Origin of the sequence: Pelagibius sp. (assembly GCF_965249265.1) — a bacterium.
Taxonomy (GTDB): Bacteria; Pseudomonadota; Alphaproteobacteria; order Kiloniellales; family Kiloniellaceae; genus Pelagibius.
On the sequence record NZ_OZ252224.1, the window covers coordinates 2,194,069 to 2,250,990 of the forward strand.

Consider the following 56,922-nt stretch of genomic DNA (forward strand, 5'->3'; position numbering starts at 1 on the left):
CATTCCGGATAACGTGAAGCGGGGAATGGAGATCGTTCCGACCTCGACCGTGGACGAGGTTCTTGAGCGGGCATTGGTCGAAAAGCTGATCCCGATCGAATGGAACGAATCGGATGAAGAGCTTGCCGCGACTCGGAGCGCCGAAGGCGACCAGAGTCGGTCAGGTTTGGTCACGCACTGACAACGACTCGGATTTGCCCGATTCGTTAGCGGATTTGTGGGGGGTGTTTAGCCCAAAACCGGCTAAAACCCCTGCATTTCTGCGCTTCTCACGTTGACGCCGCTCGATTCTGCGATCTACAATTCGCACCTCCTCGGAGCGGTTTTCTTTATCTCTCTGCACTTCCTATCCCTACTGTTAGAAGGGGGTTCACGTGAACAAGAATGATCTGGTAGCAGTTGTCGCGGACAAGACCGGCTTGTCAAAAGCCGATGCGACAAAGTCGGTTGATGGCGTCTTCGACGCGATCACCGAGTCGCTGAAGTCCGGTAGCGAAGTTCGGCTCGTCGGTTTCGGCACCTTCACTGTAACAAAGCGTGCCGCGTCTCAGGGCCGCAACCCGCGCACGGGCGAGCCGATTCAGATCAAGGCGTCCATGCAGCCGAAATTCAAGGCCGGCAAGGGTCTGAAGGACGCAGTAAACTAGTTTCTTTGCGCTTTGCGCAGACGTCGCCGGCCGCCCCGCTTGCATCGGAGGCGGCCGGTGCTATTTTGGGTCCCGCGCTGGTCACACCATAACGCCGTTATTCGCTTTGCGAAGGTGTCGTGATGGTAGAGGCAGCACAGTAACGGCGCCGGCGTTAAGGCAGGTTCGGGAAGCGGACAGGTCTGATTGCTGCGAGGAGCGGCAGTACCCCTGCCGTATCTCATCAAGGGCGGTTAGCTCAGCTGGCAGAGCATCGCGTTTACACCGCGAGTGTCGGCGGTTCGATCCCGTCACCGCCCACCATTCCTCCCCGCCCACCATTCCTCCCCGCCCACCATTCCTCCCCGCCGGTGTTTCTTCCCTGGGTTCTATCCGGCTTGCCGTGCCCCTGCGGCATGCTGCAGGGCTGCCGCTGGAGCCCGGACGGCGGCTTCCAGGCCGCTGCGACGGAGCGACTTGGGGTTCCTTTAAGGGCTTTAGTAAGGGCTTGGTGGCAAACTCACCTTTCGGGCCCGCCGGGTCTGGGGTCGGGCTGAAAGCCGGATTTGACAAAAAACCTAGGAAAAGCGGTCCCGCTGCATGCGGCATTGCTTGACACCATGGGGGCGGTGGAGTACATCACCGCGTCCCAGCTAAGGGGGTGTAGCTCAGTTGGTTAGAGCGCCGGCCTGTCACGCCGGAGGCCGCGGGTTCGAGTCCCGTCACTCCCGCCAGTTTCCTGGCTTATTCCCGTCATAGGTTTGCTGTCGCGATCAGCGGCTTATCTGCGCGACAGAACGCCGCGCTGCGACCGGCATTTTCGTATTGCCGCTTTCCCGGGAATCCCTGGCGATCTATATTTCAATTAGGTGAAAGCGTTAGGGGTGCTGCGCTGAACGAATGACCTTGCATTGCAGCATCCCTTGCGGCAGTAAACGCTCGTTGGCTTGCTCTGCAGCCTAAGCTGCCGGGGGCCTGCGGGAACGACACGCCGAAAATGGCGGGCAGGAGAGTGACGCATGAATGCCTTGTTGGCCGAGTATCTGCCGATCCTCATCTTCCTTGGGATTGCGATCGGGCTGTCGGTAGTGATTGTCGCGGCCTCCTACATCGTGGCCCGCCAGCGCCCCGACTCGGAGAAGGTCTCCGCCTACGAGTGCGGATTCGAGGCTTTCGACGATGCGCGCAGCCGTTTCGACGTGCGCTTCTATCTCGTGGCCATCCTGTTCATCATTTTCGATCTTGAGGTGGCGTTTCTGTTCCCCTGGGCCGTGGCCCTGGGCGACATCGGGCTTTTCGGATTTTGGTCGATGGTGATTTTCCTTGGGATCCTGACCATCGGCTTCATCTACGAGTGGAAAAAGGGAGCCTTGGAATGGGAGTAGAGCGTTCAGCGCCGGTGATGTCTCCTGACCAGGCCGGGGCGCCTTTGGCGCCGGGTGCGGCTCAGGATGCGGTGATCAGCCGGGTGGCGACCGAGATTTCCGACAAGGGCTTTGTGGTTGCCCAGATGGACAAGTTGGCGGCCTGGGCCCAGTCGGGCTCTCTCTGGCCAATGACTTTCGGCTTGGCGTGTTGTGCCGTTGAGATGATGCACACCGCCTGCAGCCGCTATGATATCGACCGCTTCGGCATGGTGTTCCGGCCCAGCCCGCGCCAATCGGACGTGATGATCGTCGCCGGCACCCTGACCAACAAAATGGCGCCGGCGCTGCGCAAGGTCTATGACCAGATGCCGGAGCCGCGCTGGGTGATCTCCATGGGCTCCTGCGCCAACGGCGGCGGCTACTACCATTACTCCTACTCGGTGGTGCGGGGCTGTGACCGGATCGTGCCGGTCGACATCTATGTTCCCGGCTGCCCGCCGACGGCGGAGGCCCTGCTTTACGGCATCATACAGCTCCAGAAGAAGATTAAGCGCAGCGCCGCGATCGCGCGCTGACGGCCTGCTACCACTTGCCACGAGGATAGGCGGAAGTTCGATGACCGAAGCGCTGCAGGATCTTGGCGACTATCTTTCGGCTGCCCTTGCCGAGGACCTGCTGGACCGGGATATCGGCCACGGGCAGCTCAATCTGCACATCAAGCGCGACTCGCTGCTGAAGGTGCTGACGCTCCTGCGCGACGATCAGAATTGTCAGTTTAAGCAACTCATCGACCTGACGGCGGTTGACCGCCCCGAGCAGGCCGAGCGCATGGAACTGGTCTACAATCTGCTGTCCCTGAAGCTGAACCAGCGTATTCGTGTGAAGCTGTCGACCGACGAGCGCAGCCCCGTGGCTTCGGCCGCCGGCGTGTTCTCGGCAGCGATCTGGCTGGAACGTGAAGCCTGGGACATGTTCGGCGTTTTCTTTTCCGGCCACCCGGACCTGCGCCGCATCCTGACCGACTACGGCTTCGAAGGGCATCCGCTGCGCAAGGACTTCCCGCTGACCGGCTTCAAGGAAGTGCGTTACGACCAGGAGCAGAAGCGGGTGGTTTACGAGCCGGTGAAGCTGCCGCAGGAGTTCCGGCACTTCGATTTTCTCAGCCCTTGGGAGGGCATGCTGCGCCTGCCGGGCGACGAGAAGGCCGAGGCCGAGAAGGGTGAGGAGGGAGCCGCCTGATGGCTGAAGTACAGATCAAGCCGCTGACCCTCAACTTCGGGCCGCAGCATCCGGCCGCCCACGGCGTTCTGCGCCTGGTGCTGGAGATGGACGGCGAGGTGATTGAGCGTGCCGATCCTCACATCGGCCTGCTGCACCGCGGCACCGAGAAGCTCATCGAGTACAAGACCTATCTGCAGGCGGTGCCCTACTTCGATCGCCTGGATTACGTCGCGCCGATGAACCAGGAACACGCCTTTGCCCTGGCGGTGGAGCGCCTGCTGGGAATCGAGGTGCCGATCCGCGGCCAGTACATCCGGGTTCTCTACTGCGAGATCGGCCGCATCCTCAACCACCTTCTGAACATCACCACCTTCGCCATCGACGTCGGGGCCATGACCCCGATCCTCTGGGGCTTCGAAGAGCGCGAGAAGCTGATGGAGTTCTATGAGCGGGCCTGCGGCGCGCGACTCCATGCCGCCTATTTCCGCCCCGGCGGGGTCCACCAGGACCTGCCGGCCGGCCTGCTGGAAGACATCGCGACCTTCTGCGAGACCTTCCCGCAGGTGATCGACGACATCGAGGGGCTGCTGACCGAAAACCGGATCTTCCGGCAGCGCACGGTGGACATCGGCACGGTCAGCCGCGAAGAGGCCGAGGACTGGGGCTTCTCCGGGGTCATGATGCGCGGCTCCGGCGTGGGCTGGGATCTGCGTAAATCGCAGCCCTATGACTGCTATGCGGATCTGGAGTTCGACATTCCCGTCGGCAAGAACGGTGACTGCTACGACCGTTACCTCTGCCGTATGGAGGAGATGCGGCAAAGCCTCAGGATCATGCAGCAGTGCATTGAAAAGATGCCGGAAGGGGCGGTTCAGGTCGCGGACCAGAAGATCACGCCGCCCAAGCGCGGTGAGATGAAGCGCTCCATGGAAGCGCTGATCCATCATTTCAAACTCTATACCGAGGGCTATCACGTGCCGCCGGGCGATACCTATGCGGCCGTCGAGGCGCCGAAGGGCGAGTTCGGTGTCTATCTGGTGGCCGACGGCAGCAACCGTCCCTACCGCTGCAAGATCCGCGCGCCGGGCTTTATGCATCTGGCGGCGATGGACTTCATGTGTAAGGGGCACATGCTGGCCGACAGCGTCGCCATCCTCGGCTCTATGGATATCGTTTTCGGCGAGGTCGACCGATGAAGACCACCAGCTTCCCGAAGGGCAACAGCGAAGATTTTGCCTTCGATACGGAGAACCTGAAGCGTGCCGAGACCATCACCGCGCGCTATCCGGAGGGACGCCAGTCCAGCGCCATGATCGCGCTGCTGGATCTGGCGCAGCGCCAGAACGGCGGTTGGCTTTCGGTGCCGGCGATCGAATACGTCGCCAACTATCTGGAGGTCGCGCCGATCCGCGCCCACGAGGTCGCCAGCTTCTATTCGATGTTCAACACCCAGCCGGTGGGCAAGCACTTCATCCAGGTCTGCCGTACCACCCCGTGCTGGCTGCGCGGGTCGGACGGCATCACCGAGGCTTGCAAGAAGAAGCTTGGGGTCGGGCTGCGCGAAGTCAGCGAAGACGGCCTCTTCAGCGTCATCGAGGTGGAATGCCTGGGTGCCTGCGCCAATGCGCCGATGGTCCAGATCAACGATCATTATTACGAAGACCTGACGCCGGAGCGCATGACCGAGATTATCGACGAATTGCGTGCCGGCGAGGATGTGCCGGTCGGCTCCCAGACCGGGCGCCTGTCTTCGGCGCCGGAGGGCGGTCCGCAGACCCTGTTGGAAGTGGCGGGATCGGAAGTTGCCAGCCCGGGGGAGGGCGACTGATGCTGCAGGACAAAGACCGGATCTTCACCAATCTCTACGGCCAGGACGACTGGAGCCTTGCGGGCGCGCGCCGCCGCGGCATCTGGGATAACACCAAGGCACTGCTCGAACTGGGCCGTGAGCAGATCGTCGAGACGATCAAGGACTCCGGCCTGCGCGGCCGCGGCGGGGCCGGTTTTCCGACCGGTCTCAAGTGGTCCTTCATGCCCAAGGAACCGAGCGAGCGGCCGTCCTATCTGGTTGTCAACGCCGACGAATCCGAGCCCGGCTCCTGCAAGGACCGGGAGATCCTGCGCAACGATCCCCACCGGCTGCTGGAAGGCTGTCTGGTGGCCGGTTTCGCCATGGGCGCCTCGGCCTGCTACATCTACATCCGCGGGGAGTACTTCCACGAAGGCTCCCAGGTCCAAAAAGCCATCGACGAGGCCTATGACGCCGGGTTGATCGGCAAGAATGCCGGCGGCAGCGGCTACGACTACGACATCTATCTGCACCGCGGTGCCGGGGCCTACATCTGCGGCGAAGAAACCGCTCTACTGGAGAGCCTGGAAGGCAAGAAGGGCCAGCCGCGCCTGAAGCCCCCCTTTCCTGCGGCGGTCGGCCTCTACGGCTGCCCGACGACGATCAACAATGTCGAGACCATTGCCGTGACGCCGGAGATCCTGCGCCGCGGCGCCGACTGGTGGACGGCGCTCGGCCGCCCCAACAACACCGGCACCAAGATCTTCAGCATCTCCGGCCATGTGAACAATCCGCTGAATGTGGAAGAGGAGATGGGCATCCCGATGAAGGAGCTCATCGAAAAACATGCCGGCGGCGTGATCGGCGGTTGGGATAATCTGCTGGCGGTGATCCCCGGCGGGTCTTCGGTGCCCTGCCTGCCGGCGCCGATCTGCAACACTATGCTGATGGACTTCGATTCGCTGCGCGAGGCCCAGTCCGGGCTCGGTACGGCGGCCGTCATCGTGATGAACAAGTCGACCGACATCGTCGACGCCATCGCCCGCCTGTCGCATTTTTACATGCATGAAAGCTGCGGCCAGTGCACGCCCTGCCGCGAGGGCACGGGCTGGATGTACCGGGTGATGACCCGCCTGGTGCGCGGTGAGGCGGAGATGGAAGAGATTGATACCCTGCTGGATGTGACCTATCAGGTGGAGGGTCATACCATCTGCGCGCTTGGCGACGCAGCGGCTTGGCCGATCCAGGGGCTGTTGCGCCACTTCCGTCCGGAGGTCGAGCGGCGCATTCTCGATTATCAAAAGTCCCGGGCGGCGGCGGAGTAGGGGGAAAACGATGCCGAAGCTGACAATCGACGGTAAGGAAATCGAGGTCGCGGACGGTCTTACCGTGCTGCAGGCCTGCGAGTTGGCCGGCGTCGAGATTCCGCGTTTCTGTTACCACGACCGCCTTTCGGTAGCCGGTAACTGCCGCATGTGCCTGGTGGAGATGGAGCGGGCGCCCAAGCCGATCGCTTCCTGCGCCATGCCCGTCGGCGAAGGCATGGTCATCAAGACCGATACCGACAAGGTCACCAAGGCCCGCCAGGGCGTGATGGAGTTCCTGCTGATCAATCACCCTCTCGACTGCCCGATCTGCGATCAGGGCGGCGAGTGCGACCTGCAGGACCAGGCCATGGCCTACGGCTTCGACCGCAGCCGCTATCAGGAGAACAAGCGCGCGGTCTCTGAGAAGTACATGGGCCCGCTGATCAAGACGATCATGACCCGCTGCATCCAGTGCACCCGCTGCGTGCGCTTTGCGACCGAGGTGGCGGGCGTCGAGGAAATCGGCCTGGTGAACCGCGGCGAGCATGCTGAAATCACAACCTTGGAACAGGCTGTGGGATCGGAGCTTTCCGGCAACATGGTCGACGTCTGTCCCGTCGGCGCCCTGACCTCCAGACCCTATGCTTTCGCGGCCCGGCCCTGGGAGCTTCGCAAGACCGATTCCATTGATGTGATGGACGCTGTCGGCTCCAACATCCGCATCGACACGCGGGGCCGCGAGGTCATGCGGGTGTTGCCGCGCCTGCACGAAGACATCAACGAAGAGTGGATCTCCGACAAGACGCGCCATGCCTGTGACGGCCTCGGGCGCCAGCGCCTCGACCGTCCTTATCTGCGCAACGCCGAGGGCCGCTTGGAGGCGGTGTCCTGGGGCGATGCCTTCGCCGCCATCGCGGCGCGCCTGAAAGGGCTCAGCGGCGACAAGATCGCCGCCGTCGCCGGTGACCTCTGCGATGCCGAAGCGATGATGGCCCTCAAAGACCTGATGAAGGGCCTGGGCTCGGAAAACCTGGATTGCCGGCAGGACGGCGCCAAGCTCGATCCCGCCACCCGTGCCGGCTACCTGTTCAACACCACCATCGCCGGAATCGAAAAGGCCGATGCGGCGCTGCTGATCGGCACCAATCCGCGCTGGGAAGGGCCCCTTGTGAACGCCCGCCTGCGCAAGCGCGCGTTGATGGGCGGCTTCAAGGTGGGGCTTATCGGCCAGCAGGTCGACCTGACCTATGGCTACGACTATCTGGGTGCCGGGCCGGAAAGCCTCAGCGAAATCGCCGAGGGTCGTGGCGCCTTTGCCGAGATCCTGGAGAAGGCCGAGCGCCCGATGCTGATCCTCGGCATGGGGGCCCTCACGCGGCCCGACGGTGCGTCCGTGCTGGCCGCGGCCCGCAAGGTCGCTGAGCGCTATGGTATGCTGGCTGAAGGCTGGAACGGCTTCAACGTCCTGCACACGGCGGCGGGGCGGGTTGCAGGTCTCGACCTTGGTTTCGTTCCCGGCGCAAACGGGCGCGATCTTGAGGGCATTCTGAAGGGTGCCGAAGACGGCGCGATCCAAGCGGTCTATCTGCTCGGCGCCGATGAGATCGACATGGGCCGTTTGGGCCAGCCCGGGCAGGGGCCCTTCGTCATTTATCAGGGCCATCACGGCGATGCGGGCGCGCACCGCGCCGACGTGATCCTGCCGGGGGCGGCCTATCCGGAAAAGAACGCCACCTACGTGAATACCGAGGGACGGGTTCAGTTGGCACGGCTGGCGAGCTTCCCGCCCGGCGAAGCCCGTGAAGACTGGACCATCCTGCGCGCCCTCTCGGAGGCGGTGGGCGAACGCCTGCCTTATGACAATCTGGGCGAACTGCGCCAGCGGATGATCCAGGCCAATCCGGTTTTTGCCGCGGTCGATCAGATCGAAGCGGCCCCCTGGGGCAATTTCGGCGAGGCGGGCACCATGGAGGCAACCCCCTTCGTTTCGCCCATCGGCAACTTCTATATGACCGATCCGATCAGCCGCGCCTCGGCAACCATGGCGGAGTGTACCGAGGCCTTCGGGCTCGGCGCCAAACGGGGAGCGACCGGAACCCATGGTTGATCAATTCATGAGCTGGTGGTTTTGGGACAGCTTTGTCGGCCAGGGCGTGCTTATCGTTGCCCAGATCGTCGCAATTCTGGTCCCGCTGCTGTTGTCGGTGGCTTATCTGACTTATGCCGAGCGCAAGGTCATCGGCGCCATGCAACTGCGCAAGGGCCCCAACATCGTCGGCCCCTTCGGCCTTCTGCAGCCTATCGCCGATGCGGTGAAGCTGCTGTTCAAGGAAACCATCCTGCCCGCCGGCGCCAACAAGATCGTTTTCATCATGGCGCCGATGCTGACCTTCATCCTGGCGATGATCGGCTGGGCGGTGATCCCCTTCGACTATGGCCTGGTGCTTGCCGACATCAATGTGGGCATCCTCTACCTCTTCGCCATCTCCTCGCTCGGTGTCTACGGCGTCATCATGGCGGGCTGGGCCTCGAACTCGAAGTATCCTTTCCTGGGCGCGCTGCGTTCGGCCGCGCAGATGGTGTCCTACGAAGTCTCCATGGGTTTCGTGATCATCACCGTGCTGCTGCTGGTCGGCTCCCTGAACCTCACCGACATCGTCATGGCGCAGCAAGGCGACTACGGCATCTTCAGCTGGTTCTGGCTGCCGATGCTGCCGATGTTCGTGATCTTCTTCATCTCGATCCTGGCGGAGACCAACCGCTCCCCTTTCGACCTGCCGGAAGGCGAGTCGGAACTGGTGGCCGGTTTCTTCGTCGAATACTCCTCGATGCCCTTCGCGCTCTTCTTCCTCGGCGAATACGCCAACATGATCCTGATGAGCGCGATGACGGCGATCCTCTTCCTCGGCGGCTGGCTGCCGCCCTTCGATATTGCGCCCTTTACCTGGATCCCCGGCCCGATCTGGCTCTTTATCAAGATCGCCATGGTGCTGTTCTGCTTCCTCTGGGTGCGGGCGACTTTCCCGCGCTACCGCTACGACCAGCTCATGCGTCTCGGCTGGAAGGTGTTCCTGCCGTTCTCGTTGTTCTGGGTGGTGCTGACCGCCGGGGTGCTGATCGCTTTTGACATGGTGCCGAACTCATGACGGCAGGAGACAAGACATGGGCATGATGGAGCGTGGCCTGAAGAGCCTGCTGCTCGGCGAACTGCTTTCGGGCATGTCGCTGACCCTGCGCTACTTCTTCAAGCCGAAGGTGACGCTGAACTATCCTTACGAGAAAGGACCGCTGAGCCCGCGGTTCCGGGGTGAGCACGCGCTGCGCCGCTATCCCAATGGGGAGGAGCGCTGCATTGCCTGCAAGCTCTGCGAAGCGATCTGCCCGGCTCAGGCGATTACCATCGAGGCCGAGCCGCGTGCCGACGGCAGCCGCCGGACGACCCGCTACGACATCGACATGACCAAGTGCATCTACTGCGGCTTCTGTCAGGAAGCCTGCCCGGTGGATGCCATCGTCGAGGGACCGAATTTTGAATTCGCGGCCGAGACCCGTGAGGAGTTGTTCTACAACAAAGAGAAACTGTTGGATAACGGCGATCGTTGGGAAACAGAGATCGCCCAGAATCTTGAAATGGATGCGCCCTACCGCTGACCGGCGGAAAACGGGGGCGGCCTTCGGGCCTGAAATTGGGGGAAGAACCGTGCGCACAGACATGAGTGCCGGAACATCGATTTGCCGCGTGATGGGCGAAAGGAGGCAGCCGTGATTCTTCAGGGTCTGGCCTTCTATCTCTTCGCCGCCGTGACCGTCGCCGCGGGGGTGATGGTGATAACCTCACGCAATCCCGTTCACTCGGTTCTGTTCCTGATCCTCGCCTTCTTCAACTCCGCCGGGCTTTTCGTTCTGATGGGTGCCGAGTTCCTGGCCATGATTCTGGTCGTGGTCTACGTCGGCGCCGTGGCGGTGCTCTTTCTTTTCGTGGTGATGATGCTGGACATCAACTTCGTGCAGATGCGCGAGGGCTTCATGCAGTATCTGCCCCTGGGGGCGATGATCGGTCTCATCCTGCTGGTCGAGTTGATACTGGTCGGCGCCGCCTGGGTCATTGCGCCCCAGGCCGAAAGCCTGGCGGCCGTGCCGGCGGCTCCTGCGGGCGATCTTCACAATACCCGGGCGATCGGCAATGTGCTCTACACCGACTACGTCTATCTCTTCCAGGTGTCCGGCCTCATCCTGCTTGTCGCCATGATCGGCGCCATCGTGCTGACTCTGCGCCAGCGCGAGGGCGTGAAGCGCCAGTCGATTGCCGAACAGAATGCCAGGAAGCGCGACGAGGCGGTCGAGGTGAAGCAGATTCCCACCGGAAGCGGGGTCTAGGAAGATGCTGGAAATCGGACTGGGCCACTATCTGACCGTCGCGGCGATCCTCTTTACCCTCGGGATTTTCGGCATCTTCCTGAACCGCAAGAACGTCATCATCATTCTGATGTCGATCGAGTTGATGCTGCTGGCGGTAAACATCAACCTCGTTGCCTTCTCGACCCATCTGCAGGATCTGGTCGGACAGATCTTCGCCATGTTCGTGCTGACCGTGGCGGCCGCCGAGGCGGCCATCGGCCTCGCGATCCTCGTGGTTTACTTCCGTAACCGCGGGTCCATCGAGGTCGAAGACATCAACATGATGAAGGGTTAGGGCAGGGGCCATGGATCAACTCATCGTCCTGCTGCCGCTGCTCGGCGCGATCATTGCCGGCTTCTTTGGCCGCATGATCGGCGACAAACTCTCCATGCTGGTGACCTGCGGCCTGCTGGTCATCTCCGCCGTGCTTTCCGGCTTTGTCTTCTTCGATGTCGGGATTCAGGGCAACGCGCGCACCACGGAACTCTTCACCTGGATCGATTCCGGCAGCTTCGAGGTCAGTTGGGCACTGCGCGTCGACACCCTGACGGCGGTCATGCTGGTGGTTGTCACCTGGGTTTCCTCCATGGTGCACATCTACTCCGTCGGCTACATGTCGCACGACAAGGCCAAACCGCGGTTCTTCGCCTATCTCAGCCTTTTCACCTTCTTCATGCTGATGCTGGTGACCGCCGACAACTTCGTGCAGATGTTCTTCGGCTGGGAGGGTGTCGGTCTGGCCTCATACCTGCTGATCGGCTTCTGGTATGAACGGTCGTCTGCCTGCGCGGCGGCGATCAAGGCCTTCCTGGTCAACCGGGTCGGTGACGTCGGCTTCGCGCTCGGTATCTGCGGCGCCTTTGTCCTCTTCGGCGCCGCCGGCTTTGACGAAGTCTTCAACGCCGTGCCCGGCATGGCCGATGCAGAGTTCGTCGCCTTCGGGATCGAGGGCCATGCCCTGACCATCATCTGCATCCTGCTGTTCATCGGCGCCATGGGTAAATCGGCCCAGCTCGGCCTGCATACCTGGCTGCCGGACGCCATGGAGGGCCCGACCCCGGTCTCCGCCCTGATCCATGCCGCGACCATGGTGACCGCCGGTGTCTTCATGGTGGCGCGGCTCTCGCCGATGTTCGAATACGCGCCCACGGCGCTGGAACTAGTCACCTATGTCGGGGCGCTGACCGCCTTCTTCGCCGCCAGCGTCGGCCTGACCCAGAACGACATCAAGCGGGTCATCGCCTATTCGACCTGCTCGCAGCTCGGCTACATGTTCTTCGCCATCGGCGTTTCGGCCTATTCAGCGGCGATCTACCACCTGATGACCCACGCCTTTTTCAAGGCGCTGCTGTTCCTCGGCGCTGGCTCGGTCATCCATGCCATGTCCGACGAACAGGACATGCGCAAGATGGGCGGCACCTACAAGCTGATCCCCATGACCTACATCCTGATGTGGATCGGCACCCTGGCCTTGTTGGGTATCGGCATCCCGGGAACCTACGTCGGCTTCGCCGGTTTCTTCTCCAAAGACATCGTCATCGAGGCGGCCTTCGCCGACCATTCGACCCACGGCACCTTCGCCTTCGTCGTGGGTGTGACCGCCGCTGCCATGACGGCCTTCTATTCCTGCCGCCTTATGTTCATGACTTTCCACGGCACGCCGCGAGCCTCCAAGGAAGTCATGTCCCATGTCCATGAGTCGCCCCCGGTGATGCTGCTGCCGCTGGTCTTCCTGGCCATCGGTGCGGTCTTCGCCGGCGGCGCCATGTACTACTTCTTCGTTGGCAGCGGGATGGAAAGCTTCTGGGGCGAGTCGCTCAAGGTTCTGCCGGAGAACAACACCGTCGAAGCGGCGCATCATGTGCCCTTCTGGGTGAAGGCCTCTCCCTTGGTTGCCGGCCTGCTCGGCATCGGCCTCGCCTGGCTGATGTATATCGCCTCGCCGGATCTGCCCGGCAAGCTGGCCGGGGCCTTGCGTCCGCTGTACCTCTTCTCCTTCAACAAGTGGTACTTCGACGAACTCTACGACCGGGTCTTCGTGCGTCCCGCGCGCCTTCTGGGTTTCGGTCTCTGGAAGGGCGGCGACGGCGCGGTCATCGACGGGCTGGGTCCCGACGGGATCGCGGCCACCACCCGGGACCTTTCGCGCCGCGCCTCGCTGCTGCAGAGCGGTTATGTCTATCACTATGCTTTTGCCATGCTGATCGGGGTCGTCTTCCTGGTCACCTGGTACATTCTGAGCCAACTGGGGTGATCATCCGATGACGGGCTGGCCGCTTCTTTCGACGATCACTTTCCTGCCGCTGGCGGGCGCACTCATCATCCTCCTCATCGGGCGTCACGACGACGAGGCGGTGGTGGCCAAGAACGCCCGCTATATGGCGCTCTGGACCTCCTTCGTCACCTTTATCGTGTCGCTGTTCCTCTGGACCGGATTTGACCGCAGTTCCGCGGATTTCCAGTTTGTCGAACGGGTGGATTGGATCCCGGCGTTCAACATCAGCTACCACATGGGCGTCGACGGCATCTCCATGATGTTCGTGCTGCTGTCGACCCTGCTGACGCCGCTCTGCGTGCTGGCCAGTTGGAACGCCATTCAGAACCGGGTGAAGGAGTACATGGTCGCCTTCCTGGTTCTGGAAACCCTGATGGTCGGCATGTTCTGCGCCCTGGACATGGTGGTCTTTTACATCTTCTTCGAGGGTGTGCTGATCCCGATGTTCCTGATCATCGGGATCTGGGGCGGCGGCAGGCGGGTCTACGCGGCCTTCAAGTTCTTCCTCTACACGCTCCTGGGTTCGGTGCTGATGCTGCTGGCGATCCTCGCCATGTACTTCGACGCCGGCACAACCGACATTCCGACCCTGCTGGCCCACGGGTTCCCGGCCTCCATGCAGACCTGGCTCTGGCTCGCCTTCTTTGCCTCCTTTGCGGTGAAGATCCCGATGTGGCCGGTGCATACCTGGTTGCCGGATGCTCACGTCGAAGCGCCGACGGCCGGCTCGGTGATCCTGGCCGGGGTGCTCTTGAAAATGGGCGGTTACGGCTTCCTGCGGTTCTCGCTGCCGATGATGCCCGAGGCCTCGGACTTCTTCGCGCCGCTGGTCTTCTCGCTCTCGGTCATCGCGGTGATCTACACCTCGCTGGTGGCCCTGGCGCAGGAAGACATGAAAAAACTGATCGCCTATTCGTCCGTCGCCCATATGGGCTTCGTGACCATCGGCATCTTCGCCGCCAACCAGCAGGGTATCGAGGGGGCGATCTTCCAGATGCTCTCCCACGGCGTGGTCTCGGCCGCGCTCTTCCTCTGCGTCGGCGTGGTTTACGACCGCCTGCATACCCGTCTGATCGCCCGCTATGACGGTCTGGTCGAACGGATGCCGGCCTATGCCCTGGTCTTCATGGTGTTCATGCTGGCGTCCGTGGGGCTGCCGGGAACCAGCGGCTTCGTCGGCGAGTTCCTGGTGCTGGTCGGTGCCTTCCAGGTCAATACCTGGGTCGCCCTTCTGGCGGCGACCGGCATGGTGCTGGGGGCGGCCTACATGCTCTACCTCTACCGGCGCATCATCTTCGGCAAGATCACCAAGGACGATCTGAAGTCGATCCTCGATATGGATTGGCGGGAAAAGGCGGTCTTCGCCCCGTTGATCGTGCTGGTTCTCTGGATGGGTATCTATCCCGCCTCCTTCATCGACGTCATGGCGCCCTCGGTAGAGCGTCTGGTGGAGAACTATCAGGTCGCCCTGGCCAACTCCGAAGGTCCGCTGCTTGCCGGCCTCTGGCCGTTGCGTTAGGAGAGGCGCGATGTCTGAACTGAACCTCACCGCCGCCCTTCCGGAAATCTTTCTTGCCGTTGCCGGCATGCTGCTGCTGATGCTGGGCGTGTTCCGGGGCAACGGCGGCACGCGCCTCGTGCTCTGGCTCACCGTCGGCAGCTTCGCCGTCGCCTTCCTGATGGTGGCCGGCATGATGGGGCGCAACGAGCTGGCGATGGGCGGGCTTTTCGTGGCCGATGCGTTCGGCGATTTCATGAAACTGCTGGCGCTTCTCGGCTCGGCCACCGCGCTGATCATGTCGATCCGCTTCATTGAGCGGGAGGATATGGCGCGCTTCGAATACCCGGTGCTGATCCTCTTCGCGACCCTCGGCATGATGCTGATGATATCGGCCAACGACATGCTGTCGCTCTATGTCGGCCTTGAATTGCAGAGCCTCTCGCTCTACGTCGTCGCCGCCTTTCGCCGCGATCATCTGCGCTCCAGCGAGGCCGGACTGAAGTACTTCGTCCTCGGGGCGCTTTCCTCTGGCATGCTGCTTTACGGTATGTCGATGATTTACGGCTTCGCCGGCACCACCTCCTTCGACGGTCTCGCCGCCCTGACGGCAGCAAAGGTCGCAGCCGGCGAGGCGCCGGCCATCGGGCTGATCGTCGGGATCGTCTTCCTCTCCGCCGGTCTGGCCTTCAAGATTTCCGCCGTGCCCTTCCATATGTGGACGCCCGACGTTTATGAAGGCGCGCCGACCCCGGTGACGGCTTTCTTCGCGACCGCGCCGAAAATCGCGGCCATGGCCCTGATCATCCGGGTGATGATTGAGCCTTTCGGCGACATGCTGGCCCAGTGGCAGCAGATCATCTGGTTCATTTCCCTGGCGTCCATGGTTCTTGGCGCCCTGGCGGCGATCTATCAGACCAACATCAAGCGGCTGATGGCCTACAGCTCGATCGGGCATATCGGCTATGCCCTGGTCGGTCTGGCCGCGGGCACGGAGGAAGGGGTTCAGGGCATCCTGATCTACCTCACGATCTACATCTTCATGAACCTCGGCACCTTTGCCTGCATCCTCTGCATGCGTCAGAAGGATGTGATGGTCGAGAACATCGACGATCTGAAGGGCCTCAGCAAAACCAATCCGTTGATGGCCTTTGCGCTTGCCGCCTTCATGTTTTCCATGGCGGGCATTCCGCCGCTGGCCGGCTTCTTCGGCAAGCTCTATGTCTTCCTGGCGGCTATCGAGGCAGGCCTCTACTTCCTCGCGGTCTTCGGGGTCCTGGCTTCCGTGGTCGGCGCCTTCTATTACCTGCGGATCGTCAAGCTGATGTACTTTGACGAGCCGGCGGAATCCTTCGACCGCCCCATCGGTCGGGAGATGTCACTGATCCTGACCGGGACGACGGTCGTGATCCTGCTGTTGTTCCTGGTGCTGGGGCCGCTGCACGACGGAACGGCGCTGGCGGCCGCTTCGTTGTTTGAGGGATGATTCCCGATCCGTCGAAGGACCGCGCGCTGAAGCTGCCGCCGGCCTATCGTCTGGTGCAGCTTGACGAGGTCGACAGCACCAACAGCGAAGCCAAGAGACGCGCTGCGCAGGGTGCCGAAGACGGGACGCTGATCTGGGCGCGCCGGCAGACCGGTGCTTACGGCCGCCAGGGGCAGCCCTGGAGCGGCGGTGGCGGTGATCTTTTCTTTTCCCTCATCACCCGGCCGGACTGTAGACTGGCTGAAGCCGCGCAGTTGAGCTTCATCAGCGCCGTCGCTCTGGGTGACGCCGTCGGCAGTGTCGCACCGCCGCTGATCGAAGTGACCTACAAATGGCCCAACGACGTGCTGTTTAACGGTCGAAAGGGTGCGGGCATCCTGTTGGAATCAAAAGGTGATGACGCCGGCGGGCTGGAGTGGCTGGTGATCGGCATCGGCGTCAATATCGCGTCCTTTCCCACCGAGACACGCTTTCCGGCGACCAGCCTGCAGTTCGAGGGCTGTCCCGCCTCGGTCGGCGCCGTCGATCTGCTGGAGGCTTTCAGTCGGCACTTTCTTTCGCGGGTGAACTCTTGGCTGGAAGACGGTTTTGCGCCGAGCCGGCAGGCTTGGTTGCGCCATGCCCACGGGCTGTCGGAGGAAATCGAGGTGCGGCTGCCGCAGGAGACGTTCACCGGCCGTTTCGAGGGGCTCGACTCCCAAGGCGCGCTGCGCTTGGTTCTGGCCAACGGCAGCGAGCGCAGCGTCGCCGCGGGGGAGGTTTACTTCCCCGATGGTGGCTGAGGCCTGAGAAGGGAAGGGCGACACCCATGCTGCTCACCATCGACGCCGGGAACACCAATGTCGTTTTCGCCATCTTTGAAGGCGAGACACTGCGCGCCAAGTGGCGCGCCTCCAGCGATGCCAAACGGACGGCGGACGAATACGCGGTCTGGCTGACCCAGCTGATGGCGCTGGAAGGTTTGAAACCCGCCGATGTGGCCCAGGCGATCATTGCCAACGTGGTCCCGGCGGCGACCTTTCAACTGACGACCCTCTGCGAGTCCTTTTTTCAGACCAAGCCGCTGCTGATCGGCGACCCGGCCGTCGATCTGGGTATCGCGGTTCATATGGACAGGCCGGAGAACGTCGGTGCCGACCGCTTGGTGAATGCCCTGGCGGCTCATCGCAGCTACGGCGGCCCCTTGATCGCCATCGACTTCGGGACGGCCACGACCTTCGATATCGTCGGTGCGGACGGGGCCTACGAAGGCGGCGTTATCGCGCCTTCGGCCCAGCACTCCAGCGAGGCGCTCTACCGGGCTGCGGCGCAGCTGCCACGGGTGAAGATTGAACGCCCGGAAAGGGTGATCGGGAAGGATACGGTGCCGGGTATGAAGTCGGGCATCTATTGGGGCTATGTCGGTCTGATCGAGGGGCTGGTGGCGCGCATACGAGAGGAATACGGTAAACCGATGAAGGTCATTGCCACCGGCGGGCTGGCGCCGATCTATGCCGAGGCGACGGCGACCATTGAGGCCGTGGACCAGGACCTCACCCTGCGCGGCCTGCGCCTGATTCATGCTGCGAACGTGACCACCGCTTGATGAAAACAGATCGTATGAACCGCAGCTACGCCGGATCGGACCTCGGCGCCGACGCCCTTTATTTCCTGCCTCTGGGCGGGACCGGCGAAATCGGCATGAACCTTAATCTTTACGGTCACAAGGGCGCCTGGCTGATGGTCGATCTGGGCATCACCTTTGCCGACGAGCGGCTGCCCGGCGTCGATGTCTTGATGCCCGATCCCTCGTTCATCGAGGACCGCCGCGACGATCTGGCCGGGCTGGTCCTGACCCATGCCCATGAAGACCACATTGGTGCGGTTCCCTACATCTGGCCGCTGCTGCGCTGCCCGGTCTACGCGACACGTTTCACATCGGCGCTGCTGCGGCGCAAGCTGGCCGAGTTCGGCCTGCTGGACGAGGTGCCGCTGACCGAGGTGCCGCTTTCCGGCAGCTTCTCCGTCGGTCCCTTCGATATCGAGCTCATCACCCTGACCCATTCGATTCCGGAGCCCAATGCGGTGGTCATCCGTACCGACGCGGGTTCAGTGCTCCACACCGGCGATTGGAAGCTCGATCCGGAACCGCTGGTTGGCGACAACTACGACGAGACGCGCCTGAAGGCCTTGGCCGAAGAGGACGTGCTGGCGATGGTCGGTGACTCGACCAATGCCATGGTGAATGGCGTGGCCGGGTCCGAAGCCGACGTGCGAAACCGTCTGCGCGACGTGGTCTCAGGCTTGACGCAGCGTGTGGCGGTTGCCTGCTTTGCCAGCAATGTGGCGCGGCTCGAAACCGTCATCCGGGTGGCGGAGGAAACCGGGCGCCGGGTCTGCCTGCTGGGCCGTTCCATGCACCGCATTGTCGAGTGCGCCCGGGAGAGCGGCTATCTTGAGGGGCACCAGCCTTTCGTTTCCGAAGACGAGATCGACTACCTGCCCCGCAACGAGGTGCTGTTGCTCTGCACCGGCAGTCAGGGGGAGCCGCGGGCGGCGCTCTGGCGCATTGCCCGGGGCGACCATCCCTCGGTCGGCCTGGATAAGGGCGACGCCGTGGTCTTCTCCTCCCGCGTGATCCCCGGCAACGAGACCAAGATCTTCGAACTGCAGAACGCCCTGGTCGAGGCTGGGGTCGATATCATCGACGACCGCAGCATCCATGTGTCCGGCCATCCCGGCCGTGACGAACTGATCCAGATGTACCAGTGGGTGCGCCCCCAGATCGCCGTCCCGGTGCATGGCGAAAGGCGGCATCTTGCTGCCCATGCCCAGATCGCCAAGGAATGCCAGATCCCCCAGCAGATCGTCGGGCGGAACGGCGCCATGATCCAGTTGGCGCCGGGTGAGGCGAAGATCATCGACCAGGTGCCTTCCGGGCGGCTGGCCTACGAGGGGCGGCGTTTGGTGCCGGTCAACTCGCCGGTGATCAAGGGACGCCAGAAACTGGTGTTCAACGGCGCGGCGGCGATCACCCTGGTTTTGGACGAGCACGGCAAGTTGGACGGCGAACCGGAGATCAGTACCATCGGACTGTTCGAGCCGGATGAGCCGACCGATGACCTAGAGGAGATCGAGATTGCCGTGCGCGATGCCGTCGGCCGATTGGGCAAACGCGACCGCCGCGATGACGCCGCGGTGGAAGAGGCGGCGCAGCAGGCCCTGCGCCGCACCGTCAACCGCCTGCTCGGCAAGAAGCCGGTGACCATGGTCCATGTCATTCGGTTCGAGTAACCGGCGGCTTGAATAGCTGGCGGTTTGAGTAACGGGGCCATTCGCGTAGGATCGCATCCGGATCTGTCGAAAGGAGACAAAGCATGATCGGCCGTTTGAACCACGTTGCCATTGCGGTGCCGGACCTCGAGGCCGGCGCGGCGGTCTATCGTGGCATGCTGGGGGCGGAAGTATCGGCGCCGCAGGCGCAACCCAAGCACGGCGTCACCGTTGTCTTCGTCAAGCTGCCGAACACCAAGATTGAGCTTCTGGAGCCTCTGGGCGAAGACTCTCCCATCGCCGCCTTCCTGGCGCGCAATCCGTCGGGCGGAATGCATCACGTCTGCTACGAGGTGGATGACATCCTGGCGGCCCGTGACCATCTGGTCGCCGAGGGGGCCAGGGTGCTGGGGGACGGTGAGCCCAAGATCGGCGCCCATGACAAGCCGGTGCTCTTCCTGCATCCAAAGGACTTCTGCGGCACCTTGGTCGAGCTTGAACAGGTCTAGCGCGGGCGATGAACTGGTTTACCGGTATTCTTGTTTACACCATGGTCTGGTGCGTCGTGTTCCTGACCGTACTGCCCTTCGGCGTGCGCCGGACCGAGAACCCGCAACCGGGTCACGAGGTGGGCGCGCCGGAGCGTCCCATGCTGTGGCGCAAGGTTCTGATCACCTCCTGCCTCGCGGCGGTGATCTCTCTCGGTATTCATTTTGTCATCGAGCAGGATTGGATCAGCTTCCGCGCCGGCCGCTAAGGCGATGCGCTACTCCTTCGCCTGCATTTTGAAAGAGCCCAGATGAGCAGTTACTGCGACTTCGCCGCAGATCACCCGATCCATGCATACTATCATAACCACGAATACGGCTTCCCGGTCAGCGACGACGCGGTGCTTTTCGAGCGCCTGATTCTGGAAATCAACCAGGCCGGGCTTTCGTGGGAACTGATGCTGAAGAAGCGGGATAACTTTCGGGCAGCCTATGACGGCTTCGACATCGCCAAGGTGGCCGCCTATGGCGAGAAGGAACGGACCCGGCTGTTGAATGACGCCGGTATCATCCGCAACCGCCTGAAGGTCGATGCGGCGATCGAGAACGCCAAGCGGATTCTGGTGCTTGCCGAGGAACACGGTTCCTTCGCCGGATGGGTCGCGGCCCAGCACCCACTGCCGAAAGAAGATTGGGTGAAGCTGTTCCGCAAGACCTTCAAATTCACGGGTGGGGAGATCGTCGGGGAGTTCCTGATGAGCATCGGCTATCTGCCCGGCGCTCACCGGGAGGATTGCCCGGTGTATCGCAAGATCGCCCGCCTGAACCCGCCCTGGATGGCCGCCGCGAAGAAGGCTAGGAAAGCCAAAAAGGCAAAAAAATAGGCAAGCCGAAGCCTGCCGTCACCAGTTCCCTGTCAGGTTATGCAGCCCGATTATGGACCTTCTTGTTGTTGGACAGTCCCGAGGGGCTGTCAAAAGGCGTATCCACCCTAAACCTGGGCCGCGCTGCCCTTATTGAGGGCAGTTCTTACGGGAAAATACTAATAGCCCAAAGCACTATCCACGTCATCACTTTTCTAACATTATTACGCTGATGACCTATGTTGCATTGCAACAATTTCGGATCGACTACCTTATGGCTTTCTTAAACGGCCCGGTTCTAGGTTTTGTCCATGCGACTCACTTTCATCCCGCGACACTGCATTTCCCGCTTGGCGAGGGTGGCCCTGACAGGGTTCTGCCTTGGCGTGTTCCTGTCTTCTCCTGCCGCTGCGGAAGAGCCCTATCTGACCATCAGTGAGCGGGATTGCCGGCTGCTGACCCGTCATCTGCCCTCGGCCGATGTGGCCTACCAGCCCGGGGTCGATGTCCGTGGCAAGCCGGTCGCACCCGCCGATCTCGGGGCCAATGATCCTTCTGGGGCAAAAGGCGTAATTCTGCCCCAGGCTGTAGTGATCCCCATCGAGGTGGACTTGTTTGACCGCTTCGGCATTCCTGCTGGCGGAGTCAATTTCGAGGCTGACGCCTTTATCGGCGAGGTCACCGTCGACCTCGGGACCGGTGAGGCCTACTTCAACGGCCAGCCCCTGCAAAGCGAGGCCGAGGCTGAACTGGCCGCCCGCTGCCAGCGCATCATCAGGGACGCTGAAACCGCAGAATAGCGGCGCCCGCCGGGCTTGGCGGGCCATGGACAAGGCCCCGGGCTTCCCATATACAACAACACCCCGTTTTCTTTGGCCGTCTTTGGCCGAGACGGGGCTGAAACCCAACCCGAGACCGGTCACAGCCAGAGTTTTCTATGCGCCTTTCGCAGTATTTCATGCCGACCCTGCGGGAAACCCCCAAGGAAGCGGAAATCGTCTCCCATCGTCTGATGCTGCGCGCCGGCATGGTGCGCCAGGCCTCGGCCGGCATCTACTCCTGGCTGCCCCTGGGTTACCGGGTGCTGCGGCGGATCGAGCAGATCGTCCGTGAAGAACAGGATGCCGCAGGCTGCCAGGAACTGCTGATGCCGACCATTCAGTCGGCCGATCTCTGGAAGCAGTCGGGCCGCTACGACGACTACGGCAAGGAGATGCTGCGCATCCAGGACCGCCATGACCGGGAGATGCTCTACGGCCCGACCAACGAGGAACTGATCACCGAGATTTTCCGCAACGGCGCCAAGAGCTACCGCGATCTGCCCAAGGGGCTCTACCACATCCAGTGGAAGTTCCGCGACGAAGTGCGGCCGCGTTTCGGTGTGATGCGCGGGCGCGAATTCCTGATGAAGGATGCCTATTCCTTCGATCTGGATTACGAGTCCGCGCGGCGCGCCTATCAGCGCCAGTTCGTCGCCTATCTGCGGACCTTTGCCCGCATGGGGTTGAAGGTCATCCCCATGGAGGCGGATACCGGCCCCATCGGCGGCGACCTCAGCCACGAGTTCATCGTGCTGGCCGAGACCGGGGAGTCGGAAGTCTTCTGCGACCGCGAATTCCTCGATCACGACGTTCTCGAAGATGCCTTCGATTATCAGGATGATGCCGGGGTGCAGAAGGTGGTGGAATACTTCACCAATCTTTACGCCCGCACGGACGAGAAGCACGACCAGGGCCTGTTCGAAAAAGAGGTGCCGGAGGCACGGCGCTACATCGGCCGGGGCATCGAGGTCGGCCACATCTTCTATTTCGGCACCAAGTACTCCGAGCCCCTCGGCGCTCTGGTGACAACGCCCGACGATGAAACCGTGCCGATCCACATGGGGTCCTACGGCGTCGGCGTATCGCGGCTGGTGGGCGGCATCATCGAAGCAAGCCATGACGACAACGGCATCATCTGGCCGGAGGCGGTGGCGCCCTTCAAGGTCGGCCTGGTGAACATCCGCGCCGCCGATGCGGACTGCACGGCGGCTTGCGACAAGCTCTATGGCCAACTGGCCGCGGCGGGCGTCGAGGTACTCTACGACGACCGCGACGAGTCGGCTGGTGCGAAGTTCGCTTCCATGGATCTGATCGGCCTGCCCTGGCAGTTGGTGGTCGGCCCGCGCGGTCTGAAGAACGGCGTGGTCGAACTGAAGCGGCGCGGCGGCAACGGCGAGCGTGAGGAACTCTCGCCCGATGCTGCCATCGCCAGGCTGGTCGCCTAGGGCGCCGCGATGATCTTCAATGCTTTCGAACGCCTCGTTGCGATGCGCTATCTGCGGGCGCGCCGCGAGGAGGGTTTCATCTCCGTCATCGCGGTTTTCTCCTTTCTCGGAATCATGCTCGGTGTCGCCGTCCTGATCATCGTCATGGCGGTGATGAACGGTTTTCGCCAGGAGTTGCTGTCGCGCATCCTTGGCGTGAACGGCCATCTGACGGTCTTCGCCGACGGCGGCGGCATTAATGGCTACGACGATCTTGCAACCCGGCTGATGGCGGTCGAAGGGGTGACCGGGGTCAGTGCCCAGGTTCATGGCCAGGTGATGGTCACTGCCGAGGGTTCGGCGACCGGTGCGCTGGTGCGGGGCATGCGCCGCGAGGACATCGCCGCCCGTCCCATCCTTGCCGACAACATCATCAGCGGCAGCCTTGCCGACTACGGTGTCGACGACGGAATCCTGATGGGCCACCGCCTGGCGCGGCAGCTCGGCCTCAGGGTTGGCGACAACGTGACCCTGGTGTCTCCCTCCGGCACCACCACGGTGATCGGCACCGTGCCGCGCCTGAAGACCTACAGCATTGCTGCACTCTTCGATGTCGAGATGTACGAATACGACAACGGCTTCCTCTACATGCCCTTGGACGCCGCACAACTCTTCTTCCGTTTGCCGGAATCGGTCAATGCCGTGGAGGTTTTTGTCGGCAACGCGGATGAGGCGCTCGGCGCCAGACGATCCATACAACAGGCTCTGGGACCGGGCTTTCGAACCGTCGACTGGCAGCAGACCAATGCCAGCTTCTTCAACGCCATTCAGGTCGAACGCAATGTCATGGCGCTGATCCTGTCGCTCATTATTGTCGTTGCGGCTCTGAACGTGATTTCCGGACAGACCATGCTGGTGAAAGACAAGGGCAGGGACATCGCCATCCTGCGTACCATGGGCGCAACCCGGGGCATGATCCTGCGGATCTTTCTGCTCAGCGGCGCCAGTATCGGCGTGATCGGCACCATCTGTGGCTTCGCCTTGGGGTTGGCGTTTTCCAGTAACATAGAAACCATCCGACAGGCTCTGCAGAGGCTGACCGGAAGAACCATCTTCGATGCGGAGATCTACTTTTTGTCGCGCTTACCGGCTGAGGTTGATTCCACAGAAGTGGCCGCCGTCGTCATCTTCGCGCTGATCCTCTCCTTCCTGGCGCCGCTCTACCCCGCTTGGCGAGCGGCGCGCCTCGATCCCGTTGAGGCCTTGCGCTATGAATGAGCGGGGGCATAACGCTCAGGCCAGTTTGGAGCTTCGCGACGTAAAGCGGGTTTTCAAGCAGGGGCGCAATGCGCTGGAGGTGCTGCACGACGCCTGCTTCACCGTCAGCGCGGGCGAGATGGTCGCCCTGGTGGGACCGTCGGGTTCGGGAAAGTCGACGCTGCTCCACATTGCCGGCCTGCTTGAAAAACCGGATGCCGGCGAGGTGCTGATCGGTGGCGAAGCCTGTCTGAAGCTGTCCGACCGTGCGAGCACGGCGCTGCGCCGCCGCACCATCGGCTTCGTCTATCAGTACCACCATTTGCTGCCGGAATTCTCGGCGCTGGAGAACGCGGTGCTGCCGCAGATGATCGCCGGCGTGTCGAAAGCAGAAGCGCGGGAGCGGGCGGCGGCTTTGCTCGACTCGGTGGGCCTGACACCGCGGGCGAGCCACAGGCCCGGCCGGCTGTCCGGTGGTGAGCAGCAGCGCGCGGCAATCGCCCGTGGGCTTGCCAATGACCCCTCGATCCTGCTGGCGGACGAACCCACCGGCAACCTGGACCCGGAGACGGCCGACGGTGTTTTCGCCCAACTGGCCGGCCTGGTGCGGGACGGCGGCCTGGCAGCCCTCATCGCCACCCACAACATGGACTTGGCAAAACGCATGGACCGCGTCCTGCGCCTTGAACACGGCCACATCGTCGAGGCCTAGGCGGCCCAAGTTACCCACAGTGGTTGCCAACCTGTTCTCCCTGACGCGACTCGCCCTCTGAGGGCACACTCTGGGCATGACATCAGCTGATTTCGTTCATCTCCGGGTCCATTCGGCCTACTCGCTCTCGGAAGGGGCGATCCGGTCCAAGGCCCTGGTCAAGCTCTGCGAAGAGCAGCGCATGCCTGCCGTCGCCGTGACCGATACCGGGAACCTCTTCGGCGCCCTGGAATTCGCCCAGGAAGCCCAGAAGACCGGCGTCCAGCCCATCATCGGCTGCCAGCTCGGCATCAGCCGCGAAGACGGAGAGCAGCGCAACGGCACCACGCCGCCGCCGGACCAACTGGTCCTGCTGGTCCAGGACGAGACCGGTTATCAGAACCTTATGCACCTGGTTTCCGTGGCGTTCCTGGAAAGCGAGCCCAGCGAAGCGGCACAGGTCAGCCTGGATGTGCTGGCCGATCATGCCGAGGGCCTGCTGGCGCTGACCGGCGGGGTATCCGGGGCGCTCGGTCGGCTCCTGTCGGGCGGTCAGAAGCCGGCAGCCGAAGCGATGCTGTCGCGCCTCGCCGCCATGTTCCCGGACCGTCTCTACATCGAAATACAGCGTCACGGTCTGCCGGAAGAAGAGGCCATCGAGGAGGCGCTGATCGACTTGGCTTTCGCGCACGACGTCCCGCTGGTGGCCACGAACGAGGCTTATTTCCCGGCTGAGGAAGACTACGAGGCCCATGATGCTTTGCTCTGCATCGCCGGCGGCACCTACATCGCCCAGAGCGACCGCCGCCGCCTGACGCCGGATCATCGCTTTAAGTCCGCGGCGGAGATGCGGGCTCTCTTCACCGACCTGCCGGAAGCCGTCGACAACACCCGGGTGATTGCCGAGCGCTGCGCCTACTTTCCAGAGTTCGTGAAGCCGATCCTGCCGGCCTTTCCGACGACGGCGGGGCGCAGTGAGGAAGAGGAAATGAAGGCCCAGTCCGAGACAGGGCTGGAGCAGCGCCTGGAAGATCAGGTATTTCCCGGCGTCGAGGAGGCCGAGCGCGAGGCGGTTGCAGCGCCTTACCGGGAGCGTCTGGCCTTTGAGCTGAAGGTCATCCAGGAGATGGGCTTCGCCGGCTACTTCCTGATCGTTGCGGATTTCATCAAATGGGCCAAGACGCATGACATTCCGGTCGGGCCGGGACGCGGCTCCGGCGCCGGTTCCGTGGTCGCCTGGGCGCTTACCATCACCGACCTGGACCCCTTGCGTTTTGGACTCCTTTTCGAACGCTTCCTCAATCCTGAGCGCGTGTCGATGCCTGACTTCGACATCGACTTCTGCCAGGACCGCCGCGACGAGGTGATCCGCTACGTCCAGGACAAGTACGGGCGCGACCACGTCGCCCAGATCATCACCTTCGGAAAGCTGCAGGCCCGCGCGGCTCTGCGCGACGTCGGGCGGGTGCTGCAGATGCCCTATCCCCAGGTCGACCGCATCTGCAAGCTGGTGCCGAACAATCCGGCCAATCCGGTCACGCTGCAGCAGGCCATCGACGGCGAGCCCCAGCTTCAGGAGATGCGCCGCGAAGACGAGGCGGTGAACCGGCTGATCACCATCGCCCTGCGGCTGGAGGGACTCTACCGCCACGCCTCCACCCACGCCGCCGGGGTGGTCATCGGCGACCGGCCGCTCGACCGCCTTGTCCCGCTTTACCGCGACCCGCGTTCCGACATGCCGGTGACCCAGTTCAACATGAAGTACGTCGAACAGGCCGGCCTGGTGAAGTTCGACTTTCTCGGCCTCAAAACCCTCACCGTCCTGCAGCGCGCCTGCGCCCTGCTGGAACAGCGCGGGGTCAAGGTGGACCTGGCGCACATCCCGCTTAATGACGAAGCGGCTTTCGAAATGATGAGCCGCGGCGACACCGTCGGCGTGTTCCAGTTTGAATCCTCGGGCATGCGAAGTCTGCTGCGCGAGGCGCGGGTCGACACCTTTGAAGACATCATCGCCCTGGTCGCGCTCTATCGCCCCGGGCCGATGGAAAACATTCCGAAATACGTCGCCTGCAAATACGAGCGCGAGCAACCGGAATTCCTGCACGAGACCATCGAGCCGGTGGTGAAAGACACTTATGGTGTCATCATCTATCAGGAACAGGTGATGCAGATCGCCCAGGTCTTCGCCGATTACACCCTCGGCCAGGCCGACCTGCTGCGCCGCGCCATGGGCAAGAAGATCAAGGCGGAGATGGACGCCCAGCGCGACATCTTCGTCAAAGGCGCCATGGCCAAGGGGGTGAAGAAGGATCGGGCTTCCTACGTCTTCGACCTTGTCGACAAGTTCGCCGGTTATGGTTTCAACAAGGCCCACTCGGCGGGCTATGCGCTGGTGGCCTATCAGACCGCCTATTTGAAAGCCAACCATCCGGTCGAGTTCATTGCCGCCTCCATGACCTACGACATGGGCAATACCGACAAGCTGAACGTCTACCGCCAGGAACTGCAGCGCCTGGGCATTGCGCTTCTGGCGCCGGACATCAACCGGTCGGAGCGCGATTTCTCGGTCGAGGTTCAGGACAGCGGCGAGCCGGCGATCCGCTACGCCCTGGCCGCGGTGAAGAACGTCGGCGGCGCGGCGATGGAGTCGGTGATCGAAGAGCGCGCCCGGAACGGCCTTTTCAAAAGCCTCGCCGACTTTGCCCAGCGCGTCGACGTGAAGCAGATCAACAAGCGGCAGGTCGAGAACTTGGCGCGCGCCGGGGCCTTCGATGCCCTCAGCCCCAACCGGGCCCAGGTCTATCACGCGGCGGAGACCATCGTGCGCTACGCCAGCGCCGCGGCGAGCGAGCGGGAAAGCGCCCAGGTCAATCTCTTCGGCGGCGCCGAAGCCGCCGAACCGGTGCCCCTGCCGCTGTCGCCGGTGGAAGACTGGCCGGGCATGGAGCGTTTGAACCATGAGTTCGACGCCATCGGCTTTTATCTCTCCGCCCATCCGCTGGATACCTACGGCGCGACCCTGGAGAAGATGAAGGTCACCACCTATGCCGAACTGCAGCAGGCCAAGACAGCCGGTCTGGTGACCCTGGCGGGGATCGTGATCGCCAAGCGCGAGCTGAACAGTCGCAAGGGCAGCCGCATGGCCTTCGTCACGCTGACCGATGCCTCCGGGGTCTATGAGGTGACCCTGTTCTCGGAGACCCTCAGCCAGTCCCGGGAACTGCTGGAAGGCGGCCAGCCGATGCTGCTGCGGGTCTCGGTCGAGCAGCGCGGCGAGGACGAGCCCAGGTTGACTGCCCAGTCCCTGGAGCCGCTCGACAATGCGGCGGCCAAGGCCTCCAAAGGCCTGGACCTGCACCTCGCCAGCCCGGCGCCGCTGGAGAACCTGAAATCGATCCTGGAGCGCGAGGGCAGGGGGCGCGGCAAGGTGAAGCTGGTGCTGGCCCTGGAGGACGGCCAGGAGGTCGAATTGGCCCTGGGTGGCGGCTACCGGCTCTCCCCGGCCATCCGGCAGGCGATCAAGGCGATTCCCGGCGTGGTCATGCAGGACCGCTGAGGCCCCGGAAAGGGCCTCCGGGGCCACCGTTTGCGGGGTAGCCGGAGCGGCTCTTTTCCCTTGATTTTTCCGGCCTTGGGGGCGATAAACCGCCCGTTTTCAACCTCACACGTGGGCATTGCGGCTCTCGGGGAGAAATCCCGAACGTCGCTCCGGTGTCTGAGACCCCAGGTTTTTCAAGGCTTTGCCAGGGAAACGGGAGCAGATGACAGGCTCACGGTGGACCAACCGGAGAAGATCTAATGGCGCTTCCGAGCCCCTCGATGCGCCAGCTTTTGGAAGCTGGCGTTCACTTTGGACATACCACCCGTCGCTGGAACCCCCGCATGGCCCCGTACATCTTCGGGACCCGCAACGGCGTTCACATCATCGATCTTGAGCAGTCCCTGCCGCTGCTGAACCGTGCCCTGGCGACGGTGCGCGATATCGTCGCCGGCGGCGGCCGCGTGCTCTTCGTCGGCACCAAGCGTCAGGCCAGCGAGAAGGTGGCCGAGGCGGCCAAGCGCTGCGGCCAGTATTACGTCAACCACCGCTGGCTGGGCGGCATGCTCACCAACTGGAAGACCATCTCCAACTCGATCCGGCGCCTGCGCACGGTCGAGGAGCAGCTGGCCCAGGAGCAGGTGGGCCTGACCAAGAAGGAACTGCTGAACCTGACCCGCGAGCGCGACAAGCTGGAACGCGCCCTGGGCGGGATCAAGGAGATGGGCGGCCTGCCCGACGTGATCTTCGTGATCGACACCAACAAGGAGCACATCGCCGTCAACGAGGCGACCAACCTGAAGATCCCGGTGATTGGTGTGCTCGATTCGAATTCGAACCCTGAAGGCGTGACTTTCCCGGTGCCGGGCAACGATGACGCCCTGCGCGCCATCAGCCTCTATTGCGATCTGATCGCCGATGCGGTGCTCGATGGTATCCAGGCCGAGATGACGGCCAGCGGTGGTGACGTCGGTGCGGCGGAAGAAGCACCGGTCGAGGCCCTGCCGGAAGAGCCGGCGGCCGAAGCGCCTGCCGCAGAAGCAGCGGCGGATGCACCGGCGGCTGAAGCTGCTGCAGCGGGCGATGCCGCTGCCGAGGCTGCAAAGGAAGCACCTGCCGGTAACTGAAGTCCGGTAGGCTTGATAAAGGGTGCCCCGGCTTCGGCCGGGGCCGTGCCTGCAGAAGGCATTGAGACTCCAAGAAAAAAGAGGTGAGTCATGGCTCAGATTACGGCGGCCCTGGTGAAAGAGCTGCGCGAGTCCTCCGGCGCGGGGATGATGGATTGCAAGAAGGCGCTGACCGAGACCGATGGCGACGTTGAAGCCGCGGTCGACTGGCTGCGTAAAAAAGGCCTCGCTGCGGCGGCAAAGAAGGCCGGCCGCGTTGCGGCCGAGGGTCTGGTGGCGGTCGCCTCCAAGGGCACGTCCGGTGCTGTCGTGGAGGTAAACTCCGAGACGGATTTCGTCGCCCGCAACGAAGCCTTCCAGGGCTTTGCGCTGAACTGTGCCGAGATCGCCCTCGGCGTTGGCGGCGATCTGGAACAGATCCAGGCGGCAGCCTATCCCGGGACCGGAAACACCGTGGCCGACGAGTTGACCAACATGATCGCCAAGATCGGCGAAAACATGGCGCTGCGGCGCAGCGCCGGCATTTCGGTCGGCAGCGGCGTCGTCTGCTCCTACATCCACAACCAGACGGCCCCGGGCCTCGGCAAGATCGGCGTTCTGGTCGGCCTCGAGTCCGAAGGCGACACCGCGAAGCTGGAAGCCCTTGGGCGCCAACTGGCCATGCATGTGGCGGCGGCTCAGCCGCAGGCGGTGGACCGTGATGGGGTCGATGCCTCGGCCCTGGACCGCGAGCGCGAGGTGCTGAGCGATCAGGCGCGCGCCAGCGGCAAGCCCGAGGAGATCATCGCCAAGATGGTCGAGGGCCGGCTCCGCAAGTTCTACGAGGAAGTCTGCCTGCTGGAACAGGTTTTCGTCATCGACGGCGAGAACAAGGTGAGCAAGGTGCTGGAAGAGGCCGCGAAGGACGTCGGCGCGCCGGTGAAGATCGCCGGTTTCCAGCGGTTTCAGCTTGGCGAGGGTGTCGAGCGCGAAGAGGCTGATTTCGCTGCCGAAGTCGCGGCGACCCTCGGCAGCTAAACGGAGATTCTGGAGGAAGGGGCGGCCCTGGGCTTTGAAAAGACGCCCGATGGACAAATTGCCGCCACTTTCTTCGTCATAGAATTGTTCTGGCCCGGGGGGCTTCGGGCCACTGGCGCGAAGCCCCCCGGCGCATTACCATGTGGCCGCTTTTCCCCCGGCGATTCTCTTCGCCAAGCTTCGCAGAGGCTCATGTCCGAGACCCAGACCAAACTGACCCCCGCGCCGCGCTATAAGCGCGTGCTCCTGAAGATTTCCGGCGAAGCCCTGATGGGTGATCGCGAATACGGGCTCGATCCCGATATGGTCGCGCAGATCGCCCGCGATGTCGGCGCGGTGCGCGCGATGGATGTAGACGTCTGCTTGGTCGTCGGCGGCGGTAACATCTTCCGCGGTGTATCGGTTGCCGCGGCCGGCATGGAACGGGCATCCGCGGACTATATGGGCATGCTGGCGACGGTGATAAACGCGCTCGCGCTGCAGAATGCGCTGGAGCAGATTGACGTCGATACGCGGGTGCAGACCGCGATTCCCATGGACACCGTCGCCGAGCCCTATATCCGCAGGCGGGCCGAGCGCCATATGGAGAAGGGCAGGGTGGTGATCTTCGCCGCCGGTACCGGAAACCCCTATTTCACGACGGACACCGCCGCGGCTCTGCGCGCCTCCGAAATGGGCTGTGATGTCCTTTTGAAGGGTACGAAGGTGGACGGCGTCTATGACGCCGATCCCGAGAAGACGCCGGATGCAAGGCGCTATGACAAATTGGATTATATGCGGGTGCTTACGGACGATCTGGGGGTTATGGACCATGCCGCCATCTCTCTTGCCCGTGAAAATCATATCCCTATCCTTGTCTTCTCGATTTACCGGCCGGGCGCCTTCGCGGAGGTCCTTTCCGGCAATGGTTGTTACACATTGGTGAAAGACGAGGAATGAACCGTGGCAGATCCTGATTTAAGCGATATCAAACGTCGCATGGACGGCGCTCTCGACGCGCTGCAAAAGGAATTCGCAGGTCTGCGGACCGGCCGGGCCTCGGCCGGGCTGCTTGAGCCCATCACTGTGGAAGCCTATGGCGCCGCGACGCCGATGAACCAGGTTGGCAGCATCTCGGTGCCGGAGCCGCGGATGGTGACGGTCCAGGTCTGGGACCGCAGTCTGGTCGGCGCGGTGGAAAAAGCGATCCGCGATTCCGGTCTGGGCCTGAACCCGGCGACCGATGGGCAACTGGTGCGGGTGCCGATCCCGGCGCTGTCTGAGGAGCGGCGCATCGAGATGACCAAGATCGCCGGAAAGTACGCCGAGCAAGGCCGGGTCGCCGTTCGCAACGTGCGCCGTGACGGCATGGAGATGCTGAAGAAGATGGAGAAGGACTCGGAGATTTCCAAGGATGAGCATCACCAATGGGCGGAGGAGATCCAAAGCCTGACAGACAGCCACATCAAGAAGATTGATGGGAGCCTGTCGCAGAAGGAAGAGGAGATCCTTCAGGTCTGACCGCGATGGACGATACCTGTTTTTCCTCGGATAGGGGCGGTCCCCGCCACGTGGCCGTCATCATGGACGGAAATGGGCGCTGGGCGAACGCCCGCGGCATGCCGCGAACGCTTGGCCATCGGCAGGGTGCCGAGGCGGTGCGCCGCTGCATCACCGGGGCCATGGAACTCGGCATTCCCTTTCTGACCCTTTTCGGCTTTTCCTCAGAGAACTGGCGCCGTCCGGTCAGTGAGGTCACCGACCTTATGGGGCTGCTGCGACGCTTCCTGCAGAGCGAGCTGGCGGAGATCCACAAGAACGGCATCCGCCTGCGCGTCATCGGTGACAGGACGCGCCTACCCGACGACATCGCCCGTTTGATCGAGGATGCCGAAAGCCGCACGCGGGACAATCGGCGCCTGAACCTGACGATCGCGCTCAGCTATGGCGGCCGTCAGGAGATTGCCGAGGCGGCCCGCCGCCTGGCTTTGGCGGTGCGCGATGGGGATCTGCAGCCCGAGGAGATTGACGAAGACCTCTTTTCCCAGGGGCTTCTGACCGCGGGTATTCCGGATCCGGACTTGCTGATACGGACCTCCGGTGAACAACGGCTCAGCAACTTTCTGCTTTGGCAGGCGGCTTACAGCGAGTTGATCTTCGTTGACAAGCTCTGGCCGGATTTTGATGAAAGCGATCTTCTGGCAGCCGTCGAGGAGTTCCGTCGGCGCGACAGGCGCTACGGCGCAGCCGCCGAATCTCAATAAGGCTCGGGTTTGCTAAAGACCCGCATCCTCTCCGCCCTTGTATTGGCGCCGCTGATTCTGGCGGATATCTATGCCGGTGGGCTTTGGCTGGACGCCTTGATGCTTGTCGCCGCCGTTCTGATGGGATGGGAATGGGCGCGGATGTGCAGCGGTGGCCGGCTGCTTCCCGCCGGTGTCCTGGTTATCCTGGTGCTCACGGGCATACCCGTCGGCTTTGCCCTGGACTTCTCCCAACACCTTTTCATTGAACTGGTCATCGGCTCGGGGCTTGTTTTGCTGGTGAGTCTGGTGATTCAGCGCCCTCAGGCATTATGGCTCGCCGGCGGTACTTTCTACATCGGCCTGGGCGTTCTCTCCTTCCTTTGGCTTCGTTCGATCCCCGACCAGGGCCGCATCGTCATTTTCTGGGTTCTGGCGGTGGTCTGGGCGGTCGATATCGGTGCCTATTTCGCCGGCCGCGGCATCGGCGGGCCGAAGCTGGCGCCGTCAATCAGTCCCAACAAGACCTGGGCCGGGTTGATCGGCGGGGCCATCTGTGCCGCTCTGGTCAGTGGTATTGCCGCTGTCTGGTTGCAGCAACCCGTGGTTTGGATGGTTCTGGCGGGGGCCGTGCTGGCGGTTGTCGCCCAGGCCGGCGATTTTTTGGAATCCTGGTGCAAACGCCGTTTCGGTGTGAAGGATTCCAGCAACCTAATTCCCGGTCATGGTGGTATTCTTGACCGGGTCGACGGCCTCTTGGCGGTGCTGCCGCTGGTTTTCGTCTATATCTGGGCTTTGGAGGCCTCTGTCTGATATGTCCGTTGCCACTCCCTCTCTTGAGACGGCGAGCGAGCCGCGCAGGGTCACCGTTCTCGGCTCGACCGGATCGGTCGGCTGCAGCACCCTGGACCTGGTGGAGCGCAATCCCGATGCCTTTCAGGTCGAAGCGCTGACGGCAAACCGCTCGGTTTCGCGTCTGGCGGAACAGGCCCGGCGCTTCGGCGCCCGGCTCGCGGTCGTGGCGGACGATGACTGTTATCAAGATCTGAAAGACGCTCTCAGCGGCAGCGGTGTCGAAGCGGCGGCCGGCGCCGCCGCCGTCAGCGAAGCGGCTGCCCGGCCGGCGGACTGGGTTATGGCGGCGATTGTCGGTGCGGCTGGGCTGTCGCCGACCTTGTCGGCGATTCGCCAGGGGGGCATTGTCGGGCTCGCCAACAAGGAAACCCTGGTCTGCGCCGGAAGCCTCATGACCGCCGAGGTGACGCGCTGCGGCGCTCAACTGCTGCCGGTGGACTCCGAGCACAATGCGATCTTCCAGGTCCTGGACCTGGATCAGCCGGACTCTGTGGACCGGCTCATCCTGACGGCCTCCGGGGGGCCTTTCCGCACCCTTGATCGGGCGCAGATGGCTGCGGTCACGCCGCAACAGGCCGTCGCCCACCCAAACTGGGACATGGGCGCGAAGATTTCGGTCGATTCCGCAACCATGATGAACAAGGGGCTGGAACTGATCGAGGCGCATTACCTCTTCAGGGTGCCGGAGGACCGCATCGACATTCTGGTGCACCCGCAGTCGGTGATCCACTCGATGGTGTCTTACATTGACGGCTCGGTACTCGCCCAACTCGGCCTGCCGGATATGCGCACGCCGATCGCCTACGCTCTGGCCTGGCCGGAACGCATGGAGACACCGGTGGAACGGCTTGACCTTGCCGCCATTGCGCGGCTGGATTTCGAAGCGCCGGATGATCAGCGTTTTCCGGCCTTGGCCTTGGCCAGGGCCGCGCTGCGCGCCGGGGGAACCGTCCCGACCACACTGAATGCGGCCAACGAGGAAGCTGTCGCAGCCTTTCTGGCCGGCCGCCTCGGGTTCGTTGAGATTGCCGAGGTGGTGGAGCAGACCCTGGCCGAGCACCCCAGCGAGCCCTTGGGCGGGCTGGACGAACTGGCGGCCGCCGATGCCCGGGCACGGAAGACAGCGGCAAGGCTGCTTGAACAACGGGCTGCGCGGGCCTAAGTCCTTTTCTTGACAGCGGTTTTAGGGTATCACCGGGGACCCTTGCGGGTGCCCGGAGGAAGCCTTTTTCAGCCTTTTCGGCTGATGGGACCCAAGCCGCGGAAAGTTCAGAAACAACCTTAGGATTGTTTTGTAAGCTATGGATTTCTCTGGCGGCCTCTACGGCTTCGGCATCCCCTTCCTGGTCATTCTGACGGCGTTGGTCTTCGTACACGAGCTTGGCCACTATCTCGTGGCGCGCTGGAACGGAGTCCGTGTCGAGGTCTTCTCCATCGGTTTCGGCCCGGAGATCTTCGGTTGGACCGATAAAGCCGGAACGCGTTGGAAATTCAGTGCCATACCACTTGGCGGCTACGTGAAGATGTTCGGCGATGCCAACGCGGCCAGTATGCCGGGCGAGGAAAGCCAGGGCTTGAGCGAGGCGGAACGGGCCGTGGCTTTTCCGCACAAACGTCTGGGGCAGCGTGTCTGGATCGTCGCGGCCGGGCCGATTGCCAACTTCCTTTTCGCCATCGTCATCCTGGCGGGGCTTTTCAGCATTGTCGGCCAGCCGTTTACACCGGCGGTCGTCGGAGCCGTGGTGCCGGGTTCGGCGGCGGAGACGGCGGGATTCCAGCCGGATGACCAGATCATAGAGGTCAACGGCACCTCGGTTCAGCGCTTCGAGGAACTGCAGCGCATTGTCGGACTGCGGCCCGGCGAGACCCTTGAGATCGTGCTTTTGCGTGATGGGGCGGAGGTCGAACTGGTTGCGACTCCGGCTCGGGTGGAGCGGGAAAACGGTTTGGGCGAGATACAGGAGGTTGGTCAGCTTGGTATCCAGCGCAGCGGCAATGCCTTTATCCGCCATGACCCGCTGACGGCGGTTTGGCAGGCCAGCCGCGAAACGGTTTCCATTGTAAGTCAGACCTTTACGGCACTCGGTCAGATCATCAGAGGCGACCGCGGGGCTGACGAATTGGGCGGCCCGATCCGGATCGCGCAGATGTCGGGGCAGGTGGCGGAGAACGGGTTGCCGCAAGCGATTTTCTTTGCCGCTGTGCTCTCGATCAATCTCGGGCTTATCAACCTGTTTCCGGTCCCGATGCTCGACGGCGGCCATCTGCTGTTTTACGCCATTGAAGGCCTGCGCGGCCGCCCATTGGGGGAAAGAGCCCAAGAATACGGTTTTCGGATTGGACTGGCTCTGGTATTGACGTTGATGGTTTTTGTGACCTGGAACGACCTTTTACGTTTCGAGACTTTAGTGAGTTTTGTTAAAGGACTGGTCACCTAACGCACCAGTGCCACCGGGGGAAGGAACAGGGTAACGTGTGTCGCGGACGGTTGTTCGTTGCGGTTATGGTGTGCCTGCTGTCGAGTGCAGTGTGGTTCGGCCAGGCGGAGTCGGTATTCGGCCAATCCTTACTGTCGGGTGGTCGCATTGACTCGATAAGAGTTGAAGGAACCCAGCGCATCGAGGCGGCTACGGTTCGCTCTTATATGCGGGTCAATCCCGGCGATCCTTTCGATCCTGTGCGCCTCGATACTTCCCTCAAGAACCTGTTTTCAACCGGTCTGTTCGCGGACGTGACGTTGCGGCGGGAGGGAGATGTCCTGATCGTTGTGGTGGCCGAGAATCCGATCGTCAATCGCATTGCTTTTGAGGGCAATCGCCGGATCGACGACGAAACCCTGCAACAGGAGGTCGAGCTGCGGCCCCGCGTGGTTTTCACGCGAACCAAGGCGCAGAGCGACACCAACCGCATTCTGGAGATCTACCGCCGCTCCGGCCGTTTCGCCACGACGGTGGAACCCAAGGTCATCCAGCTTGAGCAGAACCGCGTCGACCTTGCGTTCGAAATCAACGAAGGTCCGTTGACCAGCATTCGTTCGATCAATTTCATCGGCAACAAGGAATTCTCGGATTCCTCTTTGCGCGATGAGGTGACGACGTCAGAGGCATCGTTCTGGAACTTCTTTTCCAATACGGATACCTACGATCCGGATCGGCTGACTTTCGACCGCGAACTGCTGCGCCGGTTCTATCTGAACGAGGGTTACGCCGACTTCCGCGTTGCCTCCGTCGTTGCCGAACTGACGCCGGACAATCAGGACTTCATCGTAACGTTCACGGTGGAAGAGGGGCCGCGCTATCGCTTCGGGACGATTGGCCTGGAAACAACACTGCGCAATCTTGACCCCGAGATACTGCGCGGCGAATTGACCACTTTTGAGGGTGATTGGTACGACGCCAGCGAAGTGGACAAGTCGATCGAGGCCCTGACCGAAGCTGTCGGCGACTTTGGCTTTGCCTTTGTCGATGTTCGGCCGCGGGTTCAGAGAGACCGCGAAAACCTCACCATCGATCTCGTCTTTGACATCCAGGAAGGCCCCAAGGTCTTTGTGGAGCGCATCGATATCGAAGGGAACACCCGCACCTTGGATCGCGTTATCAGGCGTGAATTCCGATTGGTTGAGGGGGATGCCTTTAACAGCTCGAAGCTGCGCCGCTCCCGACAGCGGGTGCAAAACCTTGGTTTCTTCAAGACGGTTACGGTCGAAAATCAGCCGGGCAGTTCTCCGGACCGGACGGTTGTGAAAGTCGAGGTCGAAGAGCAGTCGACCGGCGACCTGACGTTCGGCGCCGGCTTTTCATCGGCTGATGGCCCGATCGGCAACATCGGCATCCGTGAACGCAATCTCTTGGGACGCGGTCAGGACCTTCGCCTGAGTTTCACCCTTGCCGGTGAAGCGTCGGAGATCGACTTCAGCTTCACGGAACCCTACTTTCTCGACCGCAACCTCGCCGCGGGTATCGATCTGTTCCGCACGACCGACGACCGAGACGACGAAAGCTCGTTTGAGGAAGAGCGGCTCGGCGGCTCCGTCCGCGCCGGCTTTGATCTCACCGAGAACGTTCGTAATGTCGTTCGCTACACCGTTGAGAGTCGTGACATTACCGACGTTGACAGCGACGCCTCTTTGCTGGTTCGTTCTGAAGAAGGCGAAACCCTTCGTTCGAGCATCAGCAACGAACTGACCTACGACACGCGGGATTCGCGTTTTGACGCCCGAGAGGGTGTCATCGGGCGCCTGCGTACGGAGTTTACCGGCCTGGGCGGTGACGTGACCTTCGTGAAGGCCTCTGTCAGCGGCGGCTACTTCTATACAGTCTTTGACGACTACACGATTTCAACGCGCGGGTCGGCAGGTACCATTGCCGGCGTCGGTGATGACACCCGCATTTCGGATCGTTTTTTCCGCGGCGGCGGTAATCCACGTGGTTTTGAATTCGGCGGCATCGGCCCGCGCGACCGCAACACCGGAGATGCGCTCGGTGGCAAGCATTTCTACACCGGTACCGTGGAGATGGCGTTCCCTCTGTCGCTGCCTTTCGACCTGGATGTCCGGGGGCGCTTTTTCACCGACGTGGGCGCGGCTTGGGATATCGACGACAACAGCATTCCGGTTGTCGTTGACGATTCCAGCAGTCCTCGCGTTACGGTCGGCACCGGCATTTCATGGAATTCACCCTTTGGGCCGGTGGTCTTGGACCTGGGTGTTGCCGTGGTCAAAGAGGACTTCGACGAAACCGAGATCCTCAGCTTCAGCTTTGGAACACAGTTTTAAGAAACATGACCTGCTTATGCAGCTGGCTTTGGCGCACTGCCGCGGTGCTCCTGCTGGCGGTGAACCTGCCGATGGCCGCGCAGGGTCAGACGGAGCCCGTTCAGTCTGACCGGACGCAGCTCGACCGCGCGCCGCTGATCGGCGTTGTCGACATCCAATCCGTTCTGCGCGAATCGATCGCCGTAAAGGCTCTGGCCCAACGTGTGGAAATCGCAAGACAGGCTGCGCAACAATCCATGCTCGATCGCGAGGAAGCGCTCAGGGCGGCCGATGTAGAGCTTGCCCAGAGGCGCGCATCGCTCTCCTCGGAAGACTATCTGAGTGAACGCAGCAGGCTGGAGACACAAGGGGTGGCGCTGCAGCGGGAGATGCAGACCGAGCGCCGGCGTTTGGATCAGCTTTTCAGTCAGGGAATGGCGGAAGTGCAGCAGGTTCTTTTGACGATTTCCCAGGAAATTGCCAGAGAGCGCAACCTGGACGTTATTCTGGCCAAGACCACTGTGATCATCGTGAAATCGGAGTTCGACTACACCGAGGAAGCCTTGAAAAGGCTGAACGCAAGGCTTACCGATGTTTCTTCGTCGGCACCACCGGCAAACTGACAGCGGATTCGGCAAAGCTGATATGGTGCCGAGGGGAGAAGACTAGGGTGGGTCATGGCAGATAGCCGCTTTTTCAAGGTCACGGGTCCTTTCACGCTTTCCCGTCTGGCAGAGATCGCAGAGGCCGAGTTACAGCCGGATGTCGATGGTGAAACCCTGTTCTCCGACGTCGCACCACTGGACGTTGCCGGTCCGGACGACGTCAGTTTTCTGGACAACCGCAGCTACATCGGCCAGTTCATGGAAAGCGGTGCCGGGGCCTGCATCGTTGATCCTGAATTTGCCGACCGCGCACCTAAGGGTATGCGCCTGTTGCTGACGCGGCGGCCGTATCGCGGCTATGCCAAGGTTGCCCAAGCCTTCTACCCGGTGGTCGCCGCACGACCGGGTGTCCACCCTTCGGCGCAGGTCGATCCTTCCGCGGAGTTAGGGGACGGCTGTGAACTGGGGCCTGGTGTGGTTGTCGGCGCCGAGGCCAGGATCGGTCGGGCCTGCCGGATCGAGGCGAATGCCGTAATCGGCGATGCTGTCGAGATCGGCGATGGTACGGTGGTCGGACCCAACGCTTCTCTGGCTTTTTGCGTGATTGGGCGCGCCTGTCAGATTCACGCTGGGGCCCGTATCGGAACACGGGGATTCGGCTTCTCCATGGACCCGGAAGGCTTCGTCGATGTCCCTCAACTGGGCCGGGTCCTGGTGGAGGACGGTGTTGAAATCGGGGCAAACAGCACGATTGATCGGGGGGCCGGACCAGATACGGTTATCGGTGCCGGAGCGAAGATTGATAATCTCGTACAGATCGGGCACAACGTGCAGATTGGCCGCGGTTGCGTGCTTGTGGCCCAGTCCGGTGTGGCGGGCAGCACGGTCCTGCAGGACTTTGTTGCGGTCGCTGCGCAAGCCGGCGTTTCGGGTCATCTGAAGATTGGGGCGGGTGCCCGGATCGGGGCCAAGGCGGGTGTCATGCGTGATATTCCCGGCGGCATGACAGTTCTGGGAAGCCCGGCCCGGCCGGTGAGGGAGTTCTTTCGGCTCTGTGCGATTTGGGAACGCCAGCTGAAAGCAAGAGGCAGGAAAAAGGATGAGTGAACAGACCACAGATCAGGATGTCGCCGGTAGCCTGGATGTGCAGCAGATCATGGATCTGCTGCCGCATCGCTATCCGTTTCTGATGATCGATCGTGTTGAGGACATCGTCCTCCATGAATCGGCAACCGGAATCAAGAACGTCACCATCAACGAGCCGTTCTTCCTGGGGCACTTCCCGGAACGCGCCGTGATGCCCGGTGTCTTGATCGTTGAGGCGATGGCGCAGACGGCAGCGGCGATGATCATGTATTCGCTCGGCGAGGAGGCCCACGGCAAGCCGGTCTATTTCATGACGGTCGACGGTGCCCGTTTCCGCAAGCCTGTAGTGCCCGGCGATAGCTTGAGAATCCATGTTAAGCGGGTGCAGAACCGCCGAAACGTCTGGAAGTTCACAGGGGAAGCGAAGGTTGACGGCACTTTGGTCGCCAGCGCCAGTTACTCTGCGATGATCATGGATTACTGATGCCCGAGATCCACTCGACCGCGATCATCGATCCCGGTGCCCAGATTGCCGAAACTTGCCAGATAGGCCCCTACTGTATCGTGGGGCCGCATGTCGTGCTTGGGGACGCGGTCAAGCTTCACAGCCACGTGGTGATCGAAGGGCGCACGACCATTGGCGCCAGGACCACCATTCTGCCTTTCAGTTCCATCGGCCAGACGCCGCAAGACCTCAAGTACCGCGGCGAACCTTCCGAGTTGCACATCGGCACGGACAACACGATCCGCGAACACGTTACCATGAACACCGGCACCGAGGGCGGCGGCATGGTGACAAGGGTCGGCAACGGCGGGTTGTTCATGCCTGGCTCGCACGTGGCGCATGACTGCCAGATCGGTAACAAGGTGATCCTGGCAAACAACTGCACCCTGGCCGGCCATGTCATCATTGAGGACAATGCCATTCTCGGCGGTCTCACCGGGGTTCAGCAATTCGTTCGCGTGGGCCGTAACGCCATGCTGGGCGCCATGGTGGGAACGAAGCACGACGTCATTCCTTTCGGGATCGTCATGGCCCGCCCGACCAGGTTGGACGGCCTGAACCTGGTGGGATTGAAACGTGCCGGGGTTCCGACTCAGGAGATACAAGCCTTGAAGAAGGCCTATGACGTTCTCTTCACCGAAGAGGGCGGCACCCTGACGGAGCGCATGGATGAGGTCGAAGAATCGTTCGGTGGCAATGGCACCGTCGATACCCTTCTGGAATTCCTGCGGGTCGAGACCGGCCGCCCGATCCTGCGCCCGGACGAATACTGATGTCCGGACCGCTGGGCATCCTTGCTGGCGGCGGTCACCTTCCGCGTCGGCTGGTTGAACTCTGCCAATCCGATGGGCGCGGCGCCTTCGTTGTCGCCATCGAAGACAATACGGAGGCTTCCACCGTCGAGGGGGTCGACCATCTCTGGATCAAGTTGGGACAGACCAAGCGGGCCCTGGATGCACTGCGCGGGGCGGGGGTCAGCGAACTGGTCATGATCGGACCGGTTAAGCGGCCAACTCTTTCGGAGTTGCGGCCCGATGCCTATACCTTAAAGGCGCTCACCAAGATCAAGTTTAACCGGCTCGGCGACGATGGCATCCTCGGAACGCTGGTGAAAACCCTGGAAACCGAGGGCTTCACGGTGCGGGGCGTCGATGAGTTGATGGGTGATCTTCTGGCGGTTGCCGGGCCCTACGGGCGTTGCGTTCCGGATGAACAGGCCCAGTCCGACATCGAGCGGGGGATCGCCGTTGTTCAGGCGATGGGCGCTGCGGATGTCGGCCAGGCGACGGTCATTCAGAACGGTATCGTTCTGGGTGTCGAGGCGACGGAAGGTACGGACGCTTTGCTGGAGCGCTGCGGTCCGCTGCGGCGCGACGGGCTGGGCGGTGTTCTTGTCAAGCTGAGCAAGCCGGGCCAGGAGCGTCGGGCCGATCTTCCCACGGTCGGCGTGAAGACCGTCGAGGCTGCTGCAGCGGCCGGGCTGCGCGGCATCGCCATAGAGGCCGGCGGTACCCTGGTCGTCGATACCGATGCGGTGGCCCGCGCCGCGGACCGGGCCGGCCTGTTCCTTGTCGGCATCGACCTTTCGGTATGACTGCCACCGCAGGTCGGCATGACGGACCGCTGGTTTTCCTGATCGCCGGGGAGCCGTCGGGCGATCTGCTGGGCGGCCGCCTGATGGCGGCGCTGCGCGAAGAAACCGGCGGCGCCATCCGCTTCGCCGGCATCGGCGGCGAAGAGATGACCAAGCAGGGTCTGAAGAGCCTCTATCCGATTCACGAGTTTGCCGTGATGGGCTTTATCGAGGTCCTGCCGCATCTCCTCAAGATCATCCTGCGCATTCGGCAAACGGCCGCGGCGGTACGGTCGCTGCGCCCTGATGTGCTGGTTACCATCGACTCACCGTCCTTCACCCTGGAAGTGGCTCAGAGCCTGAAGGGCGAGGGCATACCGCTGGTGCACTATGTGGCACCCCAGGTCTGGGCCTGGAAGGCCGGGCGGGCCAAGCGTATGGCGCGTTATCTCGACCGCATCCTGGCCTTGCTTCCTTTCGAGCCGCCGCTGTTTGAAAAACACGGTCTGAAGACCCGCTTCGTCGGGCACCCGGCTGTCGAGCTTGCGCAGAGCGAAGAGGAACGTCTGGCCGACCCTCTTCCCGAGGCAGGTAAGGGGCCGCTTCTGGCGGTCCTGCCCGGCAGCCGCAAGGGCGAGGTCGGCAAGCTGATGCCGATCTTCAGGGCGACCGTTGCCGTTCTTGCCGAGCGGCATCCGGGGTTGCGGGTGGTCATACCAACGGTGGAGACGGTCGAAGCCGCTGTCCGCGAGCAGGCCGCGTCCTGGACCGTGCCGGTGGAGGTTGTGCGCGGCGCCGCGGCGAAGCACGCCGCCTTTGCCGAGGCCCAGGTCGCTCTCGCAGCGTCGGGTACTGTTGCCCTTGAACTGGCCGTCGCAGGCGTGCCCACCGTCATTGCCTATCGCCTGACCGGGATCGGCAGCCTGTTCTCCGCCAAGCTTCTAAGAGTTCCCTTTGTCAGCCTGGTGAACCTGATTGCCGGCAGGATGATACAGCCGGAATTCCTGCAGGGTGAGTGCCGGGTGGAAAATCTGATTGAGCCGGTCGACAGCCTGCTGCGTGACCCCGCAGCCCGCCGGACCCAGCGTGAAGCCTATCTCGACGTTGTCCACGTATTAAGACCTGTAGACGCCTCACCCAGCCGCTGTGCGGCACGCGAGATCATTGGTCTGCTCGCGGAGAGGTGAGCCTCAGGGTTCGTGGAGTAGGTCAGTTGTTAGTACTAGTTCGAACTGCTTTCGGGGCGTTTTTCATCGCCCTGGTCTCGGCTGTGTTTGCCATATCTTTCGCCGCTATCGTCTACACTGGCGAGTTGGCCCAGTATCTTGATCGCGGTATCGGTTTGACGTTGCTGGGCAGCTTTGTGATCGCTGTTATGGGCGCGTTCACCCTTTCTTTCCGCGGTTCTATTCTTGCCCCCCAGGATGTGCCTGCCATTTTGCTTGCAGGCGCCGCTGCGTCGTTCGTCGCGTCGGGAGAGCTTTCGGGCGAAGAACTCTTCGCCACCATAGCCTGCTTGATCGTTGTGGCCTCGCTGGCGACAGGCGCGGCTGGGTTGTTGATTGGGCAGATGAAGCTGGCCTATATCGCACGCTTTGTGCCCTACACGGTTCTCGCTGGGTTTTTGGCGGCGACGGGCCTTATGCTTTTGATTGGTGGTGTCAATGTGGCTGCGGGTTTGTCGTTTGGAGCGGACGGGGCGGCAGCATTTCTAACGCCGGACAGTCTCTTTAAGTGGGTACCTGCGCTGATAGCGGCGGTGGCGATCGTTGCAGCAACGCGTGTTTTCAGAGGCTACATCACCTTGCCCTTGGCCCTGATAGCCACAGCGGTTGGATACTATGTCCTGTTTTGGGTTTTTGGACTCTCCATGGCTGAGGCACGCGAACGGGGACTCTTGCTTGGACCCTTCCAGGAGGGAGGCTTTCTGCTGGGCGTCAACCCGGCGCTGCTGACCCAAGCTGATTGGGTCACCGTCATGTTGCAAGCGCCGGTAATCCTAACCATCGTCGCAACGGTCATGATTGGAAAGACACTCAACGCCTCAGGGTTGGAACTGGCCTTTCGGAGAGACTTTGATATTAGCCGTGAGGTCAAGGGCGTGGGCATTGCCAATATGGTGAGTGCTTGTGTTGGGGGGCTTCCGGGCTATCACAGCCTGAGCGAATCCATTCTGGCCAACAGGCTCGGTTTGATTGGACCAATTGCGGGGATCAGTAGTGCCTTTGGTTGCGCAGCGGTGCTCTTCTTGGGCGCCGGCATGATGTCTGCCCTGCCTGTCGGCCTTTTCGCGGCAGTGATCGCGTTCCTGGGTCTCGATCTGCTTTACGCATGGCTTTGGGAGGAGCGGCGGCGTCTAAGCGTGCGCGATTACACGATTGTTGTTTTGATCCCCATCGTTGCCGTCTCTTATAGCTTTCTGACAGCCATTGCGATTGGGCTGTTGATGGCATGCGTCTTCTTTGTGATCGCTTACGCCAAACTCGATTTGATCCGTTCAATTAGTAGTCTGGCCGCGAGGCGATCGTGTGTTGAGCGCCCCGACACCGAGCTGCGTGTTTTAGCAGAAGCGGGTCTTCGGGCCCAAATTGTGGAGTTGTCCGGATTTCTCTTCTTTGGATCTGCCAGCGTACTGCGCGAACGGATGCAGGCTGTCATGGACGGTAAGGGCCCGGAGGTTCGCTGGCTGGCTATCGATTTCAGGCATGTGAGCGGCATTGATGTCTCCACGCTGCGGGTCCTGCAACGTTTGGTGTCTGACGGTGCGCAGAATGAAGTGCAGCTTATCCTGTCCGGGCTTGCGCCCTCGGTGGAAGCGGCGTTACGGGAATCGATAGGCACGCGGGAAGTCGGCTTTTTCACTTCGCTCGACGAGGCTCTGGTGCATCTTGAAGATACTCTCCTGGCGCAAAATCAGGCCGATGATCGCGCAGCTGAGGAGAGTATCCGAAACCGCATGGAAGCACTGTTCACGGAGACCACGTTGGATGGATATGCCGAACAGATAAGGCTGGACGCGGGCGCGGTGCTTGTGGAAAGGGGCGCGGCTTGCAATGACATCTACCTGCTGCGTTCGGGTGAGTTGAAGGTTGCGGCGCCGTGTGGCGAAGGACAGACCGCGATTGTTGCAAAGATCCGCCCGGGATTCGTTGTCGGGGAAATGGCCTATTACTCCGGGCGCGGCAGGTCCGCCGACATTGTCGCGGATAAGCCGTCAGAGCTGCTGCGGATCAATATGGATCGCATGGAAGTCTTGGAGAGAGACAAGCCTGAGTTTGCGTCGCTGTTCCACAAGCTGATCGCACGCGATCTGGCGCGCCGTCTCAATCGGACGACAACCCTTCTGCGGGATTTCGGCGTTTGAGGGTCCGGTGAGGCACCGGCTTCGCGACGCGATAAGAAAACGCCCGGGTCAGACCCGGGCGTCTCGTATCTCAATCTCGTTTACGAGCGTAGCCATGAGCCGCTTCAGCGCTTATCGATTGGCACGTAGTCGCGCTTGGTGTGCCCGTTGTAAAGCTGGCGCGGACGGCTGATGCGCTGCTTCGGATCCTCGATCATCTCGCGCCACTGCGCGACCCAGCCGACGGTGCGCGCGAGGGCGAAAAGCACCGTGAACATGGAGGTCGGGAAGCCCATCGCCTTCAGGATGATGCCGGAATAGAAGTCGACATTGGGGAAGAGTTTCTTCTCGGCGAAGTACTCGTCCTCCAGGGCGATGCGCTCCAGCTCCATGGCGACGTCGAGCAGGGGGTCTGTAACGCCCAACTCCGCCAGCACCTCGTGGCAGGACTTCTGCATCACCTTGGCGCGGGGATCGTAGTTCTTGTAGACCCGGTGGCCGAAGCCCATGAGCCGGAAGGGATCGTCGCGGTCCTTGGCCCGCTCGATGAACTCGGGAATGCGGTCTTTGGTGCCAATCTCCTGAAGCATCTGCAGCACGGCTTCGTTGGCGCCGCCATGGGCCGGTCCCCAGAGCGATGCGATGCCCGCGGCAATGCAGGCAAACGGATTGGCGTTGCTCGAGCCCGAGATACGCACCGTCGAAGTGGAGGCGTTCTGCTCGTGGTCGGCATGCAGGATGAAGATACGGTCCATGGCGCGCGCCAGCACCGGACTGATCTTGTATTCCTCGCAGGGGACCGAGAAGATCATGTTGAGAAAGTTCTCGGCGTAGTTCAGGTCGTTGCGCGGATAAACGAAGGGCTGTCCGATCGAGAACTTGTACGCCATGGCGGCAATCGTCGGCATCTTGGCGATCAGGCGGTGGGAAGCGACCATGCGCTGATGCGGATCGCTGATGTCCGTCGAGTCATGGTAGAAAGCCGACATGGCTCCCACAACGCCGACCATGATGGCCATCGGATGGGAATCCCGGCGGAACCCCCGATAGAAGTAGTTCATCTGCTCGTGCAGCATGGTGTGGTAGGTGATCGAGCGTTCGAACTCGGTCTTCTCGTCCGCTTTCGGCAGCTCGCCGTGGAGCAGCAGATAGCAGACGTCCATGAAGTCGCTGTGTTCCGCCAGATCCTCGATCATATAGCCGCGGTGCATCAGGATGCCGACTTCGCCGTCGATATATGTGATCGCCGAATCACAGCTCGCGGTTGAAGTGAAGCCGGGGTCGTAGGTGAAGCAGCCGGTTTCGGCGTAGAGGCGGCTCACGTCAATGGCACGCGGCCCGACCGAACCGCCGAGGATCGGCAGTTCGATGCTTTTTCCTGTCGAATTGTCTGTCAGGGTGACGGTCTGCTTGGTGCTGCTGTTAGGCGTTACATCATTCATTTTACCATCCCCATGACTATCGAAGGAGCTTTCCACTTGGCCGGCAGCATAGAGAAACCGACCCTTTCAATCAATTACCGCGGTGCAGCAAAACACACCGGCGGCGCGATGCTAATATTGGTTTCCCAATGCTTGGTAAACAGGCCGCCAAGCCATTGAAACTACGGAATCTCCCGCCCTTGCGGACAGTTGTTTCCGCCAAACGCCGGGCGATCAGGTCGCCCTGGCCTGATCGGCAACCCTGGCGAGAGCCTCGTCGCGGCCCAGGATATCCATCACCTCGAAGATTCCCGGTGACGAATTCGACCCTGAGAGCGCCGCCCGCAGTGGCTGCGCAGCTTCACCAAGCTTGCAGCCCTCAGCCTCGACAAAGCCTCTTACAGCCGCCTCGATGGCGTCTTCACTCCACGAATCGAGCGTCGAAAGAGCGTCTTGCAGACGGGCAAGACGCGACCGGGCTTCGTCGTTCAGGATCTTCTCGGCCTTGGCATTCAGGGCGAGGGGCCGATCAACGACGTAGAACATAGCATTTTCCGCCAGTTCGACCAAATTCTTTGCCCGGCTGCGGAGACCCTCCATGCCACGTTCCAGCCTGACACGTTGCGTGTCGTCGAGTGGGTGGCCCAGCTTTTCCTCAATGAACGGCAGGACGGCGGCCAGCAATTCGGCCGGATCCGTCTCTCGCATATAGATGCCGTTCAGGTTACCGAGTTTTACAAAGTCGAAACGTGCCGGCGACTTTCCGACGCCATCCAGATCGAACCACTCGACGGCCTGCGCTGTGGAAATGATTTCGTCATCGCCGTGGCCCCAGCCGAGGCGAAGAAGATAGTTGCGCAGCGCGGCGGGCAGATAGCCCATATCGCGATAGGCATCGACTCCCAACGCGCCATGGCGCTTCGACAGCTTGGCGCCGTCGGCGCCGTGGATCAGCGGGATGTGCGCAAAGAGCGGGGCCTGCCAACCAAGCGCTGCATAGAGCTGCGTCTGACGAAAGGCATTGGTCAGGTGATCGTCGCCGCGCACGATGTGGGTGACGCCCATGTCGTGGTCGTCGACGACGACTGAGAGCATGTAAGTCGGTGTGCCGTCGGCGCGCAGCAGGATCATGTCGTCGAGCTGCTCGTTGCCGACTGTCACCGACCCCTGGACGAGGTCGGCGATTTCAGTTTCGCCGGACTGCGGCATCTTCAGGCGCACCACCGGTTTCACACCCTCCGGCGCCTCAGCCGGATCGCGGTCGCGCCAACGCCCGTCGTAGCGCATGGGGCGGCCTTCTGCCCGGGCGGCGGCGCGCATCTCTTCGAGCTCTTCCGGCGAGGCATAGCAGTGGTAGGCCTTGCCGTCGGCGAGGAGCTGGCGGGCGAGGGCAGCGTGATGGTCGGCGCGGGAGAACTGGAAAACGATCTCGTCGTCCCAATCCAGGCCGAGCCACCCCATGCCGTCGAGGATCGCGTCAATGGCTTCCTGGGTCGACCGCTTGCGGTCGGTGTCTTCGATGCGCAGCAGAAACTTGCCGCCGTGATGCTTGGCGAAGAGCCAGTTGAAGAGCGCCGTCCTGGCGCCACCGATGTGGAGGAAGCCCGTGGGGGAGGGCGCAAAACGGGTTACGACGGGGGCTGAGGTGGAAGTCATCTGAGGATACCGCTCCTGAAATCGATGGCGGGGTTTAGCACAGCACCAGCGGCAGTCCAATCGGTCTGAAACTCTCCTTTTGCGTGTTCGTTGGGCGCTCCTATAATCGCCAACCGTTCAGCGCGCCGGGGAAGGAGAGAGGGCTTGGAGCGCAGCGTTGATCCCGATCTTCCTTCCCGTGATGCCCAGGAAAGCTCTGCGCCGTCGCTGCATTCCGCCGGCAGCCGCTTGGCAGGCTGGTTTGCCGCGCGATTCCTCGCGGATCGGGAGCGCTGGCCGCTCTGGTTGCCGGTCTGCTTCGGTCTGGGGATCGCCCTCTATTTTGGCCTCCCGGCGGAACCCCCGCTCTGGCTCGGCGGCGCCTGCTCTCTTGCATCTCTCGTGGTCTTCATCCTGCTCGGACGCCGCTTCAAGGCGCGGTTTGCCGGTCTGGCGCTGCTCGTTTTTTGTCTCGGCTTTGCTGCTGCGCAGTTGCGCAGCGCCTGGGTCGAGGCGCCGGTTCTCGACGGGCGCTGGGGACCGGCCGCCCTGACTGCGGAGGTGTTGGCCGTGGAGCAGCGCGAGCGCGGCTGGCGGTTTCTGCTGCGCCCCCTTGTCATGGAAGGCTTAGAGCCCTCGGCGCTGCCCGCCAAGGTGAGGGTCACGGCCCTGCGGGTGGAGGGGGCGCCAAGGCCTGGAGACAGCGTCACCCTGCGCGCCCGGCTAAGGGCGCCCAGTCCGCCGAGCATGCCCGGCGCTTTTGATTTCGCCCGCCAAGCCTATTTTCAGCAACTCGGCGGTATCGGCTTTGCTCTCGGGCCGCTGCGGACGCTGCCGGAGCCCGGCCGCGAGGTTGGCAGCCGCAGTCTCACCGACCGCTGGTCCCTGTTCTGGGCCGAGGCCCGGCAGGCCATCGCTGGTCGGATCGCTGCCCTGTTGCCGGGGCAAAGTGGCGCCGTGGCCGTTGCCTTGGTCACCGGTCAACGCGGCGGTCTTGCCGAGGCGACGCGCGAGGACATGCGCGGGGCCGGTCTTGCCCATCTCCTGGCGATCTCCGGTCTGCATATGGGCCTTGTCGCCGGCCTGCTGTTCTTCAGCCTGCGGGCGGGCCTCGCGCTCATCCCCGATCTCGCCCTTTATCGGCCGATAAAGAAATGGGCGGCTGTTGGCGCCGGTCTGGGAGCCTTCATCTATCTCTGTCTGGTCGGCGGTACCATTCCGGCCCAGCGCGCCTTTCTGATGCTCTCCATCGTTCTGCTGGCGGTTCTTCTGGATCGCCGGGCGATTTCACTGCGGCTGGTGGCGCTGGCCGCGCTGGTGGTTTTGCTGCTTGCGCCCGAAAGTCTGGTCTCGGCGAGTTTTCAGATGTCTTTCGCGGCGGTCATTGCCCTTGTCAGTTTCTACGAGGCCTGGCAGCGCCGGGACTATCGAGAAACGGCAGTCGAGCGGACGGCGCTGCGGCGGCTCGGTCTCTATGTCCTAGGCGTCGCCGTCACCTCCCTTATCGCCATTCTGGCAACCAGTGCTTTTGCCGCCTTTCACTTTCAACGCCTGGCGCTTTTCGGGCTGCTGGCCAATCTGCTGGCCGTGCCGCTGACGGCCTTCGTGATCATGCCGGCAGCGGTTATCGGCATGCTGCTCATGCCCTTTGGCTTCGAAGCCATAGGCTTCGTGCCGATGGGGTGGGGGATTGATCTGCTGCTGATTCTGGCCGAAGCCGTGGCCGGGCTTCCGGCGGCCCATGTTCAGGTGCCGCCGATGCCGCTTTGGGGGCTCGCGGCCGTGGTCCTCGGCGGCCTCTGGCTCTGTCTCTGGCAGAGCCGTTGGCGGGTCTGGGGTCTCGCGGTCATGCTGCTCGGCGCGGTCTCGCCTGCGGCTTTTGCGCCTGCGGACCTGCTGGTCAGCGGGGATGGGCGTCAGGTGGCTCTGCGCGACCTGGAGGGCCGGCTTTGGGTCCCCGACCAGCGCGCCGGACGCTTCACACTCGACACCTGGCGCCGCGGCAACTATGCCCCGCAAATCGAAACCTGGCCGCACAATGGAACGGCTGCCGGAGATCTGTTGAGATGCGATCCGCTGGGGTGCCTCTATGCGGGGGCCCACGGAAAAGCCGCCGTTCTGCGCAACCCGTTGGGCGCTGCGGATGACTGTGCAGCGGTGGATGTCATGGTGAGCCTGGAGCCGCTGCGCCGGCACTCCTGTAGCGGCCCGGCCCTGGTTATCGACCGCTTTGACCTTTGGCGCCACGGCGCCCATGCCATCTGGTTGACGCCACAGGGACCCCGCGCCGCAACCGTGCGCGACGAACAGGGCAGGCGGCCCTGGTCGCCCTACCTCGGACGGCCGCGGTGAGACGGTTCTTGTTTCCCGGATTTAGTAGCGGCGCAGCAGTCCGACCAGACGGCCCTGGATGGTGACCCGCTCCGGCGGGAAGAGACGCGTTTCATAGGCCTGGTTGGCCGGTTCCAGGGCGATCGCGCCGCCCTTGCGCCTGAGACGCTTCAGGGTCGCTTCCTCGTTGTCGATCAGAGCCACGACGATGGAGCCGTTTTCCGCCGTGTCGCCGCGCTCGATGAGCACCGTGTCGCCATCCAGAATGCCGGCGTCGACCATCGAGTCCCCGTCGACCTCCAGCGCGTAGTGTTCGCCGCTGCCGATCATCGCGGAGGGCACATCCACATGGTTGGAATAGTCTCTCAGGGCTTCGATGGGCGTACCCGCTGCGATCCGCCCGTAGAGCGGCAACTGCATGGCTTCGGAATCGTTGGCCGCCTGGGCGCCGGGCAGCGACCCGGTGAAGTTGCCCTGGATGACCTTCGGTGCGAAACCCGGATTGATGCCGCTCAGCGGTGCCGGTTCTTCACCCTTCGACCCCAGATCGTCGGGCAGCCGCATGACTTCAACGGCCCGGGCGCGGTGGGGCAGGCGCTTGATAAAGCCGCGTTCTTCGAGGCCGGTGATGAGCCGGTGGATACCGGACTTCGATTTCAGCGCAAGAGCGTCCTTCATCTCGTCGAAAGACGGCGAAACGCCATGGCGCTGAAGGTGGCCATGAATAAATGTGAGAAGTTCGTGCTGCTTTTTCGTGAGCATCTGCTGACTGGACCCCCAGGGTATCGACGGCGGCGGTTCGGATGACACAAGATATGGAACAAAACCAAAACCTAGGCACATGTTCTAGTTTGGTTCTTATTTCCCGTCAAGGAATTTGTCCACAGTGCTACCTATGGGATGGCAATCATCATCCAGGGTTGCAATGGGGAAGGAGATCCTGGCCGGCTTCAGAGGCCTGCTGCGAGGTCCCGCAGTTCCAGAACCGACACGGCAGTGCCCTTCTGTGCCGCTTCGGCGTGTGGTGGCCGGAGGATAAGGCCATCGGCGGCGGCCAGCATCGCCAGCATCGACGAATCCTGGCGGCCATAGGGCGTCGCAGTCTTCCGCCCGCCCGCGTCCAGAGACACCCGGGCCCGCAGATAGTCCTGACGCCGGTCGTTGGCCGGCAGATCGGCGCCCAGGATCATCGGCGTCAGCGGGTGTGCCGGGCCGTTCAGACCGCGCATGCGGTTCAAGGCGGGGCGGGCGAAGAGCAGGGCGCAGACCAGGGCCGAAACCGGATTGCCGGGCAGGCCCAGCATGGGCGTTTCGCCGAGGCGCCCGAACATCAGCGGTTTGCCCGGCCGCATGGCGATCTTCCAGAAGTCCAGTTCCAGGCCCTGTCGCTCAAGCGTGCTCTGCACGAGGTCGTGCTCGCCGACCGAGGCGCCGCCTGCGGTCAGCAGCAGGTCCGCGCCCCTGGCCCCTGCCGCCAGGGCGCCGAGCTGCTCGCTGCGGTCCGGCGCGATGCCCAGTTGGATCGGCTCGCCGCCACAGGCACGCACGAAGGCGGCCAGCGCCGGCCCGTTGGAACTGAGGATCTGGCTGGGGCCGAGCGGATCGCCGGGCATCACCACCTCATCGCCGGTGGCCAGGATCGCGACCCGCGGCCGCCGGTGCACCTGAACCCAGGGGTGGTTCATCGCGGCGATCAGCCCGATATCGCGGGCGGTCAGCAGGCGCCCGGCGACGGGCCCGGAGTCGCCTTCTGCGAAATCAAGGCCCGCCGGTCGCACGTAGTGTCCGACGGGGCTGCTTTCCTTCACCGTCACCTGGCTGTCCGAAGCCTCGGTATCCTCCTGAATGACGATGGCATCGGCACCCTCCGGCAAGGGTGCGCCGGTGAAGATGCGCACGGCCTCGCCCGCGCCGACACGGCCATCGAAAAGACCGCCGGCCGGCACTCTGCCGATAACCCTGAGGTCGGCGGGCACGGCCGCCACGTCCTCGGCCCGCACCGCATAGCCGTCCATGGCCGAGACGGCATGGGGCGGCTGTGTGACCCGGGCGGTGATGTCCTTGGCCAGGACCCGCCCGAAGGCTTCGCTGAGCGCGACCGTCTCACTGGGCAGAGCCGTGAAGTGATCCAGTATCCGGGTGAGCGCCTCTTCAACTGATATCATCAAGGAGCCTCATAGAGGCCGGATTTACCGCCTTCTTTGCGAAGCAGGCGAATATCGCTGATCTGCATGCCCCGGTCGGCCGCCTTGCACATGTCATAGACCGTCAGGGCGGCGACGCTGACTGCCGTCAGGGCCTCCATCTCGACCCCGGTGCGGCCCTTCAGTTTGCAGCGGGCGGTGATGTCGACGGCCGAGCGCGCTTCGTCGAGCGTCAACTCCAGGCTCACCGAGGTAAGGGCAAGCGGGTGGCAGAGGGGGATCAGGTCCGGCGTCTTCTTGGCCCCCATGATGCCGGCGAGGCGCGCCACGGAAAGCACGTCGCCCTTTTTCACGCCGCCGTCGCGGATAAGCGCCAGGGTTTCAGGCTGCATGATCACCGAACCTTTGGCGACGGCAATACGCTCGCTGATGTCCTTATCGGAGACATCGACCATTACCGCCTTACCCTCGGCATCGAAATGGGTGAAACCAGCCATGTTACTTACCCTCAGGCGCTGCCGCTGGCGGCTTCGCGCGGCGCATTGTCATGGGCTTGGACAAGCGCCCGGGTGGCCGCCGTCACATCGCTTTGGCGCATCAGCGACTCGCCGATCAGAAAGGCGCGGGCGCCGACCGCGGCCATGCGCGCCAGGTCGGCCGGTTCGTAAAGCCCGCTCTCCGACACCAGCAGGCGCCCTTCCGGCAGGCTTGCGGCCAGAGCTTCCGTGGTCGCGAGGTCGACGCTGAGGGTCTTCAGATTGCGGTTGTTGATACCGATCAGCGGCGAGCGCAGCCTCAGGGCGCGCTCCAGTTCCGCACCGTCATGCACCTCGATCAGAACGTCCATGCCAAGGTCCAGGGCCATCGTCTCCAGTTCTTCGGCCTGCGCATCGTCGAGGGCGGCCATGATCAGCAGGATACAATCCGCACCCAGGGCACGGGACTCGACGATCTGATAGGGGTCCAGCATGAAGTCCTTGCGCAGGCAGGGCAGAGGAACGGCCGCCCTGGCCGCGACCAGGAATTCGTCCGCACCCTGGAAGTATGGAACGTCGGTCAGCACCGAAAGACAGGCCGCGCCGCCGGCCAGATAAGCCTCGGCAAGGCGCGGGGGGTCGAAGTCGGCGCGGATCAGCCCTTTGCTGGGCGAGGCCTTCTTGATCTCGCAGATGAGGGCCCGCCCGCCTATTGCGGTCTTTGCATCCAGCGCCGCCTTGAAGCCGCGCGGCGCGGAGGCAGCCCCGGCGCGCGCCTGCAACTCGGCGAGACTCGTCCGCTGTTTTGCGGCGGCGATGTGCTCCAGCTTGTCGGCGCAGATGCGTTGTAGAACATCACTCATCGGCCGGTACCTCTTCGTTGGTGATCCGCACCAGACCCTCCAGCACCTCCCGGGCCTTCCCGGAATCGATCGCTTCGGCGGCTAGTACGGCCCCTTCTTTCAGATCCGCCGCCTTATCGGCGATAATCAGCGCCGCGGCACTGCCCAGCACGACGATGTCGCGATAGGGCCCCGGTTCTCCCGACAGAAGGCCGCGCAGCTTCTCGGCGTTATGATCCCGGTCGCCACCCACCAATTGATCGAGTGTGGCCGTCGGCAGACCGGCTTCCGCGGGGGTCACCTCAAAGGTCGTTACCTTGCCGTCCTTCAACTCCGCCACCTGGGTCGGCCCCAGGGTCGAGACTTCGTCGAGCCCGCCTGCGCCGTGGATGACCCAGGCTTTCTCATGGCCCAGATCGCGCAGCACCTCGGCCAGGGGAACGATCCATTCCGGTGCGAAGACACCGATCATCTGGCGCCGCACCTTGGCGGGATTGGAGAGCGGCCCGAGCAGATTGAAGAGCGTGCGGGTGCCGAGTTCGACGCGGGTCGGCCCAACGTGGCGCACGGCGGCGTGGTGGCGCTGGGCCATCAGGAAACAGGTGCCGACCTCGTGCAGCGCGCGTTCCACCAGCGTCAGGTCGGCGTCGATGTTCACGCCCAGGGCTTCGAGGACGTCGCTCGCACCGCTTTTGGACGAAGCCGCCCGGTTGCCGTGCTTGGCGACCGGCACCCCGCAGGCGGCCACGACGAACTGGCTCGCGGTCGAGATGTTGTAGGTGCCGCTGCCGTCGCCGCCGGTACCGCAGATGTCGATTGCCCCTTCCGGCCGCCCGATCGTCGTCATCTTGGCGCGCATCACCGTCGCCGCGCCGGTGATTTCCTCGACCGTTTCACCGCGGACCCTGAGGGCCATGAGAAAGCCGCCCATCTGGGAAGGCGTGGCGTCGCCCGACATCATGATATCGAAAGCCTGTTCGGCTTCGCCCCGGCTCAGGCTCTCGCCCTTGGCCGCCTTGCCGATGAGGTCTTTCAGGTTTCTCGCCGCGCCGTTCATGCCCGCATCCCGTCTCTATCGCCCGGCTTAAGCCGCGACGGCCTGGTCGGCGAGGCTGAGGAAGTTGCGCAGCAGGGCGTGCCCCTCTTCGGAGGCGATGCTCTCCGGATGAAACTGCACGCCGTGGAGGGGCAGTTCGCGATGCTGCAGGCCCATGATCACGCCATCGGCGGTCTCCGCCGTCACCTCCAGCTTGTCATGGGGAAAGCTTTCCGGATCCAGGGTCAGCGAATGATAGCGCGTTGCCGTCAGCGGCGAAGGCAGGCCGGCGAAGACCCCTCGGCCCTTATGCTGAACCGGGCTCAGCTTACCGTGCATCGGCTGCGGCGCCCGCACCACCTTGGCGCCGAAGACCTGGCCGATGGCCTGATGACCCAGGCACACGCCGAGGATCGGCAGTTTGTCGGCGGCTTCGGTAATCAGCTCCAGGCAGATTCCGGCGCGGTCCGGATCGCAGGGGCCGGGTGAGACGATGACTCCCTGCGGCTGCAGGGCCAGGGCCTCGGCCACCGTCACCTTGTCGTTGCGCCGGACCTCGATCTCGGCACCCAGCTCTCCCAGGAAGTGGAAGAGGTTGTAGGTGAAGCTGTCGTAGTTGTCGATTAGCAGAAACATTTCAGATGCTTGCGCCGGTTCTTTGAGCCGTTCCCTGGGTTGATCGGCTCCTCTTATAACAGGTCGCCGCGGCCCACGGAAAGCAGGCAGATCGCCTTGCTTGACCTTCCAGTTGCTGGAAGCTTTTATCTGTCTTCATGATCGCTCCCCAAAGCAGGAGAACGCCATGAACATCGGTGCCGCAGCGCGGCGTTCGGGTGTGCCGGCCAAAACCATCCGCTACTACGAGTCGGTCGGCTTGATCGCTCCGGCTGAGCGCAGCGCAACCGGATACAGGGTTTACGGCGACCGGGATGTGGAGACCTTGCGGTTCGTTCAGCGGGCCCGCGGACTGGGCTTCTCGGTGGAGGATGTCGGCAGTCTGCTGGCCCTCTGGCAGGACCGCCGCCGCAGCAGTGCAGAAGTGAAAGCGCTGGCCCGCCGCCGGATGGCCGATATCGACCGAAAGATCGAAGAACTGGGGGAGATGCGGGCCACCCTGGGCCATTTGATGGAGCGCTGCCACGGCGACCGGCGGCCCGATTGTCCGATCCTGAGCGGCCTCGCGGGCAAACCGGAGCAGGGCCGCTGAAGCCGATTTGGGTCCCGCTTCGTTAACCAAGCCGTGCTAGGGTCTGCGCGCCATGAAACCGCGCGAGTCGAAAAAGCTTAAACCCTTTGGCACCGAGACCCTGTGGAATGCCGCGGCGGTCACCGGGCTGCTGCTGATCGGCCTGGTGATCGGCGGCTTTGCGGGGGTGATCCTGGACCGCCAGGGCCTGCTGGGAGAGCGCGGTCAGCTAGCGGAGGATGCGCAAGCGCCGAAAGAGCAAACCCCGTCCGCGCCGCCGCCGAGGCGGACTGCCGTGCAGCAGTCCGAGCCGGCCTTTGACCGGGAGGCGCTGGAGGCGGCCATCCAGGCTGCTGGAGACAGCGAGAGCGAGGCGCCGCCCGAGGAGGCCGGTCCCAACGATCTCTCCTTCGTTCCGGTCATTCCGGTTCCGGACCGCGGTCTGACGGGGCCACAGCCCTGG

General features: G+C 62.8%; 54 protein-coding genes and 2 tRNA genes (2 of these 56 cut by a window edge). 48 read left to right on the top strand and 8 right to left on the bottom strand.

Features of this window, described 5'->3' with window-relative positions:
- From lon to ACP146_RS10715, 45 genes are all read left to right on the top strand, one after another.
- Positions 1–181: the end of an endopeptidase La gene (gene lon, locus ACP146_RS10495; RefSeq protein ID WP_422366704.1), read on the top strand. It extends 2,231 nt beyond the left edge of the window; only the last 181 of its 2,412 coding nucleotides appear in the window; the start codon falls outside the window, past its left edge; its stop codon occupies positions 179–181.
- A gap of 193 nt (positions 182–374) precedes the next feature.
- Positions 375–647 (top strand): HU family DNA-binding protein, encoded by a 273-nt coding sequence (locus tag ACP146_RS10500; RefSeq protein WP_422366705.1) that lies wholly within the window; start codon positions 375–377, stop codon positions 645–647.
- A gap of 227 nt (positions 648–874) precedes the next feature.
- Positions 875–950, top strand: a tRNA-Val gene (locus ACP146_RS10505).
- Positions 951–1,283: 333 nt separating this feature from the next.
- Positions 1,284–1,360 (top strand) — tRNA-Asp (locus ACP146_RS10510).
- Positions 1,361–1,645: 285 nt separating this feature from the next.
- The gene (locus ACP146_RS10515) at positions 1,646–2,011 is read left to right on the top strand and encodes an NADH-quinone oxidoreductase subunit A (protein WP_422366706.1); all 366 of its coding nucleotides are present in this window, start codon (positions 1,646–1,648) and stop codon (positions 2,009–2,011) included.
- On the top strand, positions 2,002–2,568 hold the full coding sequence (locus ACP146_RS10520; protein ID WP_422366707.1) for a NuoB/complex I 20 kDa subunit family protein: 567 nt from the start codon (positions 2,002–2,004) through the stop codon (positions 2,566–2,568). Before ACP146_RS10515 ends, ACP146_RS10520 begins: the two co-directional genes overlap by 10 nt.
- A gap of 40 nt (positions 2,569–2,608) precedes the next feature.
- Entirely contained in the window at positions 2,609–3,232 is a 624-nt protein-coding gene (locus ACP146_RS10525; protein WP_422366708.1) for an NADH-quinone oxidoreductase subunit C, read from the top strand.
- On the top strand, positions 3,232–4,410 hold the full coding sequence (locus tag ACP146_RS10530; RefSeq protein WP_422366709.1) for an NADH-quinone oxidoreductase subunit D: 1,179 nt from the start codon (positions 3,232–3,234) through the stop codon (positions 4,408–4,410). The genes ACP146_RS10525 and ACP146_RS10530 overlap by 1 nt, the downstream gene beginning before the upstream one ends.
- Positions 4,407–5,042: an NADH-quinone oxidoreductase subunit NuoE gene (gene nuoE / locus ACP146_RS10535; RefSeq protein WP_422366710.1), complete on the top strand. Its 636-nt coding sequence runs from the start codon at positions 4,407–4,409 to the stop codon at positions 5,040–5,042. Before ACP146_RS10530 ends, nuoE begins: the two co-directional genes overlap by 4 nt.
- Positions 5,042–6,328 (top strand): NADH-quinone oxidoreductase subunit NuoF, encoded by a 1,287-nt coding sequence (nuoF, locus tag ACP146_RS10540; protein ID WP_422366711.1) that lies wholly within the window; start codon positions 5,042–5,044, stop codon positions 6,326–6,328. The genes nuoE and nuoF overlap by 1 nt, the downstream gene beginning before the upstream one ends.
- Before the next feature lie 10 nt (positions 6,329–6,338).
- A complete protein-coding gene (gene nuoG, locus ACP146_RS10545; RefSeq protein ID WP_422366712.1) occupies positions 6,339–8,417 on the top strand; it encodes an NADH-quinone oxidoreductase subunit NuoG in 2,079 nt (692 codons plus the stop codon).
- 7 nt (positions 8,418–8,424) lie between these two features.
- Positions 8,425–9,456 (top strand): NADH-quinone oxidoreductase subunit NuoH, encoded by a 1,032-nt coding sequence (nuoH, locus tag ACP146_RS10550; protein WP_422369641.1) that lies wholly within the window; start codon positions 8,425–8,427, stop codon positions 9,454–9,456.
- 16 nt (positions 9,457–9,472) lie between these two features.
- Positions 9,473–9,961, top strand: a complete 489-nt coding sequence (gene nuoI / locus ACP146_RS10555; protein WP_422366713.1) for an NADH-quinone oxidoreductase subunit NuoI — start codon at positions 9,473–9,475, stop codon at positions 9,959–9,961.
- Positions 9,962–10,072: 111 nt separating this feature from the next.
- Positions 10,073–10,687: an NADH-quinone oxidoreductase subunit J gene (locus tag ACP146_RS10560; RefSeq protein WP_422366714.1), complete on the top strand. Its 615-nt coding sequence runs from the start codon at positions 10,073–10,075 to the stop codon at positions 10,685–10,687.
- A gap of 4 nt (positions 10,688–10,691) precedes the next feature.
- Positions 10,692–11,003, top strand: a complete 312-nt coding sequence (nuoK, locus tag ACP146_RS10565; RefSeq protein ID WP_367575658.1) for an NADH-quinone oxidoreductase subunit NuoK — start codon at positions 10,692–10,694, stop codon at positions 11,001–11,003.
- Between the two features lie 10 nt (positions 11,004–11,013).
- Entirely contained in the window at positions 11,014–12,963 is a 1,950-nt protein-coding gene (gene nuoL, locus ACP146_RS10570) for an NADH-quinone oxidoreductase subunit L (RefSeq protein WP_422366715.1), read from the top strand.
- Positions 12,964–12,970: 7 nt separating this feature from the next.
- Complete coding sequence (locus ACP146_RS10575; protein WP_422366716.1) at positions 12,971–14,503, top strand: NADH-quinone oxidoreductase subunit M; 1,533 nt, start codon at positions 12,971–12,973, stop codon at positions 14,501–14,503.
- Positions 14,504–14,513: 10 nt separating this feature from the next.
- Positions 14,514–15,968: an NADH-quinone oxidoreductase subunit NuoN gene (gene nuoN, locus ACP146_RS10580; RefSeq protein ID WP_422366717.1), complete on the top strand. Its 1,455-nt coding sequence runs from the start codon at positions 14,514–14,516 to the stop codon at positions 15,966–15,968.
- A complete protein-coding gene (locus tag ACP146_RS10585; RefSeq protein WP_422366718.1) occupies positions 15,965–16,750 on the top strand; it encodes a biotin--[acetyl-CoA-carboxylase] ligase in 786 nt (261 codons plus the stop codon). Before nuoN ends, ACP146_RS10585 begins: the two co-directional genes overlap by 4 nt.
- 26 nt (positions 16,751–16,776) lie before the next feature.
- Positions 16,777–17,553 carry a type III pantothenate kinase gene (locus tag ACP146_RS10590; protein WP_422366719.1) on the top strand — a complete coding sequence of 259 codons (777 nt, stop codon included), beginning with the start codon at positions 16,777–16,779 and terminating at the stop codon, positions 17,551–17,553.
- A 14-nt stretch (positions 17,554–17,567) separates the two neighbouring features.
- Positions 17,568–19,241, top strand: a complete 1,674-nt coding sequence (locus ACP146_RS10595) for a ribonuclease J (RefSeq protein WP_422366720.1) — start codon at positions 17,568–17,570, stop codon at positions 19,239–19,241.
- A gap of 83 nt (positions 19,242–19,324) precedes the next feature.
- Positions 19,325–19,729 (top strand): methylmalonyl-CoA epimerase, encoded by a 405-nt coding sequence (mce, locus tag ACP146_RS10600; RefSeq protein WP_422366721.1) that lies wholly within the window; start codon positions 19,325–19,327, stop codon positions 19,727–19,729.
- Positions 19,730–19,737: 8 nt separating this feature from the next.
- Positions 19,738–19,977, top strand: a complete 240-nt coding sequence (locus tag ACP146_RS10605) for a DUF1467 family protein (RefSeq protein WP_422366722.1) — start codon at positions 19,738–19,740, stop codon at positions 19,975–19,977.
- A 42-nt stretch (positions 19,978–20,019) separates the two neighbouring features.
- Positions 20,020–20,592, top strand: a complete 573-nt coding sequence (locus ACP146_RS10610; protein ID WP_422366723.1) for a DNA-3-methyladenine glycosylase I — start codon at positions 20,020–20,022, stop codon at positions 20,590–20,592.
- 290 nt (positions 20,593–20,882) lie between these two features.
- Positions 20,883–21,371 (top strand): hypothetical protein, encoded by a 489-nt coding sequence (locus ACP146_RS10615; RefSeq protein WP_422366724.1) that lies wholly within the window; start codon positions 20,883–20,885, stop codon positions 21,369–21,371.
- Positions 21,372–21,508: 137 nt separating this feature from the next.
- Entirely contained in the window at positions 21,509–22,837 is a 1,329-nt protein-coding gene (gene proS, locus ACP146_RS10620; protein WP_422366725.1) for a proline--tRNA ligase, read from the top strand.
- 9 nt (positions 22,838–22,846) lie between these two features.
- On the top strand, positions 22,847–24,094 hold the full coding sequence (locus tag ACP146_RS10625; RefSeq protein ID WP_422366726.1) for a lipoprotein-releasing ABC transporter permease subunit: 1,248 nt from the start codon (positions 22,847–22,849) through the stop codon (positions 24,092–24,094).
- Positions 24,087–24,785, top strand: coding sequence for an ABC transporter ATP-binding protein (locus tag ACP146_RS10630; protein WP_422366727.1), 699 nt, complete (start codon positions 24,087–24,089; stop codon positions 24,783–24,785). The genes ACP146_RS10625 and ACP146_RS10630 overlap by 8 nt, the downstream gene beginning before the upstream one ends.
- Positions 24,786–24,861: 76 nt before the next feature.
- A complete protein-coding gene (gene dnaE, locus ACP146_RS10635) occupies positions 24,862–28,320 on the top strand; it encodes a DNA polymerase III subunit alpha (RefSeq protein WP_422366728.1) in 3,459 nt (1,152 codons plus the stop codon).
- A gap of 242 nt (positions 28,321–28,562) precedes the next feature.
- Positions 28,563–29,429 (top strand): 30S ribosomal protein S2, encoded by an 867-nt coding sequence (gene rpsB, locus ACP146_RS10640; protein WP_422366729.1) that lies wholly within the window; start codon positions 28,563–28,565, stop codon positions 29,427–29,429.
- A gap of 90 nt (positions 29,430–29,519) precedes the next feature.
- Positions 29,520–30,446, top strand: coding sequence for a translation elongation factor Ts (gene tsf / locus ACP146_RS10645; protein ID WP_422366730.1), 927 nt, complete (start codon positions 29,520–29,522; stop codon positions 30,444–30,446).
- Between the two features lie 192 nt (positions 30,447–30,638).
- Positions 30,639–31,385: a UMP kinase gene (gene pyrH / locus ACP146_RS10650; protein ID WP_422366731.1), complete on the top strand. Its 747-nt coding sequence runs from the start codon at positions 30,639–30,641 to the stop codon at positions 31,383–31,385.
- Between the two features lie 3 nt (positions 31,386–31,388).
- On the top strand, positions 31,389–31,946 hold the full coding sequence (gene frr / locus ACP146_RS10655; protein WP_422366732.1) for a ribosome recycling factor: 558 nt from the start codon (positions 31,389–31,391) through the stop codon (positions 31,944–31,946).
- A gap of 5 nt (positions 31,947–31,951) precedes the next feature.
- A complete protein-coding gene (locus tag ACP146_RS10660; protein WP_422366733.1) occupies positions 31,952–32,689 on the top strand; it encodes an isoprenyl transferase in 738 nt (245 codons plus the stop codon).
- Between the two features lie 9 nt (positions 32,690–32,698).
- Positions 32,699–33,481 carry a phosphatidate cytidylyltransferase gene (locus ACP146_RS10665; protein ID WP_422366734.1) on the top strand — a complete coding sequence of 261 codons (783 nt, stop codon included), beginning with the start codon at positions 32,699–32,701 and terminating at the stop codon, positions 33,479–33,481.
- A gap of 1 nt (position 33,482) precedes the next feature.
- Positions 33,483–34,685, top strand: a complete 1,203-nt coding sequence (locus ACP146_RS10670; protein WP_422366735.1) for a 1-deoxy-D-xylulose-5-phosphate reductoisomerase — start codon at positions 33,483–33,485, stop codon at positions 34,683–34,685.
- A gap of 139 nt (positions 34,686–34,824) precedes the next feature.
- Positions 34,825–35,961, top strand: a complete 1,137-nt coding sequence (rseP, locus tag ACP146_RS10675) for an RIP metalloprotease RseP (RefSeq protein ID WP_422366736.1) — start codon at positions 34,825–34,827, stop codon at positions 35,959–35,961.
- A gap of 35 nt (positions 35,962–35,996) precedes the next feature.
- On the top strand, positions 35,997–38,297 hold the full coding sequence (gene bamA, locus ACP146_RS10680; RefSeq protein WP_422366737.1) for an outer membrane protein assembly factor BamA: 2,301 nt from the start codon (positions 35,997–35,999) through the stop codon (positions 38,295–38,297).
- Positions 38,298–38,302: 5 nt separating this feature from the next.
- The gene (locus tag ACP146_RS10685) at positions 38,303–38,899 is read left to right on the top strand and encodes an OmpH family outer membrane protein (protein WP_422366738.1); all 597 of its coding nucleotides are present in this window, start codon (positions 38,303–38,305) and stop codon (positions 38,897–38,899) included.
- Between the two features lie 54 nt (positions 38,900–38,953).
- On the top strand, positions 38,954–39,988 hold the full coding sequence (gene lpxD, locus ACP146_RS10690; RefSeq protein ID WP_422366739.1) for a UDP-3-O-(3-hydroxymyristoyl)glucosamine N-acyltransferase: 1,035 nt from the start codon (positions 38,954–38,956) through the stop codon (positions 39,986–39,988).
- Entirely contained in the window at positions 39,981–40,451 is a 471-nt protein-coding gene (gene fabZ / locus ACP146_RS10695) for a 3-hydroxyacyl-ACP dehydratase FabZ (RefSeq protein ID WP_422366740.1), read from the top strand. The genes lpxD and fabZ overlap by 8 nt, the downstream gene beginning before the upstream one ends.
- On the top strand, positions 40,451–41,245 hold the full coding sequence (gene lpxA / locus ACP146_RS10700; protein WP_422366741.1) for an acyl-ACP--UDP-N-acetylglucosamine O-acyltransferase: 795 nt from the start codon (positions 40,451–40,453) through the stop codon (positions 41,243–41,245). The genes fabZ and lpxA overlap by 1 nt, the downstream gene beginning before the upstream one ends.
- Positions 41,245–42,066 (top strand): LpxI family protein, encoded by an 822-nt coding sequence (locus ACP146_RS10705; protein WP_422366742.1) that lies wholly within the window; start codon positions 41,245–41,247, stop codon positions 42,064–42,066. The genes lpxA and ACP146_RS10705 overlap by 1 nt, the downstream gene beginning before the upstream one ends.
- On the top strand, positions 42,063–43,232 hold the full coding sequence (gene lpxB / locus ACP146_RS10710) for a lipid-A-disaccharide synthase (RefSeq protein ID WP_422366743.1): 1,170 nt from the start codon (positions 42,063–42,065) through the stop codon (positions 43,230–43,232). Before ACP146_RS10705 ends, lpxB begins: the two co-directional genes overlap by 4 nt.
- 26 nt (positions 43,233–43,258) lie before the next feature.
- Positions 43,259–45,409, top strand: a complete 2,151-nt coding sequence (locus ACP146_RS10715; protein WP_422366744.1) for a SulP family inorganic anion transporter — start codon at positions 43,259–43,261, stop codon at positions 45,407–45,409.
- Positions 45,410–45,513: 104 nt separating this feature from the next.
- Here ACP146_RS10715 and ACP146_RS10720 read toward each other — a convergent pair whose 3' ends face one another.
- Entirely contained in the window at positions 45,514–46,830 is a 1,317-nt protein-coding gene (locus tag ACP146_RS10720; protein WP_422366745.1) for a citrate synthase, read from the bottom strand.
- A 213-nt stretch (positions 46,831–47,043) separates the two neighbouring features.
- Positions 47,044–48,465 carry a glutamate--tRNA ligase gene (gene gltX / locus ACP146_RS10725; RefSeq protein WP_422366746.1) on the bottom strand — a complete coding sequence of 474 codons (1,422 nt, stop codon included), beginning with the start codon at positions 48,463–48,465 and terminating at the stop codon, positions 47,044–47,046.
- 144 nt (positions 48,466–48,609) lie between these two features.
- Between gltX and ACP146_RS10730 the strand changes: the two genes are divergently transcribed.
- Positions 48,610–50,796: a ComEC/Rec2 family competence protein gene (locus ACP146_RS10730; RefSeq protein WP_422366747.1), complete on the top strand. Its 2,187-nt coding sequence runs from the start codon at positions 48,610–48,612 to the stop codon at positions 50,794–50,796.
- A 21-nt stretch (positions 50,797–50,817) separates the two neighbouring features.
- On the opposite strand, the gene lexA is transcribed toward ACP146_RS10730, so the two are convergent.
- From lexA to ACP146_RS10760, 6 genes are all read right to left on the bottom strand, one after another.
- The gene (gene lexA, locus ACP146_RS10735; protein WP_422366748.1) at positions 50,818–51,537 is read right to left on the bottom strand and encodes a transcriptional repressor LexA; all 720 of its coding nucleotides are present in this window, start codon (positions 51,535–51,537) and stop codon (positions 50,818–50,820) included.
- A gap of 188 nt (positions 51,538–51,725) precedes the next feature.
- Complete coding sequence (glp, locus tag ACP146_RS10740; RefSeq protein ID WP_422366749.1) at positions 51,726–52,940, bottom strand: gephyrin-like molybdotransferase Glp; 1,215 nt, start codon at positions 52,938–52,940, stop codon at positions 51,726–51,728.
- The gene (gene moaC, locus ACP146_RS10745) at positions 52,940–53,416 is read right to left on the bottom strand and encodes a cyclic pyranopterin monophosphate synthase MoaC (protein ID WP_422366750.1); all 477 of its coding nucleotides are present in this window, start codon (positions 53,414–53,416) and stop codon (positions 52,940–52,942) included. The genes glp and moaC overlap by 1 nt, the downstream gene beginning before the upstream one ends.
- Positions 53,417–53,427: 11 nt before the next feature.
- Positions 53,428–54,258, bottom strand: a complete 831-nt coding sequence (gene trpC / locus ACP146_RS10750; RefSeq protein WP_422366751.1) for an indole-3-glycerol phosphate synthase TrpC — start codon at positions 54,256–54,258, stop codon at positions 53,428–53,430.
- Positions 54,251–55,294: an anthranilate phosphoribosyltransferase gene (gene trpD, locus ACP146_RS10755; protein WP_422366752.1), complete on the bottom strand. Its 1,044-nt coding sequence runs from the start codon at positions 55,292–55,294 to the stop codon at positions 54,251–54,253. Before trpD ends, trpC begins: the two co-directional genes overlap by 8 nt.
- A 27-nt stretch (positions 55,295–55,321) precedes the next feature.
- Positions 55,322–55,909: an anthranilate synthase component II gene (locus tag ACP146_RS10760; RefSeq protein ID WP_422366753.1), complete on the bottom strand. Its 588-nt coding sequence runs from the start codon at positions 55,907–55,909 to the stop codon at positions 55,322–55,324.
- Positions 55,910–56,075: 166 nt separating this feature from the next.
- Here ACP146_RS10760 and cueR point away from each other — a divergent pair, with 166 nt between their 5' ends.
- Positions 56,076–56,480 (top strand): Cu(I)-responsive transcriptional regulator, encoded by a 405-nt coding sequence (gene cueR / locus ACP146_RS10765; protein WP_422366754.1) that lies wholly within the window; start codon positions 56,076–56,078, stop codon positions 56,478–56,480.
- 52 nt (positions 56,481–56,532) lie between these two features.
- Positions 56,533–56,922, top strand: partial view of a divergent polysaccharide deacetylase family protein gene (locus ACP146_RS10770; RefSeq protein ID WP_422366755.1) — the 5' end (the start) only. It continues 738 nt past the right edge of the window; only the first 390 of its 1,128 coding nucleotides appear in the window; its start codon is at positions 56,533–56,535; its stop codon lies off the right edge, out of view.

Bases quoted from the DNA above. Each gene is read 5' to 3' on its own strand.
- ACP146_RS10610 (WP_422366723.1), top strand. From the start codon at position 20,020: ATGAGCAGTTACTGCGACTTCGCCGCAGATCACCCGATCCATGCATAC.
- lpxB (WP_422366743.1), top strand. From the start codon at position 42,063: ATGACTGCCACCGCAGGTCGGCATGACGGACCGCTGGTTTTCCTGATC.
- ACP146_RS10705 (WP_422366742.1), top strand. From the start codon at position 41,245: ATGTCCGGACCGCTGGGCATCCTTGCTGGCGGCGGTCACCTTCCGCGT.
- tsf (WP_422366730.1), top strand. From the start codon at position 29,520: ATGGCTCAGATTACGGCGGCCCTGGTGAAAGAGCTGCGCGAGTCCTCC.
- nuoF (WP_422366711.1), top strand. From the start codon at position 5,042: ATGCTGCAGGACAAAGACCGGATCTTCACCAATCTCTACGGCCAGGAC.
- ACP146_RS10685 (WP_422366738.1), top strand. From the start codon at position 38,303: ATGACCTGCTTATGCAGCTGGCTTTGGCGCACTGCCGCGGTGCTCCTG.
- lpxA (WP_422366741.1), top strand. From the start codon at position 40,451: ATGCCCGAGATCCACTCGACCGCGATCATCGATCCCGGTGCCCAGATT.
- trpD (WP_422366752.1), bottom strand. From the start codon at position 55,294: ATGAACGGCGCGGCGAGAAACCTGAAAGACCTCATCGGCAAGGCGGCC.
- ACP146_RS10625 (WP_422366726.1), top strand. From the start codon at position 22,847: ATGATCTTCAATGCTTTCGAACGCCTCGTTGCGATGCGCTATCTGCGG.
- ACP146_RS10615 (WP_422366724.1), top strand. From the start codon at position 20,883: ATGCGACTCACTTTCATCCCGCGACACTGCATTTCCCGCTTGGCGAGG.
- nuoH (WP_422369641.1), top strand. From the start codon at position 8,425: ATGAGCTGGTGGTTTTGGGACAGCTTTGTCGGCCAGGGCGTGCTTATC.
- dnaE (WP_422366728.1), top strand. From the start codon at position 24,862: ATGACATCAGCTGATTTCGTTCATCTCCGGGTCCATTCGGCCTACTCG.
- ACP146_RS10520 (WP_422366707.1), top strand. From the start codon at position 2,002: ATGGGAGTAGAGCGTTCAGCGCCGGTGATGTCTCCTGACCAGGCCGGG.
- ACP146_RS10630 (WP_422366727.1), top strand. From the start codon at position 24,087: ATGAATGAGCGGGGGCATAACGCTCAGGCCAGTTTGGAGCTTCGCGAC.
- nuoE (WP_422366710.1), top strand. From the start codon at position 4,407: ATGAAGACCACCAGCTTCCCGAAGGGCAACAGCGAAGATTTTGCCTTC.
- nuoL (WP_422366715.1), top strand. From the start codon at position 11,014: ATGGATCAACTCATCGTCCTGCTGCCGCTGCTCGGCGCGATCATTGCC.
- nuoK (WP_367575658.1), top strand. From the start codon at position 10,692: ATGCTGGAAATCGGACTGGGCCACTATCTGACCGTCGCGGCGATCCTC.
- trpC (WP_422366751.1), bottom strand. From the start codon at position 54,258: ATGAGTGATGTTCTACAACGCATCTGCGCCGACAAGCTGGAGCACATC.
- ACP146_RS10720 (WP_422366745.1), bottom strand. From the start codon at position 46,830: ATGAATGATGTAACGCCTAACAGCAGCACCAAGCAGACCGTCACCCTG.
- ACP146_RS10760 (WP_422366753.1), bottom strand. From the start codon at position 55,909: ATGTTTCTGCTAATCGACAACTACGACAGCTTCACCTACAACCTCTTC.
- mce (WP_422366721.1), top strand. From the start codon at position 19,325: ATGATCGGCCGTTTGAACCACGTTGCCATTGCGGTGCCGGACCTCGAG.
- proS (WP_422366725.1), top strand. From the start codon at position 21,509: ATGCGCCTTTCGCAGTATTTCATGCCGACCCTGCGGGAAACCCCCAAG.
- nuoI (WP_422366713.1), top strand. From the start codon at position 9,473: ATGGGCATGATGGAGCGTGGCCTGAAGAGCCTGCTGCTCGGCGAACTG.
- lexA (WP_422366748.1), bottom strand. From the start codon at position 51,537: ATGCTCACGAAAAAGCAGCACGAACTTCTCACATTTATTCATGGCCAC.
- rpsB (WP_422366729.1), top strand. From the start codon at position 28,563: ATGGCGCTTCCGAGCCCCTCGATGCGCCAGCTTTTGGAAGCTGGCGTT.
- rseP (WP_422366736.1), top strand. From the start codon at position 34,825: ATGGATTTCTCTGGCGGCCTCTACGGCTTCGGCATCCCCTTCCTGGTC.
- ACP146_RS10590 (WP_422366719.1), top strand. From the start codon at position 16,777: ATGCTGCTCACCATCGACGCCGGGAACACCAATGTCGTTTTCGCCATC.
- ACP146_RS10515 (WP_422366706.1), top strand. From the start codon at position 1,646: ATGAATGCCTTGTTGGCCGAGTATCTGCCGATCCTCATCTTCCTTGGG.
- ACP146_RS10525 (WP_422366708.1), top strand. From the start codon at position 2,609: ATGACCGAAGCGCTGCAGGATCTTGGCGACTATCTTTCGGCTGCCCTT.
- ACP146_RS10530 (WP_422366709.1), top strand. From the start codon at position 3,232: ATGGCTGAAGTACAGATCAAGCCGCTGACCCTCAACTTCGGGCCGCAG.
- cueR (WP_422366754.1), top strand. From the start codon at position 56,076: ATGAACATCGGTGCCGCAGCGCGGCGTTCGGGTGTGCCGGCCAAAACC.
- ACP146_RS10575 (WP_422366716.1), top strand. From the start codon at position 12,971: ATGACGGGCTGGCCGCTTCTTTCGACGATCACTTTCCTGCCGCTGGCG.
- ACP146_RS10595 (WP_422366720.1), top strand. From the start codon at position 17,568: ATGAACCGCAGCTACGCCGGATCGGACCTCGGCGCCGACGCCCTTTAT.
- gltX (WP_422366746.1), bottom strand. From the start codon at position 48,465: ATGACTTCCACCTCAGCCCCCGTCGTAACCCGTTTTGCGCCCTCCCCC.
- pyrH (WP_422366731.1), top strand. From the start codon at position 30,639: ATGTCCGAGACCCAGACCAAACTGACCCCCGCGCCGCGCTATAAGCGC.
- ACP146_RS10660 (WP_422366733.1), top strand. From the start codon at position 31,952: ATGGACGATACCTGTTTTTCCTCGGATAGGGGCGGTCCCCGCCACGTG.
- moaC (WP_422366750.1), bottom strand. From the start codon at position 53,416: ATGGCTGGTTTCACCCATTTCGATGCCGAGGGTAAGGCGGTAATGGTC.
- ACP146_RS10670 (WP_422366735.1), top strand. From the start codon at position 33,483: ATGTCCGTTGCCACTCCCTCTCTTGAGACGGCGAGCGAGCCGCGCAGG.
- fabZ (WP_422366740.1), top strand. From the start codon at position 39,981: ATGAGTGAACAGACCACAGATCAGGATGTCGCCGGTAGCCTGGATGTG.
- ACP146_RS10585 (WP_422366718.1), top strand. From the start codon at position 15,965: ATGATTCCCGATCCGTCGAAGGACCGCGCGCTGAAGCTGCCGCCGGCC.
- ACP146_RS10605 (WP_422366722.1), top strand. From the start codon at position 19,738: ATGAACTGGTTTACCGGTATTCTTGTTTACACCATGGTCTGGTGCGTC.
- lpxD (WP_422366739.1), top strand. From the start codon at position 38,954: ATGGCAGATAGCCGCTTTTTCAAGGTCACGGGTCCTTTCACGCTTTCC.
- nuoN (WP_422366717.1), top strand. From the start codon at position 14,514: ATGTCTGAACTGAACCTCACCGCCGCCCTTCCGGAAATCTTTCTTGCC.
- glp (WP_422366749.1), bottom strand. From the start codon at position 52,940: ATGATATCAGTTGAAGAGGCGCTCACCCGGATACTGGATCACTTCACG.
- nuoG (WP_422366712.1), top strand. From the start codon at position 6,339: ATGCCGAAGCTGACAATCGACGGTAAGGAAATCGAGGTCGCGGACGGT.